Origin of the sequence: Coprococcus sp. AF19-8AC (assembly GCF_003603115.1) — a bacterium.
GTDB lineage: Bacteria > Bacillota > Clostridia > Lachnospirales > Lachnospiraceae > Coprococcus > Coprococcus aceti.
The window spans coordinates 980413-1038083 of sequence record NZ_QTMI01000001.1; the positions used below are offsets into that span (position 1 = coordinate 980413).

Annotated in this window: 53 protein-coding genes and 1 CRISPR repeat array (2 of these 54 only partly in view); of the genes, 3 read left to right on the plus strand and 50 right to left on the minus strand. The window is 42.4% G+C overall.

The genetic code is table 11. The features are described from left to right. The 21 genes from DWX57_RS04455 to DWX57_RS04555 all read right to left on the minus strand — a co-directional run. Positions 1-122, minus strand: the 5' portion of a protein-coding gene (locus tag DWX57_RS04455; protein ID WP_133300871.1) for a hypothetical protein. 127 nt of this gene lie to the left of the window's left edge; the window shows 122 of its 249 coding nt (coding positions 1-122); the start codon lies at positions 120-122; its stop codon lies beyond the left edge, outside the window. A gap of 8 nt (positions 123-130) precedes the next feature. Further along, a complete protein-coding gene (locus DWX57_RS04460) occupies positions 131-409 on the minus strand; it encodes a hypothetical protein (protein ID WP_117549086.1) in 279 nt (92 codons plus the stop codon). A 51-nt stretch (positions 410-460) separates the two neighbouring features. Next, positions 461-790: a hypothetical protein gene (locus DWX57_RS04465; protein ID WP_243003549.1), complete on the minus strand. Its 330-nt coding sequence runs from the start codon at positions 788-790 to the stop codon at positions 461-463. After that, entirely contained in the window at positions 771-1217 is a 447-nt protein-coding gene (locus tag DWX57_RS04470; protein WP_158564587.1) for a hypothetical protein, read from the minus strand. Before DWX57_RS04470 ends, DWX57_RS04465 begins: the two co-directional genes overlap by 20 nt. Further along, on the minus strand, positions 1214-1558 hold the full coding sequence (locus DWX57_RS04475; RefSeq protein ID WP_118616076.1) for a hypothetical protein: 345 nt from the start codon (positions 1556-1558) through the stop codon (positions 1214-1216). Before DWX57_RS04475 ends, DWX57_RS04470 begins: the two co-directional genes overlap by 4 nt. A gap of 20 nt (positions 1559-1578) precedes the next feature. Next, on the minus strand, positions 1579-1878 hold the full coding sequence (locus DWX57_RS04480; RefSeq protein WP_117549088.1) for a hypothetical protein: 300 nt from the start codon (positions 1876-1878) through the stop codon (positions 1579-1581). A 25-nt stretch (positions 1879-1903) separates the two neighbouring features. Continuing rightward, complete coding sequence (locus tag DWX57_RS04485) at positions 1904-2431, minus strand: DUF3916 domain-containing protein (RefSeq protein ID WP_117549089.1); 528 nt, start codon at positions 2429-2431, stop codon at positions 1904-1906. Between the two features lie 67 nt (positions 2432-2498). Further along, positions 2499-2861, minus strand: coding sequence for a DUF6547 family protein (locus tag DWX57_RS04490; protein WP_117549090.1), 363 nt, complete (start codon positions 2859-2861; stop codon positions 2499-2501). 14 nt (positions 2862-2875) lie between these two features. Continuing rightward, complete coding sequence (locus DWX57_RS04495; RefSeq protein ID WP_242992613.1) at positions 2876-3223, minus strand: DUF6572 domain-containing protein; 348 nt, start codon at positions 3221-3223, stop codon at positions 2876-2878. A 20-nt stretch (positions 3224-3243) separates the two neighbouring features. Beyond that, complete coding sequence (locus DWX57_RS04500; RefSeq protein WP_118757818.1) at positions 3244-3927, minus strand: hypothetical protein; 684 nt, start codon at positions 3925-3927, stop codon at positions 3244-3246. A 186-nt stretch (positions 3928-4113) separates the two neighbouring features. Beyond that, positions 4114-5961, minus strand: a complete 1848-nt coding sequence (locus DWX57_RS04505) for a relaxase/mobilization nuclease domain-containing protein (RefSeq protein WP_120123095.1) — start codon at positions 5959-5961, stop codon at positions 4114-4116. Further along, on the minus strand, positions 5961-6353 hold the full coding sequence (locus tag DWX57_RS04510; protein WP_015534770.1) for a plasmid mobilization protein: 393 nt from the start codon (positions 6351-6353) through the stop codon (positions 5961-5963). Before DWX57_RS04510 ends, DWX57_RS04505 begins: the two co-directional genes overlap by 1 nt. A gap of 686 nt (positions 6354-7039) precedes the next feature. Further along, positions 7040-7558 carry a hypothetical protein gene (locus DWX57_RS04515; protein WP_015534771.1) on the minus strand — a complete coding sequence of 173 codons (519 nt, stop codon included), beginning with the start codon at positions 7556-7558 and terminating at the stop codon, positions 7040-7042. Between the two features lie 9 nt (positions 7559-7567). Next, complete coding sequence (locus DWX57_RS04520; RefSeq protein ID WP_118017454.1) at positions 7568-8596, minus strand: ParM/StbA family protein; 1029 nt, start codon at positions 8594-8596, stop codon at positions 7568-7570. Further along, positions 8568-8975: a TnpV protein gene (locus DWX57_RS04525; protein WP_015534773.1), complete on the minus strand. Its 408-nt coding sequence runs from the start codon at positions 8973-8975 to the stop codon at positions 8568-8570. The genes DWX57_RS04520 and DWX57_RS04525 overlap by 29 nt, the downstream gene beginning before the upstream one ends. 388 nt (positions 8976-9363) lie before the next feature. Then, positions 9364-12900: an EAL domain-containing protein gene (locus tag DWX57_RS04530; RefSeq protein ID WP_120123096.1), complete on the minus strand. Its 3537-nt coding sequence runs from the start codon at positions 12898-12900 to the stop codon at positions 9364-9366. 43 nt (positions 12901-12943) lie between these two features. Continuing rightward, complete coding sequence (locus DWX57_RS04535) at positions 12944-13846, minus strand: dihydroorotate dehydrogenase (RefSeq protein ID WP_172674885.1); 903 nt, start codon at positions 13844-13846, stop codon at positions 12944-12946. An 11-nt stretch (positions 13847-13857) separates the two neighbouring features. Further along, complete coding sequence (locus tag DWX57_RS04540; protein WP_120123097.1) at positions 13858-14622, minus strand: dihydroorotate dehydrogenase electron transfer subunit; 765 nt, start codon at positions 14620-14622, stop codon at positions 13858-13860. A 74-nt stretch (positions 14623-14696) separates the two neighbouring features. Next, complete coding sequence (gene pyrF / locus DWX57_RS04545; RefSeq protein WP_015534777.1) at positions 14697-15623, minus strand: orotidine-5'-phosphate decarboxylase; 927 nt, start codon at positions 15621-15623, stop codon at positions 14697-14699. A gap of 30 nt (positions 15624-15653) precedes the next feature. Then, positions 15654-16517 carry a chorismate mutase gene (locus DWX57_RS04550; RefSeq protein ID WP_015534778.1) on the minus strand — a complete coding sequence of 288 codons (864 nt, stop codon included), beginning with the start codon at positions 16515-16517 and terminating at the stop codon, positions 15654-15656. A gap of 100 nt (positions 16518-16617) precedes the next feature. Continuing rightward, positions 16618-17169 (minus strand): VanZ family protein, encoded by a 552-nt coding sequence (locus DWX57_RS04555; RefSeq protein ID WP_055273512.1) that lies wholly within the window; start codon positions 17167-17169, stop codon positions 16618-16620. A gap of 161 nt (positions 17170-17330) precedes the next feature. Between DWX57_RS04555 and DWX57_RS04560 the strand changes: the two genes are divergently transcribed. Further along, complete coding sequence (locus DWX57_RS04560; protein WP_117874278.1) at positions 17331-18290, plus strand: DUF6709 family protein; 960 nt, start codon at positions 17331-17333, stop codon at positions 18288-18290. A gap of 127 nt (positions 18291-18417) precedes the next feature. On the opposite strand, the gene DWX57_RS04565 is transcribed toward DWX57_RS04560, so the two are convergent. Together DWX57_RS04565 and DWX57_RS04570 are read right to left on the minus strand one after the other, a co-directional pair. Next, positions 18418-19008 (minus strand): NADH peroxidase, encoded by a 591-nt coding sequence (locus tag DWX57_RS04565; RefSeq protein ID WP_055224152.1) that lies wholly within the window; start codon positions 19006-19008, stop codon positions 18418-18420. 343 nt (positions 19009-19351) lie between these two features. Further along, positions 19352-21181 (minus strand): GGDEF domain-containing phosphodiesterase, encoded by a 1830-nt coding sequence (locus tag DWX57_RS04570; RefSeq protein ID WP_117549097.1) that lies wholly within the window; start codon positions 21179-21181, stop codon positions 19352-19354. 214 nt (positions 21182-21395) lie between these two features. Between DWX57_RS04570 and DWX57_RS04575 the strand changes: the two genes are divergently transcribed. Then, positions 21396-22841, plus strand: a complete 1446-nt coding sequence (locus DWX57_RS04575; protein WP_120123098.1) for a sodium:proton antiporter — start codon at positions 21396-21398, stop codon at positions 22839-22841. A gap of 17 nt (positions 22842-22858) precedes the next feature. Next, positions 22859-23476 (plus strand): TerD family protein, encoded by a 618-nt coding sequence (locus DWX57_RS04580; RefSeq protein WP_120123099.1) that lies wholly within the window; start codon positions 22859-22861, stop codon positions 23474-23476. Between the two features lie 90 nt (positions 23477-23566). On the opposite strand, the gene DWX57_RS04585 is transcribed toward DWX57_RS04580, so the two are convergent. The 27 genes from DWX57_RS04585 to DWX57_RS04715 all read right to left on the minus strand — a co-directional run. Next, entirely contained in the window at positions 23567-25459 is a 1893-nt protein-coding gene (locus DWX57_RS04585; protein WP_120123100.1) for a DUF4153 domain-containing protein, read from the minus strand. Between the two features lie 38 nt (positions 25460-25497). Next, positions 25498-27318: a hypothetical protein gene (locus DWX57_RS04590; protein WP_120123101.1), complete on the minus strand. Its 1821-nt coding sequence runs from the start codon at positions 27316-27318 to the stop codon at positions 25498-25500. Between the two features lie 28 nt (positions 27319-27346). Then, positions 27347-28279, minus strand: coding sequence for a GTP-binding protein (locus tag DWX57_RS04595; protein WP_120123102.1), 933 nt, complete (start codon positions 28277-28279; stop codon positions 27347-27349). Between the two features lie 26 nt (positions 28280-28305). Beyond that, the gene (locus DWX57_RS04600; RefSeq protein WP_015534784.1) at positions 28306-28599 is read right to left on the minus strand and encodes an acylphosphatase; all 294 of its coding nucleotides are present in this window, start codon (positions 28597-28599) and stop codon (positions 28306-28308) included. A gap of 51 nt (positions 28600-28650) precedes the next feature. Next, positions 28651-29940: a dihydroorotase gene (locus DWX57_RS04605; protein WP_117549103.1), complete on the minus strand. Its 1290-nt coding sequence runs from the start codon at positions 29938-29940 to the stop codon at positions 28651-28653. An 81-nt stretch (positions 29941-30021) separates the two neighbouring features. After that, entirely contained in the window at positions 30022-31182 is a 1161-nt protein-coding gene (locus tag DWX57_RS04610; protein WP_120123103.1) for a PrsW family intramembrane metalloprotease, read from the minus strand. 208 nt (positions 31183-31390) lie between these two features. Then, the gene (locus tag DWX57_RS04615) at positions 31391-32335 is read right to left on the minus strand and encodes a DUF4097 family beta strand repeat-containing protein (protein ID WP_120123104.1); all 945 of its coding nucleotides are present in this window, start codon (positions 32333-32335) and stop codon (positions 31391-31393) included. Between the two features lie 2 nt (positions 32336-32337). Continuing rightward, a complete protein-coding gene (locus DWX57_RS04620; RefSeq protein ID WP_118017436.1) occupies positions 32338-32931 on the minus strand; it encodes a DUF1700 domain-containing protein in 594 nt (197 codons plus the stop codon). After that, a complete protein-coding gene (locus tag DWX57_RS04625; RefSeq protein ID WP_117549107.1) occupies positions 32924-33244 on the minus strand; it encodes a PadR family transcriptional regulator in 321 nt (106 codons plus the stop codon). The genes DWX57_RS04620 and DWX57_RS04625 overlap by 8 nt, the downstream gene beginning before the upstream one ends. A 234-nt stretch (positions 33245-33478) precedes the next feature. Beyond that, on the minus strand, positions 33479-34351 hold the full coding sequence (locus DWX57_RS04630; RefSeq protein WP_117549108.1) for an aldose 1-epimerase family protein: 873 nt from the start codon (positions 34349-34351) through the stop codon (positions 33479-33481). Between the two features lie 136 nt (positions 34352-34487). Then, complete coding sequence (locus DWX57_RS04635) at positions 34488-34712, minus strand: beta-galactosidase (RefSeq protein WP_070097446.1); 225 nt, start codon at positions 34710-34712, stop codon at positions 34488-34490. Between the two features lie 6 nt (positions 34713-34718). Beyond that, positions 34719-35633: a quinolinate synthase NadA gene (gene nadA / locus DWX57_RS04640; protein WP_120123105.1), complete on the minus strand. Its 915-nt coding sequence runs from the start codon at positions 35631-35633 to the stop codon at positions 34719-34721. 25 nt (positions 35634-35658) lie between these two features. Further along, positions 35659-36183 carry a transcription repressor NadR gene (locus DWX57_RS04645; protein WP_022058290.1) on the minus strand — a complete coding sequence of 175 codons (525 nt, stop codon included), beginning with the start codon at positions 36181-36183 and terminating at the stop codon, positions 35659-35661. Between the two features lies 1 nt (position 36184). After that, the gene (gene nadC / locus DWX57_RS04650; protein WP_120123106.1) at positions 36185-37039 is read right to left on the minus strand and encodes a carboxylating nicotinate-nucleotide diphosphorylase; all 855 of its coding nucleotides are present in this window, start codon (positions 37037-37039) and stop codon (positions 36185-36187) included. A 2-nt stretch (positions 37040-37041) separates the two neighbouring features. Next, positions 37042-38322: an L-aspartate oxidase gene (locus DWX57_RS04655; RefSeq protein ID WP_120123107.1), complete on the minus strand. Its 1281-nt coding sequence runs from the start codon at positions 38320-38322 to the stop codon at positions 37042-37044. Between the two features lie 163 nt (positions 38323-38485). After that, positions 38486-39268, minus strand: a complete 783-nt coding sequence (locus DWX57_RS04660; protein WP_120123108.1) for an AlkZ-related protein — start codon at positions 39266-39268, stop codon at positions 38486-38488. Positions 39269-39276: 8 nt separating this feature from the next. Continuing rightward, the gene (locus DWX57_RS04665) at positions 39277-39687 is read right to left on the minus strand and encodes a peptide deformylase (protein ID WP_120123109.1); all 411 of its coding nucleotides are present in this window, start codon (positions 39685-39687) and stop codon (positions 39277-39279) included. Between the two features lie 20 nt (positions 39688-39707). Next, positions 39708-40901: a class I SAM-dependent methyltransferase gene (locus DWX57_RS04670; RefSeq protein WP_120123110.1), complete on the minus strand. Its 1194-nt coding sequence runs from the start codon at positions 40899-40901 to the stop codon at positions 39708-39710. 66 nt (positions 40902-40967) lie between these two features. After that, positions 40968-41417: a YaiI/YqxD family protein gene (locus DWX57_RS04675; RefSeq protein ID WP_120123111.1), complete on the minus strand. Its 450-nt coding sequence runs from the start codon at positions 41415-41417 to the stop codon at positions 40968-40970. 24 nt (positions 41418-41441) lie between these two features. Then, positions 41442-42155, minus strand: coding sequence for an ion transporter (locus DWX57_RS04680; RefSeq protein ID WP_120123112.1), 714 nt, complete (start codon positions 42153-42155; stop codon positions 41442-41444). 383 nt (positions 42156-42538) lie between these two features. Further along, a complete protein-coding gene (locus tag DWX57_RS04685; protein WP_120123113.1) occupies positions 42539-42802 on the minus strand; it encodes a hypothetical protein in 264 nt (87 codons plus the stop codon). A gap of 200 nt (positions 42803-43002) precedes the next feature. After that, a CRISPR array of direct repeats spans positions 43003-44247; the repeat unit is 37 nt; unit sequence ATCTACAACAGTAGAAATTACTATAGGTTACTTAACC. Between the two features lie 124 nt (positions 44248-44371). Next, positions 44372-44647 (minus strand): CRISPR-associated endonuclease Cas2, encoded by a 276-nt coding sequence (gene cas2 / locus DWX57_RS04690; RefSeq protein WP_117874291.1) that lies wholly within the window; start codon positions 44645-44647, stop codon positions 44372-44374. Positions 44648-44659: 12 nt separating this feature from the next. Continuing rightward, on the minus strand, positions 44660-45622 hold the full coding sequence (gene cas1 / locus DWX57_RS04695; RefSeq protein ID WP_120123114.1) for a type V CRISPR-associated endonuclease Cas1: 963 nt from the start codon (positions 45620-45622) through the stop codon (positions 44660-44662). A 2-nt stretch (positions 45623-45624) separates the two neighbouring features. Next, on the minus strand, positions 45625-46191 hold the full coding sequence (gene cas4 / locus DWX57_RS04700) for a type V CRISPR-associated protein Cas4 (protein WP_117874293.1): 567 nt from the start codon (positions 46189-46191) through the stop codon (positions 45625-45627). Between the two features lie 2 nt (positions 46192-46193). Further along, complete coding sequence (gene cas12a, locus DWX57_RS04705; RefSeq protein WP_120123115.1) at positions 46194-50060, minus strand: type V CRISPR-associated protein Cas12a/Cpf1; 3867 nt, start codon at positions 50058-50060, stop codon at positions 46194-46196. Positions 50061-50503: 443 nt separating this feature from the next. Then, the gene (locus DWX57_RS04710) at positions 50504-52654 is read right to left on the minus strand and encodes an ATP-dependent helicase (RefSeq protein ID WP_165852756.1); all 2151 of its coding nucleotides are present in this window, start codon (positions 52652-52654) and stop codon (positions 50504-50506) included. A gap of 156 nt (positions 52655-52810) precedes the next feature. Continuing rightward, positions 52811-57671 carry the 3' portion of a leucine-rich repeat protein gene (locus DWX57_RS04715; RefSeq protein WP_133300872.1) on the minus strand. It continues 3443 nt past the right edge of the window, so 4861 of the gene's 8304 nt are visible here — the last part of the coding sequence; its start codon lies off the right edge, out of view; it ends in the stop codon at positions 52811-52813.

Below are 57671 nucleotides of genomic sequence, written 5' to 3' on the forward strand. Positions count from 1 at the left end.
ATTTCCTCTCTTCGGTATGTGGATTGTGATATAGTCGCTATGGCGTAATAATATCCTTCCACCGGCTCCACTTTATTCTTCCCATCAGAGAACGGATACCTATTTTCTTCCAATGCTTTCATAATCACATCTACGATTCCACATCCTCTGAAAAAGGTAACATTCTCTGGTAGTCCTTTAATTTGATTAGCGCATGACTAAAAGAAGCTATCTTCTTACAATACTTCCAGATCTTTTCCTTATTGGTGTCGTCTGTATGAGACATAAGGATATAGGTCATAGGCTTTGTAATTATCATTTTTCTTTTGTCATCAAATATACCCTGTGCCTGTAATTCTTTAAATGATAACATTTCAAATGTATGTATAACCTCTCTCATTTCCTCTATTGTAGGCGCTGTATCCTTCATTGTATTTACCTCCGTTTTAGGCTATTTATAGCACTTTTAAAGCTTCTATCATTAATCACTCAACTTCATGTAATCATCTACTGGAATTCCACCCATGCAGATGATTCGTACATCATCCCATCTTTCTTTTAATGATTTTCCTCTATAAATTGTTGCATTCACTAATTCATCTGCTGTTAAAAATTCCGTTCCATTAGGAATATCACACAATCCAGCCCAGTAGGGTTTATCGTACTGTGGAAGGCAACCTATATAGTGTTCTGGTTCACTTATTTCACCAACAAAATAGAAGGATGTTTCATTCATAATTTCGCCTTTTCTCAATTCTGCCAAGAAATAGTTAAAATCTACTGCATTCAAATTATATTCTGTATGGTCCATATACTATATCCTCATAATAAACAACCATCACCGACGGCAACAAAATCAAAACCAAATCAGATGGATAACAAAAATCCGACCACTTTGTACAAAAAAGATTAATTGGCAATTGCAAGCCATTTTCACAGTCATAATATACCAATATCTTGTCCACATTTAATTCACTAAAAAATGTTTCAAAAGCTTCTCTGGTTTTATCTTCATTCTTTCCCCACTGGCAATCTTTAATTAATACTGGAGCACTATGATGAACGATATCGTTTATGTATGCACTCTCTTGAAATATTTCCTTTTCACAAATCCGAATCCATTCCTTCTCTACTTCATCCTTGGATATAACACTTATTGTAGATAGTTCCTGTTCAGATAGTACTGCATATTTTTCATCGCTAAATCTCCAATAATATTTGAAATCTTCAATACTCAAATAATCACCTGCTTTTTCTGCAATTTCTTTAACTCATCAAAGGTATAATCCATATATTTTTTACCGGGTTCCAGAATAGAATTTGTCGTTGCCGGAATCACCTTTAGCAATTCATTCACATCAATGTCTTTCGGAAACGAAACAATATCCCCGTGTTCGTTTTCGTCCTTATGTGCACAGAAGATAAATTCTCCCGCTTCCCAGTCGATAGCAAATGTATTCATACATCCAACCGCATCTAAATCCATTAGTTCCTCATGATTTGCTATAAAATTCTCATATATGAATTCAAATAATGCATCCTTTTCAATTTTAATGATTCTACATTCATTGTCCTTCATCTGTCACACCTCACAAAAAGCTATGTAATCCTATGGTAGTTATATGTCTCTGGTTCTATCCACAGCAATACAGCAATCCATCTTCGACCGTCTATAGTTCGTCCATCCATTCTACTGCAAACGCCGGTACTCATAATATTTTCAAACAATTGCTTATTCCCTTTTGCCGGAAAACGTAAAGGCACACATGGATAATATTTCCCATCATTGTAAACTGTTTCTTTATGACTGGTATCTATACAAATTTCGCTGGAATAAGATAATGCAAATTCTTTTGCTTTTTGAAATACTATTTCGTAGTCTATATTATCAGGTAACACTCAGCTCATCCTCCCAAAACACATATTAAATCCATTCACCATAAAACCAAATATGCGACTTAGCACAATAGTCTTCATCATTAAGCTCTTCTAAATAACCTATCTCCGGTAATTCTGTCATGATTCCTCTTTCCTTCATAAAGGAACGCTTAGTATCTACCAGCGTCCATATCTGATAAGGTCCTTTCCTATCCCAAAAAGAATGATAATATTCCTCGTCATAGAAAATAATAATCTGGGACTCCCGTACTTCCGGATAGGTTATGGCTGCTACCACCTTGCAAAAGGGTATATCCTTCGGTTTGTTATCAATAAATTCCTCAGTCTTTTTAATCCATTCCTTACAAAACGCAGTCTTTATCTTACCGGAGGTTTTTGGCTTTGAAAGCCATGGTCCGCATGGAACATGAAAATGCTCAAATTTATCCTCTACATCTTTGAAGAGTAAATCATTTGTATTTTTAAATGGCTCTATTTTATCCAGCCAGCTTAACAATCTTTTAAATTTTTTCTGCTGTCCTCTGGATTTGCTTCGAATCATATATATTGACATTTTACTTTCCCTTCTTCCATCTCATCTGGCACCATCCATCCACGAACCATATGCCATCTCCGTAAAATTAATCCTCTTCAGGCCACTCCCAATCACTCCTGCGACCGATATAATCATTTGGTATGCCCTCATACTTATCCAATGGTAGCTTTTCACCCTCTACTGTAAGCTCCATATTTTTACAACACCTAAGCCATTCCAGTTTTTCCAAGGTGTCATATATTCCGGAATGATATACATCTATTATCAGCTCTGCCAAAATATCACGTTCAGTATCATTAAGCTTTTTTAATATGTCATTCATGCCCATTTGCTCTGCATCGGTTCCCGGCAGCTTGCCCTTTTTCACACCTCTGGCATCGGCACAATCCTTTGACATATTGGCAAGTTCATCTATTATTTCCTTATACATTTCGGTTGCTTTATCCATGTTCAATTCCTCCACTACTTTGTTCCATGCTCCACAATCATTTCCAAATTTTCAAAAGCATTCAAAAACACCAGTTTTGCTCTTTCTAAAAGCTTATGACATATCTCCGGCTCCTGAAATAGAAAACTTACACGAATTTCTATTTTTTTAACATCAGTATATTTTTCTTCATATTGTCTTGAATCTATGTACCAGATATAGGTATTAAGTTTCTCCTGCAACAACAATAAATGACGATTCATATCTGACCAATCCATTCCATCTGCTAAAAGAAGTATTAAGATGGAAGTCTCCTGTTCATACGCCAAACCATCTATGGTATCTGTATTTTCAATATTCAATTTCTCAATTTTGTCTTCCACACCTAAAACCTCACTCCCAATTAGCATTGCTCTTTCAACATATTCTGTCTAATTTCCCTTGCATTTTCCTTCAAATAGTGATATTCACTTTTATCCGCAAGATCCAGATAATTTTCAAGCTCCTTTGAATGAATAATATATAACACATGAAGCACCATAATCTTTTGGTATTCTGATGCGTAATCATCATCCTTATATTTATCTCTCCACCAAAAATCTATTGCGTACTTCTCTGCCTTGTCCGGATAGAGATATGCTAAAGATTTCAAGGCAAGACGCTGTGTATATTCGTTATCCACCTGTAAAAAATCGAATATCAACTCCCGTATTTCATCCTTACCATTATAATCCTTTAGGGTCTCCGCAAACTGCCATTTTGCATTTATATAATCGGTGGACAGTACTTTCCTGCATAGGCATACATACCACTCAGGGTATTTTAATAACATGCCTACAATAAGGCTACCTTCATTATCCCTTGCTATCCCAAATAAAATATCATCAAGCATTTGCTCCGAAGCTTCATCACAGGATGTGGTCTTAATTATTTCAAAGATAATATTGCACATATCATCAAATTCAACTAAGTCGATTTCCCATTCACCATTGTCGTGACTTTCGCTCCAATCCGGATAGTCTTTATTCGCTCTTTTTATAAATTTGGCAATACACTTATGCAATTTTCTTTCATAATTATCAAACATATCTTACCTACCAATCAATAGCTTTATAACACATACAACTACGCTACTTGTACAACCTACACTTTACCATGTTCAGGAGGTTCATTCCACTTATATTTTCTATATTTTTTATTAAAGGGCGAACTGTAAATTACAACAATTCGCCCACAACATAACAATATAGCAAATATTACGTTTTAATAATTACTACCTTGTTTCTCTACTCTTCTGTACGCTGATACTTCTCGAATCATCTCTTACACCATAGTATTTCTTACGATACTGATATTCAGCCATAAATTCATCATACACAGTCATCTTATAACGGATACTATTCATCTTCTCTCTCGTATATCCCATACGCTGACAGTAAGCATTATATTCTGCTGTATAATCATCTGTAGGCACAGGTAGAAGCGAAGCACGTTCTTCCATAGACAGCTTAGTATAATCAATCGTTTCCGGAAAAACCTCTGTATCTTCTGATACTTTTTCTTCTGTCTCAGGAATTTCAACATCTGCTTCCTCTGATACTACAATAGCCAGTAGCTCGTCTATTGAAGCAATCTGAATAGCTGCGATCTTAGAATCCTCTACAGTCTCAGAAATCTGCTCTTGTATTGCTTTCTCTGCGTCCTTCACTTCCGCAAATTCCTCATAAGACATAATATCTTCCTTTGCCATCTCCAAAGTCACATCTGCTGTATCTTGGTATTTGATATCTTCCAAATAATCCATATACTCCCACTTCCACTTATGGGTAGAACTGGAAAGCTGGCTTAACACCATATCCCAAAGTTCTACTGCTCTGGCAGCTTTTTCATGATACAGTTCTACTGCCTGCTGTCGCTCAAACTCATCTTTGGTCATAACCGGTGCTGTAAGCTCCCCTTCCATGAATCCGGCTGCATCATTTACATTTATAAACTGTGATTGCAGATAATCCACATAGTCTTTATTCCAGTCCTCTCTTGCAAGCTCTTCACTACAATAATCCTGACAAATACGATTTCTGTCAAATGCCAGTTTTCTTTTCCGCGCAAGAAGCTCTCTCTGCTTCTGCTCCTCCTGTAGCTGTTTCTCCTTCCTTGCAGCCTCTTCTCTGGCAAGTGCCTCTGCTTTTACCCTTGCTACTTCCTCAGCAATGCGACGGGCTTCTTTTTCCGCATTACGCTCTGCCACAACCTTTGCAATTCTTTCTACAAGGTCAGCTTTGCCATAACCTTCTCCCAGCTTATTTCCTCGAATACCCTGCTTCATACCCGACGTGGAAAATGTCACTGTTTTATTCGTAACACGAATCTTCCAGTTATACATAAATTGCAGACATTCAACCATTTGCTCAAAGGAATCCACGAAAGGCAACAGCTTGTCTATGGTATCCCGAATCAATTCTCTGTTAGAAGTGACACCAACACCGTCCTTGGCATTCTGATTCATCAGATTCTTTTCCACCCAGTAGTTGTCCGTGTGCTTCTTAGCAAGCAAATCTACCTGTCCTAAACCCAGTCGGATACACTTCTCCATTACCCACTTTTTTGCATGGAACATCATCTTCCCGGTGCTTTTGTGCTTACAGCCCAGCTTCCATTCACAGGGTTTCTCATGCCACCTGCTCTGCTTTCCGGCATACTTTCTGACAGAATTGATAACCATGTGAACGTGCATATTCTGACTGCCATTGTGACCATCCGGATGAACTGCCACCACTGCCTGATGCCCCGGTGCGAATACCGAAAGCCATTGCTTGCCAAATTCCAACGCCTGCTCTATGGTAATGGGATCATTTGGCTCAAAGCTGATGATATAGTGATGCGCCTTTACATCCTTTACGGAATTATTCTTGCCATACAGACGATTGACCTCGATACATTCTGCACCAAAGCTGTCCACATCACAGTTCACACCTACAATCAGATAATTCTCACGCTCTTGTATTCTGCCTTTTTCATACAACACAGGCTTGTTGGTATATTCATCAAACTGGCAGGTAAGATACTCCACCGCCGAAGAATAAAATCGGTTCTTTACTGAGATATGCTTCAAAATCGCCATTAACCTTCACCATCCTCTCCACTTTTGCGCCTACGCTTCTTTCCACAGGCAACATCCTCCAATGCAGGAAGTATTTTAAATTTCAAATCCAACAGCTCCCTTATGGCTTCCTTCAGTTCATAATAAATGCTGTAAAAATCTCCGCCACCATTTAAGTGCTTTGCTATCTGGTTCAGGTTGGAACCAATCTTGCCCAGCTGCATGGAATACTCCTTCAGCAGACTGGTATCACCATAACAAGGAAGCTTTCTTCCTAATGCACACCGTCTGATATATTCCGAGGTGCTAAGCCCGGTCTTTCTTGCCTTCGCTTCAATCTCTTCCTTATCCTCTGCCGAAATACGCATGGACATCAGAACCATATTCTCTTTCTTTTTATCTGTATTTCTCATAAATTCCTCCATTCCGATACACAAAAAAGCAGGTAAATAAATACCTGCTCCCTCGTACCTACAAAATATAAATTTTTAATTGCTACTCCAATAGAATAATTAAACTGCCGGATACGTCAGAAGATTTTCCCCGATGCAGATTCTGCATCTCCCCTCCCGTGCATAGCCTCGCTCCCCTAAGGTCGCTCACCAATGCGCTCGTTGCACTCACGGATATTTCCTTTAGCAGTCTGTTGCGGCTCGTTATAATTCGCTCGCCGAATATATGGAAATGTGTCATACACCTGTCTTACAGAAATCTGCTAATCACATTTCTCATAAGAAATCCTGCTATAGCCTCCGCATCATTTTCCTTAAGAAATCCTTCTTTCGCTGATGCGTGCCGACCTAAGTCGGCATGGGCTCCGGATACGTCGCATAAGGTAGAGCAAGTTCCGCCCTGTATATACACGGGCAGGAACTTGTTGGGGATTTGACATCCCCAAGCCCTAGCTTTTTCGCCTTATGGACATAAAAATAAAGCCTGCAAGCAGACTTTATTTTTTGCCAAAGGCTTGGCTGGCTTCGTAAGAATTTCGTATCACAGCTTTTCCCATAGAAAAAGAACTGTCTTACAGATAAGGTCATTTCCTCATACAAGGCACCTTTTTGTAAGACAGTCCGTCATACTGTGATTTTTCATTTTCTTACTCATCATCCATATCAAACAGACTTCCAAGCATATCTTTTGTGGCACTATCCATAGCATTGGAAGTATCTGCGGCAAGTTCATTATCGGGAACCGTTGGCTCCGGCACATTAGCTGCTACAGCAGAAGGCATTACATTCGGTACAGCAACTGTCATACCATTAGGAACTGCACCAGACATCGGCAACGTAGCCATAGGAACAACTCCCATATTCATCTGCTGAGCCATTGCTCCCAGAACTCCGGCAAACATATTGTTAGCCATATTCTGTGAGGACTCCTGCACCACCTTGGTAAATTCCTCTGCCATGCTTTTGATTGCCTGCTCCATCCATTCTGTGGTTTCCTTTTCCCGAATGCCCCTTTGCTCACTTTCCATAGCAGAAAACAATGCCTGCTTGATAAGCTCTGTCTGATTCAGATATCCCGGCTGGCTGGATTTTGCCTCCAGCCACGCAAGGATTTTTCTGTCACTTTCACATTTCGGATTCAACCGAAAAGATATTGCATTTCCCATAAAAGCCTCCTATCCCAGATTTTCTGCAAGATAACGGTAGCCGATGGCATTGGCTTTCACATCCGTTACATACTGGATGTTTCTGCCCTGCGCTCTGCCAAAACGCTTCATCACACAGGTGCCACCGCCCACATACACAATATTCTCATGCATTAAATCCACCTTAATCTCCCGAAGCTTCGCTTCCACCTCGTCTGCATACTGCTGTAAGCCCTTCTCAATAAAAGGGATAAAGTCAGCATTTACATTGGACTGCTTTCCACGGATAACATCAACAATGTCATCCTCCGGCATTTCACACTTTAACTTGGGAAGGGCTTCCTTTTTGATACGCTCAATGGTGGTAATCAGTCCAAGCTCATAAGTACAGGCATCCTTATCCATAGGGATTCTGTCACGGACGCTTAATATATCCAAGGTCCAGGAGCCCAAGTCCACACATCTGAGTCTGTCCATATCTCCCATACGGTTCGCAATAGCTGCATAACACTGGGCATAAATCTTTACCTTATCCATGAAGAAAGAATAATGCACTCCCTCAAAGGTAAAAGAAATACGCTCCTTATGCCACAGATAATCACGAAACTCCTTACGCTCCGCACCAAACAAGGTCAGAGGCACACCTGCATATAATTCCACATGAGAAGCCGCTGTCTTACCCTGATACTGCAATTCCTTGGCAATCCCTGCAAGGGTCAGCAGAAAATAGTTCTCATTCTCTGTCTTGGTTGCCTGCTTTCCAAGTCTGCCCTGTCCTACGATATACTTTTTCCCTTTATACTCCAAAAGTCCGTTCTTGGTAAGAGGCTCATAATCCACCGGAACTATAGAAGTCTCCATAAAAGTATGCTCGCCCTTAATGGAACTCCAGCCATGATCCAGTGCAATTTTAACAGGTGCCATAGTTGTTTCAGTCATAAATAAATTTTCTCTCATAAAATCCTCTCTTTCTCCGGCATAATAACCGGTCTGCATAATATTTTTGTTTTGTGTTGCAGTCGCTCCTGCATTAGTGATACTTGTAAACAATCTCTCCATAAATAACCTCCTCCGCAAGCTGTTTTGCCTGCTCTCTTATTTTCCACATTTCCATAGTGGAATGTGCATCCTTTGGCTTATGCTTCACCAGATACTTCTCTACAATCCTATCTAACATCTCATAAGCCTCCTCATTTACTTCCTTTGCCCTAATCAGAAGCTGACCCAGCCTAATATGATGACGATACCTGTCAGGGTGGTTTTCCTTCATATAACAAATCCACAGATGACCGTATTTTCCGATATCGGCGGCTGCTACAACCGAAGCCGTATCGGATTTCGTATCAGTATCATCCATACCGATATTCGGATACAAAATACCATCCACCTCTGTATAAGTACCTCCCAGCTTCTCAAACAATGAAATTTCATTACTCATAATCTTAACTCTCCTTCCATAATCCATTTGAATTTTTGATAATAAAAAAAGCCCACATACCTGCATTTCTACAAGTACATGGACTTATACTTTTATCATCCTCATCTGATGATTCCTATTCGTTTGTACTACACACTTTACTACACACTTTTTATGATAAACTACACACTTTTACGATAAGTTACGATACTTTTGCGATTTCTGTAAAAGTGCTGTAAGCCTTGTAAATACGGCGTTTTTCGAGGTTTGGGAGAGTCTTCAAAACAGGACAGCCAAGAATTCGATAAATTCCTTCTTGTACTGTTCCATGTCTCTGCGAATCCTCCTGTTTTCAGGCTTTTTTGCCCTTTTTCCTACACATACTACCATAATCCATATAAAGATTCAATTATTTATTGGTGTACGGCTGTGATATGCCTCTTTCCCTGCACATCTCCACATACTTTTCTTTCTCCAGCGGCCTGCTGCACAGATACCCCTGTATACAAGCCAGTCCTATGCTGCTGAGCACATCCGCCTGATCCTCGGTCTCCACACCCTCAGCTATACAGAACATTCCCAGTTCATTGAACATGTTTATGAGATGACACATAACCGTGCGATCCACCGGATTGACAGTTATGTCATTTATCATGCTCTTGTCGAACTTGATAATGTCAAATCCCATATGGGCAAGCATAGCGACATTTGAGTATTTTGTTCCAAAATCGTCCATCGCGATCCTGAAGCCCAGTTCATGTATATTGTTCGAAATGTTCACCAGAGTATCATGCTCCTGCTCACTGACCGACTCCGTTATCTCTATCTCGACCACATCATGCGGTATTCCGTACCTGTCAACCACTGCTGCTATCTGCTTGGCCACATTGCTCTCTATAAGCGACATTCTGGAAAAGTTACAGGATACCGGGATGTATGGCATTCCCTCTTCATGCCATTTTGCCAGATCTCTGCACACATTCTCAAGCACGTAAAAATCCACATATTTTACAGTCCTGCTCTTCTCAAGCCTGTCGATAACATCCGCTAAGTCATCATTTCCGGAATATCTTACAAGGGCCTCTGCCCCACATATCTTTCCTGACGGATACAGCATCTTCGGCTGATAAAGGACATAGAACAGTCCTTCCTCAAGTTCCTTCTTCACCATATCCTTTTTCAGCGTATTCCACTTCACCGAATGACAGTCCTGCTGTTCATACCAACGCTGTTTCTCAGAATACAGGAGATTTGCCGCATGATCCTCCATCCTGCGGACGTCAATGTTATAGTCTGTCCAGACATACCCGCAACATGCCGTGAACTCACCGTAGAGCAGGTTTTCCCGCAGTCTTGATGCATATACGTTAAACTTCAACTGCTCAATGTTCTCGCATATGATGATAAAGCTGTCATAACCCATGCGGAACACCCTTTCGTCCGGAAACGTCTTCCTTATCCTGCCGACAAGCTGCAGGATCACATCGTCCGCATAATCCGGACCGAACATCTCCGCGATGCCCCTTATCTCATTGATATCCACAGCCACAAGTCCAATACTGCTCAGATTCTTTCTGCCTCTTATATAGTCTATGTAACTGTTCCTGTTAAAGCATTTTGTCTGCTTATCGTGGGTGAACTCAAACTGCTGGTCCTCCTTCAGATGTCTCTGATATATCTCACTTCCGATAAAAGCAGCGAAGTTCTTCATGAGTCTTATGTTTCCATTGTGCTTCTCCGGATTGAACACAAATACCCTGCCGAGCAGTTCATCGTCCACTATGATCGGAACCGCATACAGTGACCATATCCTGCTGTCACTCAGCATCCGTGCAAATTCTGTTTCAGGATTCCTTAATGGATGGGAACGGTCCACTATGAGAACCTCGTCCCTGAGGACTTCCTTCTCCAGTTCATCCCTCATTTTCTGTGTGACAAGAGCCTTCAGACCATCCTCTATCGACTCCTCGTCTGATGATTTCCAGTAATAAAGCTCCCCTGTGCCATCCTGTCCATACTCCACAAGGCAGGCGTTCTTGGAATTGTAGAAAGTTCCCATCACCTCGAGCAGACTGGTATATTTCTCCTCACTGCTCTGCTTTGAAGTTATATTCGCCATGAAATTGACAAGGGCATCCTCTATGTCATAGCTGTCCGCCAGAACCTGTGTTGTCTTATCTATGTCAGACACGTCAACTGCAATCTCAAGCCGGCTCTTTCTTCCGTGCCAGTCAACTATCTTATCCTTCACCACATACAGTCCCTTTGCCTTGCTGTTGTAGTGATTCCATACATAACTCTGTCCGGGAACCAGTATCTCATTAGAACAAAATGGGCACTGGTCATCACCGCCCTGGGTTATCTCAAAGCACTTTTTACCCTTGTAAGAATCGTCGTTCTCCGCAATTCCAAGACTTCTCTTCGCCGCCTTGTTGAGGAAATACATCTCGTGGGTCTTCATGTCAGCAACATATGCTATATCAGATATCTCATCCAGCATAAGACCTTCGTCATCATTGTATGTATATCCGCTGTGATGCGAATCACATGAATGCATATCCGCTGAGTCGGCATAGTCACAGTAACGGTTCTTGCCGCCCCTCTTTGCTGCGTACAACGCCTGATCCGACTCACTGTATAGAAGGTCAAAATCTATACCACCCTCTATCCTGTGGATACTTATTCCCATCGACATAGTATGCGGCAGACTGCAATTGATCGTGGTGAGTCTGGTCTGTATATTCTCAGCCAGCTTATACACGTCCTCTCTTCTGTCGACTATCGGGATAAACAGTGCAAATTCATCGCCGCCCAGTCGTCCTGAGAATCCTCCGGCTGCCGACGCAACCTCCTCCAGCGTCACTGCAACATCACACAGAAGATCATCTCCCGCATAATGTCCAAATGCGTCATTTATATGCTTAAAGTCATCTATATCCATGATATAAAAAGCGCACAGTTCACCCGGGAAAGACTCTAGCATATCCGTAATCTTGTGCTGAAATGTGACATGATTGTAAAGTCCCGTCAGAGAATCCCTCTCCGCCCTGAGCTGAAGCTCCTGACTTTTTATCTTCTCATCGTTTATGGAGTAATATTTGCCGAATATCTTGCGAACCTTTTTCTTGGAGTCCCTGAGAGGAACAAAGAGCACTCTGTACCACTCACATTTGCCTCCGCCATTCAGATCAAGGCGCAGATCACCCATCAGCCTGTCACAGCTATCCGCATCCGCATCAAGGATCTTTCTGAACATGCCGGTCACGGCGTCTCTGTCGTCAGCGTGGACTATCCTGTTAGTGTCGATGCCCTTATAGAAATTCTCATATTTCATGGTGGTGACCATCTCGCCATCCACGACCTTCTTATTTATCAGAGTATCCGTTGGGACATCGTACACGATTATGGACTCTCCGCTTCCCTGAAGTATCAGCCTGAGCATCTCAGACTGCGCCTTGTTCTCCAGCTCCGCTTCCATCTTGCTTGTCACATCGATAAACACCGCACACAGTGCGATGATTCCCTTTTTTATGGACATGACAGAAAGGCAGACCTGTATCCAGAAATATCCCCCGGTATTCACATCCGTAAAGCGGATGTCACGCACCGTGGTCTTGTTACTCGTTATGGTCTCCAGGATCTGCTTCTTAAGGGCAGACCGATCCTCTGGAATGGCCAACATCACGTAGTCACTGGCATATCCACTCATCTGATCCTCGGTCACATTGAACAGCTTATAAAAGCTTTTGCTCATGTACCTGACAGCCGGCTTATTCCCGTGAAGTTCAAATATACCCACACCGCCTGCCAGATTGTCAAGAGTCTTCTCCAGCATCCTTGCGTGATCAGATATCTCCTCGCTGAGCTCCTCATTTCTGCCAAGCGCCTCATCCAGTTCCATGCGGAGTTTTTGTGCATATTTTTCAATATCTATGTTATCTTCCATAACCCAACACCCCTTAAAACTCTTACAGAAGACTTATATCGTTCTATTTTACACAGCCTATCAGCTCATGGATATCGCTGATGGAATTCTTCTTCATATACTCCTCAATACCCTTTATGATCTCCACTGTTGCATAAGGATTGTGGAAGTTGGCCGTTCCAACTGCCACCGCACTTGCGCCGACCATAATCATCTCAAGGGCATCTTCTGTGGTAGCCACGCCGCCCATTCCGATGATAGGAAGCTTTATTGCATTTGCCACCTGGTATACCATTCTGACTGCTATCGGATGGATCGCAGGGCCTGACACACCTGCAGTCTTATTTGCCACTGCAAATGTTCTTCTGTTCACATCTATCTTCATACCTGTCAGTGTATTGATGAGTGATACCGCATCAGCACCACCAGCCTCTGCAGCTCTGGCCATCTCTGTTATGTCTGTGACATTCGGACTCAGCTTCATGATGATAGGCTGCTTTGCCGCTGCCTTGACTGCCTTTGTTATATCGTAGAGAGCATCCGGCTGCTGGCCAAATGCGATTCCACCCTCCTTGACATTCGGACATGACACGTTGATCTCAAGCAGATCCACATCACAATCGCCAAGCTTCTCAACACAGTCAACATAGTCCTCCTTGGACTTTCCACACACGTTGACAATGATCTTTGTATCGTAATCCCTGAGGAACGGTATATCTCTCTTCTTGAACACATCGATTCCAGGATTCTGAAGTCCTATGGCGTTCATCATGCCGCCGTAAGTCTCAGCTATACGTGGTGTCGGATTGCCCGGCCATGGCACATTTGCCACGCCCTTGGTGGTTACTGCACCGAGCTGTGAAAGATCCACGAACTCGCTGTACTCCATGCCTGAACCAAATGTTCCTGAAGCTACTGTTATTGGATTCTTGAGAGTCACACCCGCTATATCCACTGACATATTGATCTTATCTGACATTACAGCTCCACCTCCTCAGCGTAGAATACAGGTCCATCCTTACAGATCCTTCTGTTGTGCACCTGTGAGTGCTCATCTATATCCTTTGTCTTGCATACGCAGGCAAGACATGCGCCCACGCCGCACGCCATCTTCTCCTCCATGGATATCTGGCACTCGATGCCCTTCTCCATGGCGTATGCCTTGATTCCCCGAAGCATAGGAGTAGGGCCACATGCATATATGACAGCACCGTCCACGCCGTATTCCTTTATGGCATCTATTACGTTGCCCTTCACACCGTGCTGTCCATCCTCAGATGACATATACACCTGTGCGTATGGCTCAAATTCCTCGTTCAGGAATATCTCATCCCTGTAGCCGAGCACGACTGACTTCTCACAGTCAAGCTCTTTTGTAAGCTGTAACATAGGTGGGATTCCTATACCTCCGCCTATCAGGATCGCCTTCTTGTCGGACTTCATGAAGCCGTTGCCGAGAGGCCCCAATATATCGACCGTATCTCCAGCCGCAAGCTGTGAAAATTCCTTTGTTCCAAATCCAACCACTCTGTATACAAGGCGGAGTGTTCCCGCCTCCCTGTCTATTCCGCAGAGGCTGATAGGTCTCGGGAGCATCTTGCTGCCATCGTGAGTATATACAGACACGAACTGTCCTGCTATAGCCTGTGAAGCTATCTCTGGAGCTTCAAGCACCAGACTGTATACATCAGTTGCAAGAGTCTCCTGGCTGACCACCTTTGCTGTCATCTTAAGTTTGCCCATAGTCTTCCTCCATCATCATTCTATTATCAGTGTACGGCGGACAAGCCCGGCTCGCCGCACACATTCCGGCTTAATTACGCATCAAGTGCGCCGTTGATATCCTCGATCATGTCAACTACTGCCTGTCTTGAGGCATCTGCATAGTTCTCAGCACCAAACTGTGCATACTTGTCCTGCTTGTAAGCAGCTATGATTCCTCTTGATGAGTTGACGATCGCACCGAGTCTGTCCTCATTGAAGTAGTGTACAAGGTCTGCAGCCTTACCCCCCTGTGCTCCGTAACCCGGAACAAGGATAAATGACTTTGGCATAACCTTTCTCAGCACCTTGCCCATCTCAGGGTATGTGGCACCGACAACAGCTCCAACCGCTGAATATCCTGATTCACCTACAACATCGCTGCCCCATTTGTCAACCATATCTCCGACTATCTCATAGAGTGGACGTCCATCCACAAGTCTGTCCTGGAACTCACCTGATGATGGATTGGATGTCTTGACGAGAACGAATATACCCTTGTTCTCCTCCTTGCACACATCCACAAATGGCTTGATTCCGTCTGTTCCAAGATACGGGTTTACTGTGATGAAATCCTCATCAAATCCAGCATATGTCTTGCTTCCCACCTGTACCTTTCCGATATGACCAACCGCATATGCTGTTGATGTTGAACCTATATCGCCTCTTTTTATATCTCCGATAACGACAAGTCCCTTCTCCTTGCAATAGTCAACTGTCTTCTTGAATGCCTTGAGTCCCTCGATTCCGAACTGCTCATACATGGCTATCTGTGGCTTAACTGCAGGTATAAGATCATATGTAGCGTCAACTATTCCCTTGTTGAACTGCCATATAGCCTCACCAGCGCCCTCAAGTGTCTCGCCATACTCTGCAAATGCAGCTTTCTGGATATGCTCCGGTACATAGTTGAGCATTGGATCAAGTCCAACTACTATAGGTGCATTTGTCTTCTGGATATTCTTTACTAACTTGTCTATCATGATATTTTCTCCTTAAAAATTATTTTTTCTCTAAAACTGTTCCTCGTCACAGGCATAGCTTCCGAGGATCGTAAACTCCTCCGTCTCGTTCATGAGCTGGAACACTAAAGCCTGTATATCCTTCTTCAGTAAATTGGCAGACAGCTCCACATAGAATCTGTAATTCCAATGCTCCTGCCTGTTTGGCGCCGAGTGTATCTCTGTGAGGTTCACCCCGTAATCAGAGATCATGGACAGTATGCTGCTGAGACTTCCGCTCTTATTCTTACATACGAACATCACCTTCAGCCTGTTGTGGTTCTCCTCCACTATGAGGTGGTCTGCAAATGTGACAACCTTCTTGTTGTGTCCATTCTCATTTACAATGTTACATCTGTATATATACAGCTTGTTGTTGGTGAGCACCTCGTGAAGCGCATCCGAAACTCCGTAGCTTATGTCCTCAAGTATTCCCATTCCGGCGTCTACCTTGCCAGTCTTTATGAGCTCATACACCTCATCGTATGAGTCCACCGCAATGACCTTGTCCCTCGAGCATCCCTGACAAATGTACAGCTCCGGCTTTATCATCGCCACCGCATCTATGTCAGGCTCCTTCACATCATACTCCACATCCAGACAGTTCCTGAGCTCCAGAGTCCTTCCATACTGGTACTTTCTGCTTATCTCCATGATCCTCTTGATAAGCGCCGTGTACTCCATCTTGATGTTATCATCCACATCCCCTGTGAGATTGGATATGATGGCCTCCTCGCGGTCTGGCTTATATATGTCATCCTCGGTCTCTGCCTTGACCTGAGCAACATTGTCCGCAAGAACCATTCTCTCCTTGAAGAGCTGCTTGATCTCCTTGTCGACCCGGTCTATGTTCTTTCTAACATCTGCTAATGTCATTCTGCATCCTCCAGTCAGCATCGGTAATGTGATGCTCATAGTCTTTTTTAATATACCATCTGCCCCACTCTAATTCAAGGCTGCCAATACTAAATGCGCTCTAAAAAGGCCACAGGAAAAGGAACATAACCGCTGCCACCAGCACTATCCCTATCACAAAGCCCATTATTATCCTTCCCCTTGTGCTCTTTGATCCCCATATAATAAGAAGAGCTGCCAGTGCGCCGCACATATCTATAAGCACATCCGTGCCCCTGCCTGCCCTGTCAGCGACAAAGAGCTGATGAATCTCATCGGAGCACGCATAGACAAATGTTATCACAACTGACCATATATACACGCCAGCCGAAGTCATCCTTCCGCCGGCCTTTCTGACCGCCAGGGCCAGCAGAGCCAGAAGGATTCCATATTCCGTCATGTGTGCACCCTTTCTGACCATGATCTCCACCACTCCCGTCATCCTGTCAACCACGGGCGCGGAATCATTTCTCACCTTCTGGAACAACCCCACTATAAAGTCTGTCATGGGGTTGCTCACCGCCGACGAGTCATCTCCTGTTCTGGACGACATGTAAAATATGAATATCATCCACAGCACTGCCGGAATTATATATATGTACTTTTTCTCATTCTTTTTTGTTTTCTTTGCCATAAAATCACCACCATGAATGAGTATACCATAAAAAATGTCTAATTTTTTTTGATTTTGCCTTTTTTACTTGAAATATTTGTTTTTTACCTGTACTGTAGAAAAGTGAGGTATTGAAGTGGTTATGTATAATTCATAACAAATAAAAAAAGTGAGGTAACATTATGGCAAGAACAAGGAAAAAGGGGAATCCCATCGTATCAGCAGTTGTTTTCGGTATATTCGGAATAGTTCTTTTATTCCTGGGTATACGAACATTTATCGGTTTACACGGAAAGCTTCTAAACGTTACTACATGTGACGAATCGGAAGTTAAACCAGGAGTGTATGTGGAGGGAACACTCACCTACGGATACGGAGCTTACATTGAGAAGACTACAACGTACAATCACGTGGTCACCAAGACCGACGGATACTACTATCTCGTTGATATCTGCGACAAGAATGAAGACGGCTCAAAAAGAGACACATCCAAGTGGATCGGAATATCGATCTCCAAGAGTGATGACGCCAAATTTGACGCGATCTCATCTGCTGACGATGCAGAACCAGTCTACATAACAGGAGTCATCCGCAAGAACAGCGACAAGGTGCAGGGCTTCCTTGACGACTACATCACCAAGTATGTCGACGCATACGCACAATATTATGGATACACTCCTACAAGTGAGGACTATGCGACCGCAAAGGCAGAAGCTTTTCCTTACTATATAGAGATGGTTGACTCTTCAGATTACATATTCAAGCTTGTCCTCGGAGCTGTATTCCTACTGGCAGCAGTGATCATGATCCTGAAGGCAACAAGAAGCAAGAACACCATCAGCGCATCTGCACAGCCAGCAGGCACAGGTTACTATGACGGTACAGGCGATTTCAACGGCGTGTACACTCCGGGCAGCACAGGCAGCCCAAATAACGGCAGCTATACACAGCAGTACGGCACTACAAACAGTGGCAGCTACGGCACTGCAGAACAGACACAGGCACCGCAGACGTCTTACAGTGATCCGTTCTACTCACAGCAGCCGGCAGCTTCAGAGCAGGATGCCCACGCATCTAATCCTTATACAACAACAAGCTCAACTACATCTTCCTCTTCCTTCAGTCTCAAGAAAGATGAGTAACAATTAAATAGCACACATAAATCTAAAAAAGGTATATACGGATCGCAGCCTGACTGCTTTCCGCATATACCTTTTTTAGATTTATGTGTAAGACTGACTATCCTTATGAATAATCTTTACCTTCTTCTTACTTACCGAAGTATCTGTCAAGAAGTCCCTTGAGAGCCTTGCCGTGTCTTGCCTCGTCTCTTGCCATCTCATGAACTGAATCATGGATCGCATCCAGATTGTTCTTCTTAGCGCACTTTGCAAGATCTACCTTTCCTGCTGTTGCACCGAACTCGCAGTCAACTCTCCATGCAAGATTCTTCTCTGTTGAAGCTGTCATGTTCTGCTCAAGGTCTGATCCAAGCATCTCTGCGAACTTAGCTGCATGCTCAGCCTCCTCGTACGCTGCCTTCTCCCAGTAGAGACCGATCTCAGGATAGCCCTCGCGATGTGCTACACGAGCCATGCAGAGATACATTCCAACCTCTGAGCACTCTCCCTCGAAATTAGCCTTGAGCTGCTCGTAGATATACTTCTTGTCCTCATCGCTGATCTCTGGATTGTTCTTAACTGTCTCAGCATATACACCAAACTCATGCTCTGCTGCAAGTGTGAGCTCTCCCTCTACCTTCTTGAACTTATCTGCTCCTGCGTGACAGATAGGACACTCTGCTGGTGCCTGCTCTCCCTCATAGATATAACCGCATACTGTACATACAAACTTTGCCATAACTTAATTCTCCTTTTCTCTTTTAAATAATCTAATCAATATCCATCATTGATCGTTAAAATATATTCTGTCTTCTTTGTTGATGTTTATTTATCAACTATATCTTATTATACCTATTTTTTGATCAAAGTCAACCCCTATTGGGAATGATTCTTAATTATTTTTTTAGTAGGTTGTTGATTATATATACAAGACTTGTAAATTATATACATTACATTATTGGGATTACATCCTGTTAAGGTCCAATATAAATAGAAAAAGAGGATCGATACATTCATATATCAATCCTTCTTATACTCTTCTGTATATTCTCTATATGTCGCTATATAGCATCATTATCCGGCTAGCTCTGTCCCAGCATTATCTTCTTGAGAAGATATTCATATCCCGTGATAGGTATAGGCTTGCTGTAGTAATAACCCTGAATGTAGTGGCATCCCCACTCTCTCAGGTATTCCTTCTGCTCAAATGTCTCAACACCCTCCGCAAGACTTCTGATTCCCAGATGCCTTGACATGGCAAGGATATCCTGTGTCATGAGCATGTCCTTGTTGTTCGGCTCGCCGGTGGCTATTCCGTCAATAAAGCTCTTGTCTATCTTGATTATATCCAGCGGCATATCCTTAAGAAGTGCCATACTGGAGTATCCTGTTCCAAAATCGTCCATGGATATCTTGAAGCCCTCAGCCTTCAGATCCTTGAGCACCTTTATCAGATACTGCACGTCAGCGAAATCTGCACTCTCAGTTATCTCAAAGTCTATAAGCGAGTGATCCACTCCGTATTCATCGACTATATCACACAGTATATATATAAGATCCGGTCTCGATATCTGGTGTCTCGAGAGGTTACAGGATATCGGGTAGAGCGGGTAGCCAAGCTCCTTCCACTCCTTGAACTTCTTGCACACCTGTCTCAGCACATATCTGTCTATGATGTCTATAGTTCCGTCAGTCTCAAACTGCGGCACGAAATACTTCGGCGAGAGAATATCTCCGCCCTTGTAGAACCATCTTATCAGAGCCTCAGCACCGGTCAGGGTGTCGTTCTGTGGATTGTACTTCGGCTGAAGATATACCATGAGATCCTCATTCTCTATGGCATCCGGGAGCTCCAGCTTGTACTGCTGTGCCATGATGTATTCCTTCTTCATCTCCGATGTGTATATCTTTATCTCATTTACATTGGTCTTGATACACTGGAGGTGTGCCATCTGCGCCATGTCCTCAACGCGCATTGACATGTTGAGTTTCTCGAATTCATCATAGAATACGATACCACAGCTATAGAATATCTTATACTTCCTGTTCGACGGAAGCTGTCCTATCTCCTCAAAGAATGTATATAGCCGGTTCATTATCTCATCCTCCGGCATATACTTTATAATCATGGCAAAATCGTCACTCTCACACTTTGCAGAGTACAATATCCAGTCCTGCTTGGTCATAGCGTCACATATATATCTGAACAGATCCTTCGCCACCTCACGGCCCATAACGTTGTTGATGAGCCTGAAGCCCTTTATGTCGAATCTGGCAAATATAAACTGATCCAGTCCTATATATTCACACTGCTCAAGCTTCTCCTTGAGCCATGTCCAGTTGTAATGTCCGGTGGCAGGCTCCCTGTATGCTATCTCATAGAGATCTCTCTTACTCATGTTGTCAAGAGTCAGCATCTCCTCCGTCTTGGTCTTCTTGGACCATACCGGAATCTCCACGCACAGACTGTCTGCGCTCTCCATGTAACATATATATGGAAGCTTGTGGTTAGAAACAATGTGCAGCTTCTCCGTCTCTATATACAACTTGGCATATGAATACGCCATGGTCATGAGTCTCGGTATATCCTCTATCAGAGATATATCAAATCCCTTTATATCCACAACGTCGAATCCCGGAACCGTGATGCTCACACAGTTCTGAGGAACCACCTCCATATCACTGTATCCTATCTCCACTCCTCCACACAAACGCGAATATCCGGCGTCCATCATCTTCTCAGGCATATAAAACAAAGCCCTGTTTGCCAGCGGCCTGTATATGTTGCTAAAGCACTTGTACCAGTCATAGCCATTCTCCTGACAAAAATCGTCAAATCCCTCTGACTCTCTGGACCTCAGCACGTAAAGTTTTCTCTTTGGTTTGTATGCCTTTGACCATTGATGTTCCATAATATATCAATTACCTCTGTTCTGCCCTAAGGCCATAGTATTGCAATTTTCAATCTTTTTCATTCTATCACATATCCATCTTTTGGGCTATACTTATTATTTTTTTGTTCTGGAAAATAAATGGTTAAGTTTCGATTTTTTTCGTTGAATTTTTACCATATTTTTGTTAGCATAGATAAGGTTTTTCAATTATAATTAATAGGAGGCAAAAACGATGAAAAACAGGTTATTTCTAGGTCTCGGCACAGTCATCTCAGTTCTTGGGCTGTCACAGGTAAGTGCCCTGGCGGCAGACAGCGAATCCGGTACTGAAACACTCGGTGCTACGCTTCCACTTACATGGTGTATACCATTTGTGTGTATGCTTCTGTGCATAGCTGTTATGCCCCTTATCGCCGGTGAGTGGTGGGAAAAACACAAACAGTGGGCTGTTGCAGGCTGGTCTCTTTTATTTTTAATTCCATTTGCCATATTCCATGGCTTTGGTACGATGGGCGAACAATTGCTCGAGGTAATGATCGGTGACTATCTCACTTTCATTGTATTGCTTTTTGCCCTGTTCTGTGTGGCAGGCAATATATCTCTTGAAGGCGACCTGGTGGGAACACCGAAGCTCAATGTTCTGCTTCTACTGATAGGTACTCTGCTGTCAAGCTGGATCGGTACTACCGGTGCAAGTATGCTGATGATCAGACCTATCATAAAGGCAAATAAATGGAGACGAAGAAAGGTTCAGATCATTGTATTCTTCATCTTCCTCGTTTCAAATATTGGTGGCTGTCTCACCCCTGTCGGTGATCCTCCACTTCTGATGGGATTCATGAATGGTGTTGACTTCTTCTGGAGCCTCAGACTTGCAAAGGTCATGGTTGTCAATCTCATCATCCTGCTGACTGTATTCTTCTTTCTCGACACAAGAGCGTACAAGAAGGATATCGCAGACGGCAGACAGAAGCCGGTATTCGATGCGGATACCAAAAAGCCAATCAGACTTAAGGGCGCTCACAACATTATATTTCTTGTAATGATCGTAGGCGCAGTTATCCTCAGCGGTGTTCTTCCTATGAAGTTCCCTGCATTTGCAAAGGGTATCAATTTCTGTGAGGGCGTAACACTCTCATGGGCTGCTATCATCGAGATTGTGATCATGCTAGCAGCGGCTTTCCTCTCATTCAAGACAACGAGCAAGAAAGTCCGTAAGGCCAACAACTTTACATGGGATGCTATACAGGAGGTTGCCATACTGTTCATAGGTATCTTCATCACTATGATCCCAGCACTCCTGATCCTCAAGGCACGTGGTTCTGAGCTCGGACTTACACATCCGGCACAGTTCTTCTGGATGACAGGACTTTTATCAAGTTTCCTTGACAATACACCTACCTACCTTGTATTCTTCACCACCGCTGCTTCTAGTGGATTTACAGAGGGTATAAGCACTGCTATGGGTGTAGTTCCTCAGGTCATGCTGATGGCTATCTCCTGTGGTGCCGTATTTATGGGAGCCAACACTTATATAGGAAACGCACCTAACTTTATGGTACGTTCAATAGCAGAAGAAAATGGTATCAAGATGCCTTCATTTATAGGCTACCTCGTATGGTCAGTTGCTATTCTTGTACCTACATTCTTCATAGACACATTATTATTCTTCTTGTAATCTAAGGGGGTTTTTGTATGAACGAATATGTTGTAAAAGGTGATAATAAACTTACGGTCGGTATTGGCTGGGATGCCAAGAAGGTCGACCTCAAGAAAAAGATTAAGATTGCCATAGACAATATCATGAGTGCTACATCAGAGGACACATATGACCTCAATCTTGCAGCTATTGTTGAACACAACGATGGTTCCGACCCTGAGCTGGTATTCTGGGGCCACAAGTACAGCAGAAGCGATTCTGTTGTTCTGAAGGGCGATGACAGGACCGGTGAGAAGGAAGGAATCGATGAGGAGATGCGTATCTACCTTGACAGAGGTGAGAATGTTGGAAGGATCATCCTCTTCCTCTACATCTACAACGGTAACCTTCACAAGCAGTGCCTGGCAGAGGTGGACAACGTATTTGCACTGATCAAATGCAAGCACACCGAGAAGGTCTATGTTCGTGAGGATGCCATCTTCAAGGCATGTGAGGATGCAAAGCACAATAACTGCTATGTATTCGGCGAGATTCTCCACAATGGAGATGAGTGGGTTGTAAGGGAGAGATCCCAGTTCCTGCCATACGACAAGTCCGAGGATATATTTGAGTATTACACATCAAGACATTACGTTCCTGAAGAAGACGACTAATATTTAATGTAGCTAAAAGCCCCCTGCCTCCGGTGTAAATAACCGAAAGCAGGGGGCTTTCTTCATTGTGATCTATAATTCTATATTGCGCTACTTTATATAATTCTCTATAGCTTTTGAAGCTCTGTATCTGGAGAAGTTAAAGCTTCTGATATAGCCCTTGTCATCATTCTCCTCAAGCATCTTCTCAAGCCTCTCTCCCACCGTGTCGTCTCTCCAGTAGTAGGTGTCCTCGCTATATTTCGACATCACTTCCTCCATGACCATTTCGGGCGTAATGTCTTTTGTCCTGAAATAATCGATCAGATATGGAACTCCGTCATTACCTATATCCATCACATACTCAAGATCTATCTTCTTTCCACTGTGCGCCTGACTGATATTGTACTTTGTTATCACTGCGCCAGGTCTGATAAATGCATACAGCGCGAACATCACCAGAACCGTCATAAATATGTATCTGAACAGCGGCATATTTCTCCAGAACAGGCTTATGATAACACCGAGCATCACTATAGACGTGACTATCAGCGCCCATATGGTATTTATTCTGAGGTATGTTAGATCATATTCCGCAATGTACATGGACAGCCTCACAGCTGATGAGGCAATCATTATATATGTACATATGCACATCATGAGCAGTGACACGTTGAGCACCAGACTCTTTCTGAATATAGCACTAAATATCAGCACCATACACACATTTACAACCGCTACAAAGAGCAGCTGGAAGAAGCCCTGTCTTGCATACTCTGCGTATGTCATATCGTCCGGAAGTCCTGCGCTGTTCATGAACAGATACACTATCTGAACAACGGCAAATATCAGATAGAACGCTGTGAGCACTATCGTTATAGTTATACCTGTCACTGCATTGTACTGCCCCTCCTTCGGAGCATTTGCACCAAGATCTCTGCGGCCCGCCTTGACAATAAATCCATATACAAACAGGAATATCACAGCGGCAAACAGAACTATCTTCACTATATCCCACGAGAAGAACAGTTTGCCAAATATGTCCTTTATGACCTTTGCAAACACAGGATCTGCCGAAGACAGCAGATTGAGCACGATCACCAGTATCGGAAGTGCTATCACACATCCAAGAAGTATGTACATCAGCTTGGAATTTCTCTTTTTGCCGGTTATCTCACGCTCCGCCTTTCTGTCGGCAAATGGCATGTTTACATACCCTATCGATCCAAAGAACATCTCGAAAAATGAGAATATTCCCTTGAATATCCCCTGCTTTTCAGTGTCATTGAAGTATGTCATAACCGCATACATCTCTGTAGCGATTATTCCCACATTACATCCAAATATGATATATCCCTCGTCTGTGAGACTCAGGGCAACCGACATCATGAACACAAGAATATAATATGGGATCAGTATACTCTGTTTCGACAACGCAGCTCCAGTGGTCATGGCCTCACGGTCTGCACCAATGTTCTTCTCATATCGTACCATGCATGTACTGATAAACACTATTGATACTATCGAAAGCACAGCCGACAATATACTCGACCAGTTGCTGTACAGACATGCCGCACATATGATCGCATATACCAGTACCGGAATACCAAACATCCTGAATCTGTTCGGAGACACCGCAGGATTTCTCCTCTGCGGCGGTCTGGCATTCATGTTCATATAACCCTGAGGTGGCGGCGGGGGCATCCCCGGGCCTCCATTCATGTTCATATACCCTTGCGGTGGTGGCGGGGGCATCCCCGGGCCTCCATTCATGTTCATATACCCTTGCGGTGGCGGCGGGGGCATCCCCGGACCTCCATTCATGTTCATATACCCTTGCGGTGGCGGCGGGGGCATCCCCGGACCTCCATTCATGTTCATATACCCTTGCGGTGGCGGCGGGGGCATCCCCGGACCTCCATTCATGTTCATATACCCTTGCGGTGGCGGCGGGGGCATCCCCGGACCTCCATTCATTCCATTGTTAAAATTCTGTTCGTTCATCCCAAACCCTCCATTTTTTCACCTTGAACCACTTTGAGCTACTCTACAAGTGCCATCTCATCAAGCCCCACGATCCTGTCCATACACACCGGTGCTGTCAGCCTGTAGGCAAAACTTGCAGACTCGAACAGGCAGTATAATTTGCCATTATACGAATATATCTGCTCCAGCTTCTGCGGGAGCTTAACCACCTGTCTCGGTGTCTCTGTGCCGTAATTCACACTGGACAGCTTACCTATATCTGTATCGTATACCTCTATCCTGGATTCATCTATACCATATGATATAGAGAATATTATCTCATTTTTGTACACCTGAAGCCCCTGCACCCTTCCTGGTATATAGAAAGCCTCGTCCTCCTCCGAGGATATGGCGGTGCCGCCATTTACGATCTCGTAGCTGGCTGCCATGCTGTAGCTGTTCTTATCCTTTCGCCAGTAGCCCGCATATATATGTCCGTCATATATCGTGATAAATGACGTTGCAGGGAACATGACGCTACATGTGTTCCTGTATTTTATCGGCTTTCCCTGAGCCACATCGTATTTCTCTATGGAGTCCAGCGTAAGACATGATATGGATGCCTTCCTGCTCCTGTCCTCATCCTCATCGATCATATACGAGGAAACCCACAGCACATTATTCTTCGTATCATACGCAAGTCCTCCGGCATGTGTCGTGTCCTTGAGAACCAGTGTTTTAATATATTGCCCGGTCTGTGTATCAAGAACAAATATCACAGATTTGTGTTTCTTCGTCTTGCAATATGCACTGACAAATGTATACTTCTTCGTCACCGCCAGCCCCTGTGGCGTCATGGACGTGCAGTTCTCTATCTCCCTCGACTCACTGCCTATCGTATCAGCATACGCAAGTCCCGGAATGATCATCATGCCATAATCGGTATCCCTGTTCTGGGCATACATACCCATATGATAGAATTCCGGTTCAGTCGACATCTCCCATATCTGCAAGAAATTCGACTTGTTGTCAACCGCATAGGTGCTGGTTCCGGAATCATTTCCCGATATCTCGAAGTTTCTGCAGTACACTCCGCCATACAGCCATATCACGCAGATTCCCCCGACATAACACCATGCAAATATCTTCACAAGTATCCTTCTCGACTGGACTGTCGACAAAAGTGCCGCCATGACCATCTGACTTATTATGGTTATAAGCATCATGGCATTCGTCAGCATATCTCCATGGCTGACTATCTGAAGCGGTACGCCTATCATCATAATCCAGTAGGCCTTCTGTTTCACCTTAATTCTTATTACACCATTCCAGCCTTCCCGCTTCATGCCCCACACCTGCAGTGACTGCCATACAACCACAAGGCCATATACGATGCACGCCACAAGCAGGAGCTGCCTGAGCACAGCAACAGCCGTTATCTCAAGGGCCTCACCATTTCTGTAAAATGCCATATAGTACACACCCTGTGCGAGCTGCCATATCCTCCACGCCATCATGGCGAACATCGCAAGCGCTGCAACAAATGCAAATGTGTTGGTAACAGTTCTTCGTCTGACACCCTCACGATGTTCCTTCATCTGTTTGCGCAGACGTTTCTTTGCCCTTCCCAGCTCCTTTATGTGCTTTTTACACTTTCTGATCCTTCTGCGTTTATAGAACAGCACCTTGTACGGTGCGCGTCTGTTCTTCAGCTCTTCATATTCTTCCCTAAGTCTGTCATACCGTTCCGACTCCTCATGAAGATCCGTTCTGGTCGCCCTGAGTGCAGAACGACACATAACGTACCCCTCAAGATCTATCTGTGCCTGTTCTTTCAGCTTTTCAGCCTGAAGTTGAAGCTTCTCTTCTCTGTTCAATTTCTTAGCCCTGTCTGTCATGAAAATCCGCTCCTGTCCATCAGCCTCTTTACTCAAAGTACCGTTTTATTTTGTCCTCCACCAAATTCGAACCGATCACAATTATGATCTCCTGCCCGTTCTCTATAGGTCTCACCTCGGTCTTTTTTACCGTGGCGTTGAGCTCTATCCATCCGGTGTCATTTACAGGGAGAAAACCCTTGATTCTAAAGACATCTCCGCATTCCTTATCCGCAAATATATCCCTGACTATCGTCTCAAGCCGCTCCTGAGGCATGACCTTATTCATGATATATACCGAGTTAAACACATCACTTTGTTTGAACCATAATTTTACATAGTCGTTTAATTTGTATCCGGTTGACATAAAACCTTCAAAGTCATCGTCCGTGAAATCATCCCAGTTCTTCTCCAGAACATCATCGCCGAACTGACGCTTACACTGAAATTCGGTGAGCACTTCATTGATATATTCTATTGTGCTCCTCTTCTCATCCTCCGATGCATCCTGAACCTTGCTCATCACCAGAGTTCCACAGTTCGCAACCTCAGACGCAAGCACATATCTGGACTGTCTGCTCATGTCCCGGTCAAGTCCGGCATCGACTATGGAAATGATGCATCCAACCTCATACCATCTGTCTAGTGGCTCCTCGTGGAGGACGTCAAAGAATTCATCCACATCAAATATTCCGGAAGGCTCAACAATGACTCTGTCATAGCCGCTCATCCCCATCGCTATGAGCTTTGTCTTGAACCTTCTCTTGTGACAGTCCTCGCCGCAGCCACCTGCCACCATTTCAGCATGACAGTTCTCGCCCATCACATCCTGAAGAAGCATCATGTCCACGTTGACTGCACCATAATCATTTTCAAGGATTCCGACATTATATCCTTTGCCAACAAGGTAGCTCACATACTTCTTAATAAATGTCGTCTTGCCTGAGCCCAGAAAGCCCGTTATCAAATCTATCTTTACCATATGTCCACTCTCCTTATCTACGCGCGTTACCAGCTTGATCTCACATGAAATCCGCTGTCATTCTCCAGAGGTATCTCCCTGACATCCATATCCTCTATAAATATATATCTGTCATTTCTGAGAACTGCTATCACCTTGTCTATAGCCTCAGGCAGCCCCTGAGCCTCCATCTCAACAGAATCATCATATCTGTTGCACACCCAGCCGGTGACTCCGTACATGGATGCAGCATAGCTCGCCCTGTATCTGAAGCCAACTCCCTGCACTCTTCCTCTGAATGTATAATGTCGTCTTATCTTGTCCATATCTATATGTCCCATCTCTGTTATGATCTTCTCATATCTTACATTTTATATCCTGCTGCCCGCATCTTACACATCATGTTCAGCATCGTACTTTTCTGCGTCATACACGATATTTCCACCACAGATTGTATAGTGAACCCTTCCCGGGAGAGTCCATCCGGCAAATGGACTGTTGGATGCCTTTGACGCAAAGCTGTTCACTGTCCACTGCTCATTCTCGCCAAATATGACTATATCCGCAGGAGCTCCCTCTGCTATCTTGCCCGGTTCCATGCGGTAAAATTCTGCAGGATTCCTGCTCATTAGTTCCATGAGCTTCATGAGTGAGATATATCCAGGCTGTACAAGGGAATATATTCCAAGGGCAAGAGATGTCTCAAGCCCTGTTATTCCACTTGGCGCCTTGTCAAACGGTCTCGCCTTCTCCTCACTGCTGTGCGGAGCGTGATCCGTCACTATCATATCTATTGTGCCATCCTGTATTCCCTCTATGATCTGTCTTCTGTCTTTCTCAGTTCTGAGTGGAGGATTCATACGCGCCATGGTTCCGTACTTCAGCACAGCATCCTCTATAAGGGTGAAATGATGTGGAGTTGCCTCCGCATGTACGTCCGCTCCAAGCTTCTTTGCAGTTCTCACTATATCCACGGAATTGCCTGAGCTTATATGCTGTATGCACACTGATGCACCTGTGTGAAGTGCAAGGACGCAGTCCCTTGCAACCATAATATCCTCCGCTGTGCGGGATGCACCGCCGTATCCAAGCTTTTCTGATACTTTTCCTTGATTCACTCCCGGCTGTACAATGAACAGCGGATCCTCTTCATGAAGACTCACCGGAAGATCAAGATCCCTTGCCTTCTCCATAGCCTCAAGAAGAAGCTTCTCATCCATGATTGGGATTCCGTCATCGGTAAATCCTGCTGCACCTGCAGCCGCAAGACTGTCCATGTCCACGAGTTCCTTGCCAGCAAGGCCCTTTGTGACTGTGGCTGTCTGAACTACATGTATTCCGGTCTTTGCACCTTTATCCTGTATATACTTGAGAGTCTCAAGGTTATCCACCGCCGGCTTTGTATTCGCCATACATACCACCATCGTGAAGCCTCCTCTTGCAGCGGCGGCGGCACCTGTCTCGATGTCTTCCTTGTACGTAAATCCCGGATCGCGGAAGTGTACATGTGTGTCTACCAGTCCCGGTGCAACTACAAGTCCATCTGCATCGATGACCTCCGCACCCTCTGCCTCCAGATCGTATCCTGTCTTAACTATGTGATTGCCGTCGATGAGCACATCCATGACCTCGTCTGTATGGGTGACCGGATCAACGACTCTTCCATTCTTTATCAATAACATTTGCCTGTTCTCCTCTATATAAATATTTTATTACTGTCTGTATGTGTTCTGCGGATCATACTGTGATGACTGACCGTAATGTTACTGCTGACCGTAGCCGCTATACTGATTATTCTGCTGTGACTGCCAGCCATACTGGGTCTGCTGGCTGTAGCCATTCTGCTGATCGTACCGCTGTGGCTGACTGTAGCCACTTGACGGCTGATTGTACTGTCCTGGCTGTTGAGTATAGCTGCCCGGCTGATTGTACTGCCCCGGCCGCTGACCGTAACCGCTCTGCTGACTGTATCTGCTCTGCGGATTATACTGCTGACCATACCGGGTCTGCTGGCCGTAGCCACTCTGCTGATTATTGTACTGTCCCGTCTGGCCGTATGCATTTGTCCGTATGGTGTTCTGCCTCTGGCCATATACATTTGACTGATTGTACTGCATGTTCTGCCCGTACATATTTGGCTGATTGTACTGCATGTTCTGCCCGTACATATTTGGCTGATTGTATCCACGCATAGGTATATATCTGAAATTATACGGATTCACCCATATAGGATTTACCGCTATGATATGATCGTTCTTTGCCGCATGGGATATGAGCAGGAACATCAGAACCACCGACAGGATCAGAACCAGTATGCACAGGATCACGCTGGTGTCATCAATCGACAGCACAAAATCATACAGTCCGTGTATTCCCATGGTGCTAAAATACGCTATCAGCATATTGCCTGCGGCACCCTCGCCCTTGTTCGCATTCTCTCTCGCCTTTGAGTAGAAATATCCCATGATAACGCCGCATGAGCAGTGAAGTGGGATTGCTGTCACAGCCCTCAGGATTCCGAGTCCTATTCCACCCTGGAATACATACAGGATATTCTCCAGTGTTGCAAATCCGAGCGACGAGCACACGCCATATATAACGCCGTCATAGCTGTGGTCAAAGTTCTTATTTTTCCATGTAAGTATTAACATTCCAAGGAATTTGCCCAGTTCCTCGATCATCGCCACTATAAAGAAGCAGTTGACCAGCTCATAAACCGCCGTTCCGGATTCCAATCCCATGTAGTATAACAATACGCCCCCAACCAGCTCCACGACTACTGCCGGTATCGTGCTGACAGCTCCCAGAACCGCAAGCCATACTAGCAGGCTCATTGGATCCCTGCTATTCTTATTTCTTATGACTACAAATAACAGCAGTAACACCGAAGGTAATACTGCAAGTCTCAATGCAAATGCACTCATCCTTTACTCTCCCTGATATTTTCTTCCGTATAAATATATATACATATTAAAGATACCATTTTTAGCGTGAATCCACAATAAGCAGAGGCCTTTACCGACATTTTATTTCATTAATTAACTTTAATTTAGCCTAAATACAACTCAAGGCAGGTCATTCCATTTCAGAAGACCTGCCTTGAACCAATTTTCAAATGTATTCAGTTACGACTTACTGTGTGACATCAATATCTCCGCTACTAGTCTCGATATTGCACTTTCCATCCGCCCCCTCAACCGAGTCCGGTACATTTACATCACCGCTGGATGTCTTTGTATTGTATTCATACTTCATTTCTGAGCCAATGCCGATCGATACATCACCACTGGTTGTCACGACATTGATCTCAGAAGCATCACAGTCTCTAATCATTACGTCACCACTTGACGCACGACCGTTTATACGTTTTGCCTTTATACTGCCAGATGTGATATTGCCACTGGAGGTCTTCAGATCAATATTATCCATCACCACATCACCAAGACTGACGTCACCACTGTTTGCTGATATTCTTGTATCCTTTGACGATACACTGTCAAGCTTAATGTCACCACTGCTGGTCGCCACCGTCAGAGCATCTGCATTTGCACCATTTACGATCACATCGCCGCTGGCGGCCTCTATATCGATATTGCCTATCGCCAGATAATATTCCATATCCACGTCACCGCTGCTGGTCACGATCTTCAAATCATCGTACTCCATGCCGGCCAGATACACCGTCACGGACGGCCATGCTCCAGAGTACATACCAATGGAAATGTTAAATGCCGCGTTTCTACTGTCATCTGCGGTTATCCTGAGCACGCCATCTGATATATCTACATGATGTGTCAGATTCTCGCAGTCATAATACTCCACATAACTTGTATCTCCACTCGCCTTCTTCACGGCAACATCCACATCTGATGCGCTTTTTACATCAATTGCAGTGAATTTATCTTTTATATCAACAGTCTTCTTTACGTAATTAACCGGCTCCGATGTCATGTGTGCCAGATTCACAGTCACATTTGGCCATCTGAATCCATTTACAGCAAGTGCTGAGATCACAGTGATAATGCCTGCCACGATCATGACCGATGCAACAATAACAGCTTTCTTTGTTCTACTCATGACTATTTCTCCTTTACAAACATTCTCTTTATACCATTCACACTGGCCTTGCAGACCTTAAATATACCAACCGTAACAGGCTTAACCGATACAACAAACAATATCGCTATACCAACTCCTATGAGTGCTGCTCCGAGCATGAGAACTGCTGTATAAGGGCTGTGGGCCACGAACAGAGGTATGGTACATATCAATCCGCCTATTCCCGCAACCACAAAGCTGAGCACTACCGCATAGAATGATATAAGAAGTGCAAATGCAACTATCCACAGTGTGAGCAACAATACCGCCGCTGTAATGAGAAGTGGTATCCACACCGGAGAACCAAGTACTATGAGTATGACCTCCCATGCCTTGAGCTCGTGCTTTGGCTTGATCTTCTCCTTCACAAGCTTCGTGAGCGGCATCTCCTCAAGTATCTGCTCCACAGCAGCCTCCGGAGATCCCATATCCGCCACAGCCTCCTCCTCGGAAAGGCCGTCCTCCACGCGGTCATCTATCATCTCACTGTAATAATCCATAAACCTGTTCACATCATCGGCCGGCATCGCACTGATCCTGCTTCTTATTGCCTCCAGATATTCCTGTTTATTCATCTCTGACTTCCTCCTTCACAATAAATCTGTATATGGATTCCAGTTCCTTCCACTCTTCCTTGAACTCTTCTATCCTGGCTCTTCCGGCATCCGTAATATGATAATACTTTCTGAGTCTTCCGTTGTGCTCCACGGAATGAACCGTGAGCAGTGCTCCCGCCTCAAGTCTTCTGAGGATAGGATAGAGTGTGGACTCTGATATCGTCACATACGGCTTCATATCTTTGATGATCTGATATCCATAGGAATCCTCGTCCTTGATGGCCGCAAGCACACACACGTCGAGCATCCCTCTCTTCAATTGTATATCCATCGCTATACCTCCTTACGCAGTATACTATACGTCGCATAGTATCATATGTCAAGTAGTATTTTCAGCACTCTACAAAAAGGAACAACAATGGGGTCAGGCACCTTTTACATAGATTCTACATTAATGTATATGAAACATAACAAACAGGGCGGGACATCCCACCAATGGGATGTCCCGCCCTGCTTACAAATTATATTCTGCTATATCTTAATCTGACACATGATATGTTTTCCATTATAGTATGTCGATGACATACTCCTTGCTGAACGAATGGCCAGCCTCAAGACTGTTTGAATACTCACGGTCCGCCAGATCTCCGTCATATCCCTCGCGGTCACACCTGCCAAACCAAGGCTCTATGCAGACAAATGGCGCATGTTTCTTTGCAGGAGACCATATGCCTATCTGCGGCACATCAAATCTCAACTGCAAAACCGGCGCATCAGATGAGTTCCTTAATGTAATCGTATTTATACCCTTACCATCCATGATCAGGGCATCCTCATCAAACATCTCATCACGCAGCTTTAAGACTCCATCTGTCAGTCTGTGCGTAACTGTTCTATCTCCAAGAACTCCATTTGCTGTCAAAAGACCACATTCAATCTCGTTCTTACCTGTGTGCATATCCAGAGAATAACCGCCGATGCCTCCCTCACATGCAAATGCAGGATGGGCACCGATAGAAAAATGAATCGTGTCAGTTCCCTCATTCACAACGGTCCACATAACATGTACAGATGAACCTTCAAGTCTATATCCTATACAAAGACTGAAATCAAACGGATAGCTCTTCTGCCATGTATCATTCTTCTCAAGCACAAACAGCAGTGTATCACCAGTCTGGCCAGCCACTACAAACTCGCTGTCCCTTGCAAATCCGTGCTGAGGTATATTCTCATAAACCACCCCGTTATGTCTGTAACGCTGTCCTTCCAGCTTTCCCACAAATGGAAACAGCACAGGAGAAACTCTTCCCCAATACTCAGCATCACCGCACCACATGTATTCTCTGTCTGTCTCGATACTCTTCAGGCTCACAAGCTCAGCGCCGTGAGTATTCACCTTTATAGCGATCTTATCATTTTTTAATTCAACAATACCCATGATTTCCTCCTGTACTTTAGCCAGTCAGGCTAATTATATTTTCAAAAACAAATGTTATGCATCTGCATTACATTATAACACATAAACAAAAAATACGGTCGCTTAATGAACTAATAAGCAACCGTATTTTATATAATTAAGCAATAGTCGCTGTCGGGGTTCCAAGTATCACATGAAGCCCCTTCTCCTTTGCCTTACTGATGACATGATCGAAGAACGAAAAGTCATACTGCCCCTCCGTTTTTTCCATGATATGCCATGCAAACTCCGCTATACGGATGACATTGCATCCAAGCTCTACGATATTGTCCATATCCTCATCGATCATGGATATGTCCCACTGCTCTGGATAATAATCCACACCTCGTTATCCAAGCGCGATCATTCTGTCAATGCAGCGGGATGCTCCCTCCATCACCTCATCAGAAAGGACTATCTCTTCGCCACCTGTGCCCTTTAATACATTCAATATGTCAACCAGGGTAGTAAGTTTCATATTATGGCACATCAGCTTTGAAGAAATTGGATAGAACATTTTGTCAGGGCACTCATACTGAAGATGCTCCACAATACTGTGCTCTGTACCGATGATAAATTCTTTTTTCTCTGACTTTCTGGCATATGCCATAATTCCTGTGGTTGAACCTACATAATCAGCCTCTGCAACTACATCCGGCCTGCACTCAGGATGGACAAGAAGTTCCGCATGTGGATGTAACTCTTTTGCCTTCAAAGCATCATCTAGGGTAACCGCAAGATGCCTAGGACATCCGCCGTTAAAAAATGCAAATTCCTTTTCCGGCATCTGCTTTTGAACATAGTTTCCAAGATTCGGATCTGGAATAAAAAGAATCTTGTCGTTATCAAGCTTGCTGCAGATCTGCACTGCTGATGAGGATGTCACACATACATCACAGGCAGTTTTCAATTCAGATGTCGTATTTATATAGGCGACAACCGCATATCCCGGATACTTCTTCTTCATCTCATCCAGCGTTTCAAGGTTCATCTGCTCAGCCATCGGACATCCGGCTTCAGGGTTAGGCAGATACACATTCTTATCAGGGGACAATATCTTACATGTCTCTGCCATAAAACGCACACCACACATTATTATATTTTTGCGGGAATCCTTGCTCGCCTCAACGCTAAGTCCATATGAATCTCCCATATAATCTGCAACTTCAAGAATCTCATGTCCCTGATAAGCATGTGCCAGTATGCAGAAATCTTTCTCTTTCTTCAGTCTGATTATCTCTTCCTGTATCTCTTTTATCGTCATTTTATTCTCTCCAAATCATTTTGTATTATTTCTCCCACTCCTGCCACGGAACAAGGAAGCCTGTCTCATCGAGCTTCTGCTCTATGTTGTCCAGGATCTCTTCACTTGGAGCCTCTATCAGATGGTAATGATATCCGTTCGTAGCATTTCCAAGTAGGGACGACTGGCTGTTTTCCAATTTTTTCATAAATTTTGCCACGTCGTATCTGGAGGCAATATTCATCTTTGCAGTAACACGATTGTACACCGTATGACTTATACTTACATTCTTTACAACACCGCCATAATCAACTATGATCGTGAGTTCTTCCTCAGTCCTGTCATAACCGTGTTTTACTTTAAACTCTCTCTGACATTTTGATTCATTCTTGTATATATAACCCCTGTTAGTTGCAATTATGCCATCATCAGCCGCCCTGATCACTGCAATGTCCTGCACTATTATCTGTCTACTGACATCGAATTCTGATGCAAGCTTATTTGCCGGAACAGGGACATCTGAATTCTTCACAATGTCAAGTATCCTTTCCCTTCTCTCTTTTGCCTTCACTTTATTCCTCCGCATGAAGATTTTTCATCGATATATCCATTATAGGTGAGCTGTGTGTAAGCGCACCGCTTGATATATAATCCACTCCCAATGATACCAGTCTCTCTATGTTCTCTTTTGTAACATTGCCTGAACATTCTGTCTCCGCACGTCCATCGATCAAATCAATCGCAGCCCTCATCTGATCCGTTGTCATATTGTCAAGCATAATGATATCGGCTCCCGCTTCAACAGCCTCTTTTACCTGATCCAGTGTCTCAACTTCAACCTCTATCTTACGGACAAATGGTGCATACTCCTTTGCCATTCTCACTGCATTGGTTATACTTCCCGCAGCGCCTATATGATTATCCTTAAGCAATACTCCATCCGACAAATTGTATCTGTGATTGCTGCCTCCGCCGACTCTGACTGCATACTTCTCAAATATACGGCAATTAGGCGTGGTCTTTCTGGTATCCAGCAGAGTAGTCTTGCTTCCTTTAAGAAGTTCTGCAACCTCATGGGTATATGTAGCTATACCACTCATACGCTGCAGGTAATTAAGCGCAACCCTCTCTCCAGAGAGAAGAACCCTGATATCACCAGTCACAACTCCCATAAGCTGGCCAGCCTTCACCTCATCGCCATCTTTGCAGAAGAACTCAACCTCAGTGCTGTCATCTAAGAGTGTAAATACTCTTGCATATACATCAAGTCCTGCAATAATTCCATCCTGCTTGCATATCAGGTCTACTTTTCCTTTCTGTGCCTTTGGCATCACCGCATTTGTGGATACATCCTCACTTGTGATATCCTCCTGTAAAGCCATCATTATAAGCTTGTCCGCATTCAATTTCATTGTTATCTGATTCATTCTCAGCCTCTTCTTTCCGTTTCTGTCAAAACTATATTCTTATATTCTCTAAACAAACCATCTATATCTTCATATTCAGAAAGATCTATGTTGTCTTCTCCACAGCCTCTGTGCTCTCTGCTGAACATGATATCATCTGCCGCCCTCTGTGCAAATACAAGCGACTCAAGTAACGAATTGCTTGCCAGTCTGTTTCTGCCATGCACTCCATTACATCCGGCTTCTCCTACCGCATACAATCCTTCCATGGATGTCCTTCCGGCAAGATCTGCCTTCACTCCACCCATGTGGTAATGCTGAGCCGGCACAACCGGTATCGGTTCAACAAGCACATCATACCCCTCATCCTTGCACTGCTTGTATATATGTGGAAAATGCTGCAAGATCACATCTCTTCCAAGCGGTCTCAGATCTTCCCACACATGCTCCGTTCCATCTATCTCCATCTGTTTCCATATTGCACGGCTGACTACATCACGAGGCTGCAATTCATCTGTAAACCTTTCTCCCGCCTTGTTAAGAAGCCATGCTCCCTCTCCTCTCACAGATTCGGATATCAGAAACCTTCTTCCCTTATTCCGGCTAAACAGTGTTGTCGGGTGGATCTGCACATAATTCAGATTCTCTACCTCTACACCATGTTTTAAGGCAATTGCTATGGCATCACCTGTTATATGGGCAAAATTCGTTGAGTTCTTATATATACCTCCGATTCCACCACACGCCAATACAACGTTGTTGGATCTAAGTATGCTTATATTCTTCGCCTCATCAGCTATAACCACTCCACCACAGGCATTGTCATTGCAGACGATGTCGAGCATAGTCGTATACTCATATATCTCGATATTTGATTTCTTCTTTGCGCATTCCAGCAAAGTGGATGTAATCTCTTTGCCGGTAATGTCCTCATGAAACAATATTCTAGGCTGGCTGTGAGCTCCCTCCTTGGTGAAGGCAAGCTTACCGCTCTCATCTCTCTCGAATCTGACTCCAAGCCTTACCAATTCTCTGATAACAAGATTAGATGATCTGATCATCAGATCGACGGTCTTTTTATTATTCTCATAATGGCCGGCTCTCATGGTGTCTTCAAAATAATCTTCGTAATCTTCCTCACCCCGCAGCATACATATGCCGCCCTGGGCCAAAAAAGAGTCGGACTCATCAGCCCGCCTTTTTGTGATAATACAGACTTTTTTTGTCTCTGGAAAATTCAACGCACAGAACAAACCTGCAGCGCCAGTTCCCACAATAATAACATCATATACAGTGTTCATCATTTCTCCTCTTCAAGTAGGCATCATATTATTCTTTATAACCTGACTTGCATATAAACATAACATATGTAAACACATATGTAAAGATATATGTAATGTTATGTGTAAACTTTTGATGTAAACCTTTTTTGATGTGAGTTTTCGAAATAATGCACACCATAAGTCTCTACTTTAAGACTTTCTTTATCTGTTTCTCTGTGGCAATCGGGTAGATATCATCCATATGCTTCACTATCCTCTCCCATGACTCATCCGGGCTCTCACCATATGCAGACGTCACGTGGTCATATCCCCACAGCTTCTCCGGCATGGAATACACAGCCACATTCCAGCCGTATTCCGCGCCCTTCTTGTTCAACCGTTTTCTGAAGTCACATGCACACAGATAGGTCTGCATCTGGAGCTGTGTCATCGTACCCTCAAAGCCTTTCTCTCCGCCCTTGCCAAATCCGGCAAGCTTCTTTATATCGAATGAAAAAAGTTCTGTATTGTACATACTATCCAGCTTTTCTGCCGCAAATTCCTCATCGCTCTCCTCGTCTATCCGGTCATCCATAAACAGGTCCATGATCTTCTTCTGCCTGAATGATGCAAGCTCATCATCCCATCTGGCATCGAAATCATATCCAGCTCTTCTATAATTTGCAAAATACGGGAACCATTTCTTTGAGATAAATCCCGCCTTATTGTGGAAAAATTTGCCGTATGCGATATCGCCTCTTCTGGCTATGATCTCGCGCCACACCCAAGGATCCCTCTGCGCATCCTCACTCCACCAGTATTTCTCCGTGGTTCGCTCTTCCACCGAAAATCCAGGTATCTCATTCCGGAAAAGAGGCAGAAATCCCACTTCCTCTATATATCCGATAAGTTCGTCCACCGTGTGCAGGCACTCCGGATCATCCTCCGAAACTCCATACATGATCCATGTTCCGTCTTTTGATTCCATAAACTCTCCTAAATTATTCGCCCCTCAAGGTGATCCATCTCATGGAGCACTATCTGGGCTATATATCCGTTGAACTTCATACGCTTTTTTTCAAATGATGCATCCTGAAACTCTACTTCTATGTCTCTATACCTTGTCACCTTTCTCGTGCCGTCCAGAGACAGACATCCCTCCTCTGTCTCGTAAGCCCCCGACTTTGACAGGAGTACCGGATTCAGCATGACAACATTGGCAAATCCCATACTGACGATGATTATCCTCTTCTTATATCCGATCATGTTGCCCGCCATGCCGACGCACCTCGCCTGATTTGCCGCTAATGTGTCCTGCATATCTGCTATGATCCCCGCATCCATAGTCGTCATCGGAGATGACTTCTGGCTGAGAAACATCTGATCTCTTACTATCTGTTTTACCATGGTCTATTACCTTTCCTTATCTACTCACCATTCTTCACGTACAGGAATAATTTCGACTTGAGCAGCTTCTTCGGCGTTGCCGAGATCTCGCATATCTCCTCGTATATGCGGTTGCACACGATAAAATACGCAGCCAGGGCAGTCAGCACATTCTTCTGATTTGCGCTCTGGAAATTGTACTTTCCCGTCTTCTCATTCTTCTCGCTTCTGGCATGTTTTACCAGGTTATAGTCATTCCACCAATCCGCGATCCTGCCATCCACAAATGCGCTGAACGGCTTCAACTCGATATCTTCAAATGTGTCTATCGTCCTCACTGCGTCAAGCCTGATAGCCGGGAATTTCCTAAGCACAGGAGTAAGCCTGTCATGTATATTGTACTTCTTCCTGTAATCGTCCTCCTCTACCATCTTGCAATATATCTCAATCAGAGAATCAATATTGCTGCAGATGTTCAGAAACATATTTATGTATCTGCTTGAAAATGTCGGGAAGTTGCTCTTGTGAATGTCCACATACTCCGAACTGATCCTGACATCCTTCTCAATGATCTGGTATTGCTTCCAGAAAATGTTCAGAAATTCCTTCTCAGTTATGACAACTCTGGTTTTCTTCACCAGAACATTTACCCACAAATGTCCCTGACCTATCCTGTCAAGCCTGACATCCTGACTCGTCCATACATCCTCAAGGACCGCGCCTGAAACCGAATACACCATATCACAAACCTTTGTCTCGGTATAATTGGCAAATGTTCTTCCATCATCCCGCGTCTGCTCACCTTTTCCATACTTCCACGAAGCATAAAATACACCATCAATCTTAAGTGCTTTCATAACCTTCGCAAAGATCTTGATCATATCACCCTTGTCAACATGGAGCATCGAGGCACATGCCCACACAGCATCAAATTCATTTTCGTAATTCATGTCCTCAATGCGCTTATGTACAGCCTCTTTTCCCGTCAGCTCCTGAGTTTTCCTGCACATAGCCTCAGACGCATCCAGAGATACGACATCATATCCCCTGTCCAGAAAATATTTGCTGTCACGGCCACTGCCGCAGCCAAGATCAAGAATCCTGCTGCCCGGCTTGAGATGTTCCTCAAATCGCTTGTAAATGTCCGACATGTCAGCATTTCTGGTGACATCGGAATATCTGTCAGCATATTTGTTGTAGTATTCTATTGTTCTGTTTGTATTTTTATCATTCATTAAAATCTGACCTCTTCCGGTTCATTGGTGGTGAGGGTTCGAATCCCCCTCCACCTTCATATGTATCTACAGATTATTTGCCTTCCGCAGCAGCTTCTCAAATGACTCCGCAAATCTCTGGTCATCCTCTTCTGTCCTCTTCCTCGGCCCTTTGATATGGTTCCTGCTCGATGCCCTTCTCGCCTTTTTATTCAAATGTCTCTCCATAAGCATCTGATCGATATTCTCATTTGTATACCATTTGCCCGATTGGTGTATCGCAAATGCACCTTTTCCCAGTGCCATCGCAGCCACGCCATAATCCTGCGTAACCACTATGTCGCCCCTGTGACAAATGCTTATCAGCTTGTAATCCACAGCATCCGCCCCGGCCCCAACCACGATAACCTCACTGTAATCAGATGTGAGGACATGGTTCGTATCGCAGAGAAGCGTTATCGGGATGTTATATTTTGTTGCTATGTCTTCTGCTATGCCTACTACGGGACAGGCGTCGGCGTCTATGTATATGTGCATGGGTAAGTCCTCCTACAACAGGTCTCAATCGTTATCTTTTTCACTTTTTATCACGTCAATATAACCACCAGTTATAACTCCTGCCGGTAACGCCACTACTGCTATACCGACTATAGATGATACCATACTTACCAGCTTTCCAAATACAGTAACCGGGTATATATCACCGTAGCCTACAGTAGTAAGTGCAGTGGTCGACCAATATAATGCATCAAACAGCGAATTAAAACTTTCTGGCTCGACCTGAAACATAATAAGTCCTGATACTATTATGTACCCAAATGCCAAATAACACACAGCCATCAAAATGCTCCTTTCTTTCTTCAGGACTTCAACTATTATTCTAATACTTTTGGAATATCTCACAAACCTCAATATACGGAAGGTTCGTATCAACCTAAATAATTTGAATAGTCTAAACCCAGAGTTCAGAATAGTTACAGATGGCAAAATAGATAACAAATCAATAATCGCCATAGGTGAAAACGGATAAATAACAAAGGCTCGATACTTATACTTCGAAAGTTTAAAGTCTGCTGTAAACCATCTCAAAAGATAATCAATAACAAATATAGTAACTGTAACCTTATCAATTATGTTCAAATAATTATTCTGTTCTTTAAAACACAGAGGGATGATACTTGCACATATCACAATCATCATAAACATATCGTATAGTGCGCTTAACTTGTCATCATCATTTGCAATCTCTATTATCTCATAAATTCGCTTTCTCATTAAAATCTTACCTTTCCAGGCTTCAACATATCAGTATCATTCTTCATTACATTCTTAGTTATTTTCTTACATCGTCTTATACCAACTTATCTATACGAAATAACTAATGCTATAATTGCTAATATAAAACTCAATAAAGCAATTATGCTTGACGTATAAGCATATATATCTGTACTATCAGTCTCTTCTTCAAATTTTCTACCAGCAAAAATTGTACTTCCTCCTATTACAAGCAAGACTATTCCCATAAATACAAATATTATCGTACGGAATAGTCCTATATTATTTATATTTACAGAACTGGCTATAATCACCAGTATACCTGCAAGCCAAATTATCCATCCAAGTAAGCTAATTACAATAGAGACAATACAACCAAGTAATTATATATATATTTTCCCCTGTGTTATTATTTTTTTATTACTCAAGAATGGCAGAAAAACTATTCTTAACGTGGTTCTTACTTGTCTAGACTTTTCTTTTTCGTCTGTATCTTTAATGATATTATATGAATTTGCTTTACTTTCTTCATCATATTTTTTCAAAGCCAAATATAGTGCTTCAGCGTAAAGTTCAATGTCTTTTTCCCTATCCTTCTTGACATCACTTTGCTTGTTGCCATACTTTCTATTTTTTCTTTTGCCCATCGCTTCCCCTATATAAATTTATTTACATTTAAGATCAATTACTTCTCCTTGTTATGCAGCAATATTATTCATTAACGCTTTATTATAACTTGTGAAATCTATTGTTTTATTCCCCAACGATTCCACTATATATCCATATCTACTAATAGTAGAAATTACTATAGGTTACTTAACGGCTGTTTCACCCTTCTTTGGATCAAATCTACAACAGTAGAAATTACTATAGGTTACTTAACATCAGAGCTAGAGAGGGACTTTCTAAAATCTACAACAGTAGAAATTACTATAGGTTACTTAACACTAGTGGATCACAAATATCCTCTTGTAATCTACAACAGTAGAAATTACTATAGGTTACTTAACATTCCGCAAAATGAGTATAATAGTCATATCTACAACAGTAGAAATTACTATAGGTTACTTAACATTGTTATTGGGAAACTGAATGTACAGATCTACAACAGTAGAAATTACTATAGGTTACTTAACATAATCACTCTCCTTATTTTTGTATTCGTATCTACAACAGTAGAAATTACTATAGGTTACTTAACTTTGCCGTCTCTTCCTCGAACAGTTTCTTATCTACAACAGTAGAAATTACTATAGGTTACTTAACCAAGTGCTATATGCGTGAACATGTTCCAATCTACAACAGTAGAAATTACTATAGGTTACTTAACCCTGGACCCCAGCCCACAACTTCAATTTATCTACAACAGTAGAAATTACTATAGGTTACTTAACCAAATATTGATTTTGCAACTGGCATAAAATCTACAACAGTAGAAATTACTATAGGTTACTTAACCCACCGCAGGGAGAGGCATGGAGCTATAATCTACAACAGTAGAAATTACTATAGGTTACTTAACCGTGGGGAAAATGTCATAAGAAATTCGTGATCTACAACAGTAGAAATTACTATAGGTTACTTAACCAGCCACGAAGGAGAAAGAACGGTCGAATCTACAACAGTAGAAATTACTATAGGTTACTTAACCTACCTCCTTGTTTTTATTTATTATATTAATCTACAACAGTAGAAATTACTATAGGTTACTTAACGGCGCATATAGCAAAATATCCAATTCATCTACAACAGTAGAAATTACTATAGGTTACTTACCCCGTACGGTACCGTCTATACATTTCAATCTACAACAGTAGAAATTACTATAGGTTACTTAACTTCCTCCGATACTCTGCCTTTGCCTTATCTACAACAGTAGAAATTACTATAGGTTACTTAACTTAGCTGGGTTTATAGATTGCTGTGTGATCTACAACAGTAGAAATTACTATAGGTTACTTAACCGGGCAAAGATGTATCAATTATTGCACGATCTACAACAGTAGAAATTACTATAGGTTACTTAACTTCGACTTAAACAATTTCTAAATATCCATCTACAACAGTAGAAATTACTATAGGTTACTTAACCCCATTTTTGTGTTTTTACACAATTTTCTGTCTTGTAACCATCATATTTGATTATTTTTTTATTTATTTTACCCATATATATTAAGTAACCTATTTATTATTGATTATAAAGACCAAGGTTTGCATTATTGAATAACAATAAAATCCTTTTCGTCATTTTTGGCATACCCAAATCTTAACACCTCACAATTTGAGGACATTTTAAATATCATAACACTATCCTCCTGAGTAAAACTTTTTTCAAACTTATTGCTTATATCTGTAACTATATTCTCTATTATTCTCTGACTATTGTCAATTTCAAATACCGAATACTGCAATCTATGTCCAAATCGTGATAAATACTTTGAAAACTTTGTCCTAAGTTTATCATCTGATATATCATAACTAACTATAACCATATTCGCTCCCATCTAATGTAACTCGAAACTAGGAAACTGTTCTACACTTTTCATTTTCATAAAAAATCTATAATATTTTTGTATGTATAAGAATATATCGTCCTTGTAATCGAGTATCGCTGCCATAATAAACTGTATATATGTAGCATTATATTTCATCTGCAAATACCATCTACTGCCATATAAATCGAAATCTTCTTTTTTGCACTGTCCTAAATTAATTGCTTTTCGTATTGCATAATCCACTATAGGCCTCATCGGCTCCATCAGATCACATACAAGAGATTTCCTCATATAAAAGCATTTATGGAATACCCCATAATAAGTGTCAAATCCATACACTTGCAACATCGCATCAACGATATTGAATAACATAGTATATGCTATATCCAGTGTAACATTTATGTAATCATTCTTTATTCGGGGTTTTCTACCATTCCAATTAACATTATCAAACATTCTTGGGAAATACACTTTTGCTGCATTCCCTTCTATCCCCATCACTGTCAAATAATCCATATTTTCGCACAAAGAGTCCGACAAACTATCCAATAAAGCAATTCCTTCTTTAATATATTGATTCTTTACTCTTATTTTTCTCAACGCCTCTGATTGATTAATTATTTTGTTTTTCTCAATTCTTATACCTATCTCAGTACCTTCATAAGTATATTGATGCTTTCTTAATAAGGTATTTCCCTCCATTCTTGCACCTATAACCTCATACACCTTAAATGTCATACTCATTAAGCAAATCGAAAATCCAAACTTCTTACTCCGTTGTATAAGCCCACTTGTTATTGATATATTTCCTACTATACACAACATAAACAATCTATAACATGTTGATTGATATTTAGTCTTCCCTGCTTTGTCCTTTACTACAATATTGTCATTAGAAAACGTAAGTTTATCGCCTTCCTTGGGAAACATAAAAATAATTTGTTTCTTGCTGAAATCATTAGCACTTAACATACTTAGTCACCTCTACTTGCCGACCTGTCACAAGCATCTTCATATATACAATTAGAGCATTTCTGAGCATTGTCTTGAACAAATCCATTCATATCAAAAGTTCTCATAGTACATATCAAATTTTCAAATTTCTGCTTCATCTCTAAATCATTCTCTGGCAAAGCAATATTATAATTCTTATTATCATCTATGCTGTGAATTTTTAAAAAATCCACAGTATACCCCATCTCCACCATTGAATAGTACTGCCCATATAATTGAAATACATATCCGTCATAAATCTTATTCACATGCTTTTTTCTCTCTATCAGCATTCTTTTTCTTGAATCATATACATCAATTTTACCAATTATACGATATTTCTCCGAATATACATCTATTCCTGTTAGTATTTCTTTTCTTGTTGAATAATTACCATGATCAACAGTTTCATGAGCCTTAGTGCCATTCAGTTGTGATTTCGACTGATACGTCAGTATATCTGAATAACCATAAAGCCCATGAAAGTATATTGACACCGGACAAAATATAAAATCATTTAGAGTTGATATTAATATGATATCATCCATTCTTAAAACCTTCTATTTTGTATAAAATCGAACCAGTTATAATTATTTAGACTTAACAATTTTCTGTTGAATTTCTCTCCTTCTTTCCAGTTATTCTTTATGGCTATGACATTGTACAGACCTTTTAATGCAATGCAATATGCACCATTAGCATCTGCATCCTTTGGTAACTCTGTTTCTTCATTGAAAATATAATTTTCCGAATCATAAAACCGTCCATTTTCATCCATAACTGGCGATACTATTCTGTCGTATTCAGCTTCTGTCCTATCGTATCTCTCTGACTTACTGTTACGAAGTTGAACAGTCAACCTTATTATTTCTATCAATTCATTGATCAGCTTCTTCTGTACACTCGATTCTAATTCAAGAATATCTTCAATTAAATTATGTCCATCATCGTATTTCATATGTGAACTGTCAAACAAGTCTTTAATTCTACTTTCCACATTCCAAACATCATCCTTCCACCCGTAAGATGTATGTTCCTTTTTTATACGCTCGCCTCGTAAATATATAACCCACTTCGTTTTTGCCAGAGTGGTATTATGTGTTTTAAAGTTGTCATAATCAAATGATATTGAAAACAATTTCTTCTCTGTATCATATCGTATACTGTCTAATGATCTAACAAAATCCAATTTTGTTTCAAAATTAGAATATTCTCTAAAATTGAATACATTTACAAAGCCTGTTAACGGATCAATCTTAGATGTATACGCAGCAGGTACATAGAATATGATTCCACACTGGCTACCAAGTTTCTCTAAAGAATCTGGAATATACGTAAGCTGATACCCTCTTAGTACACCTCCTGGTTCATCGGCTTTTCGACTTTTATCTACCAAGTATGCCAGTTTAGATATCAACATATTCTCAAATTTCTGGTATACCTGACGTTCAACCCTAAACCTACCTCGTTTAAATCCATAATTTAGATCTTCCATAACAATGATTGCATTATATTTCAACACCATCTTCGATATTTCATGAATTACCTGTGACAAGTATCCCTCTTTTATTTCTTTTATCTTTCCAATTTCTTTCCAATTTTTTCTCGCATCTGTCCGGGCACTTTCTTTGTTGACCAGTTTGTCTTTATAATTATATCTTCTAACTATATTTGTTACAGTTTCATAGCTTTCTATCATATTGAAAGACTTCTGCTCAACAATCTTTCCCTTTTTATTAATTACTGACACATAAAGGAGATTTCTTTCTCCTCTATCAATTCCAATCACATGAAGCTCATCATTTTCCGCTATATACTTGAGTACCTTTTCATTTATATTAATTCTTCCATCTGCTTTGAAATTGATAGTTATAGGCAAATGTATAAAAAACTTATCTACTGTATACCTGCGATCCTTGACTATATCCATAGTAGCTTCATAATGAGATACTTTGTCCTTATATTGAACAGCTTTGTCTGAAAGAATTCCGATACCACCATTTCTCCAATAATCAACAAGTTCCATATAGCAATCATCTGGTACTGATTCAATAATAACTCTTTTTTCTTTACTGTTTTCAGTGTTATCCTCAACCTTATATGTTTTATTGACTAAAATCGTACCCTTTTTATGTTCTACTTTTTTCTTGACACTTGATTTTCTATAAAATAATTCTGCCTCTCCGTTCAATTTTATAACTATGTTTTTAAGATTGTCTTCGCTAAATATATTTTTGAGGTACTTCGTATGAAGATTATCCATTCCTTTACTATTCGGTGCAAAGTCTTTATTATAGATTTGAAACAGATATATTTGACCATCACGATCAAGTTGTTCTACATCTTCTGAACTTATATATGTCCAGTCAATCTTATATCCCTGACACTCCACTTCTCTATAGAATTCTGATATATCATTGTACGATTCTGTATCAGCAAATTTAAAATTATACGCCTTATAATTTGGATAACAGCTTATACATTCTTTATAATAATCAATTAGCTTCCAGCAGAATTCTACATCAAAATTTACCGATGATTTCAAGTGTTTACCCAACTCATATCCCCGCAATATTTCATCAGGTATTCCATGTGATTCATTCCACAATCTAGACTTAATAAACACATGTGGTAAAGTCTTACTTGCCCCAGGGAGCAAATAATAATTCATTTTCTTATAATCTGTTTCAGAATTGCAAACATCGTGTCCTGATATAACAGTCTTAGCTGGTTTATTTCTTGGGTTAAATATTGCCAAATATATTTTTTCATCACGAATCAATATAATAGCATTGTTATCAAATTCCTTTGATTTCGACCATCCATCGGCAAGAGTCGGTGATCCGAAGTTCAATTTTATCTTTTCCTGACTATAAGGCTTCTGTGTAACATAGTTACGCACTTTGTTATATAAATTCACAATTTCCGACATATCCTCATTAAGTTCATCAAGTTCTGAATAAAACTCCATATCCTTATCAACTAGCTCATCAATCACAAACGATTTCATCCAATGATAAATACTCATATATTTATCAAGATATGTTTTTATATCCATGACAATCTGTTCATTTTGAATCAAGCTAATTTTGTCGTTAAATTTAAAATCCGTAATTTGAAAGTTATCTATCTCATCTATTATTTTAGTAACAAATTCAGTTACTTCATGCTCCAAACATGTGCTATCTATTTTATAATATGAATTAACCAGTCTCTGCAAATCACCCAGACTACAGCTCTTTACTTTCTTAATTTCCTTCTGAATCTTTTCTTCCCTGTTGTCTTTATTTCCTTTGACAATTTCCGAGAAATACTTATACAAGCTTGAAGCTATCACATCCCATTTATGATCAATGTATACAGAGACATTCTCGAACGCTTTAGATGAAATATATATCTTATTTACGTCATATAAAGATATGCTTTTCCCTATAGTTCTGAGACGTGATATAATATTTTTTTCTTTTATTAGAGCATTAAATGAATTAATCGCATTTATCACTTGCGCATCATCTTGAAAGCCTAATGGAATTTCAAACCCGGTTTCTGCTTTACATAAAATCTGTTTATGTAATTTTTGCATTTTAAACTTTGATCTGGAGCATTTTTTGCTCTGGCAATATAAATTCATATGAGCATTAATAACCCCACATATATTATTATATAAATCTATTCCACTCTGGGATATAAATCGTCCATATGCTTCTTCGGTATATACCACATCTAACTGGTCACCTTGCAGAAAATCATATGCCTCTTCTTCAATCTTCTCAATTTCTTCACAAGCAATCTGTTTTATTCTATTATAAGCATCCAGGTTATCCATATATATTTTGGCATTCTCGTGTATGATTCTATATGATATAGATGACGCTATTGCCTTATCAGAAAATACATTTTGTCTACTTGCCCAAAATTCTTTAAAATAAACTGTGAATCCGTAAAATCTTTTTATTGCTTCTAATCTGTCTTCTCTATCAGTTTCATATTTCTCCAATATATATTTTGGTAAAATCTTTGTTATCATACCAGCACTGAGCATGACTTTATATTCAGGATCTTGAGAGAATTTTTTTCCTATTTTTTTACGAAGCATATCCTGAATTTTTATCAACTCTTTTGAAGTTGCATCACTTTTATCTATTTTCGCTTTATGCATTAATTCAAACAAATTTTTCCATTCTATATCATGTAAATTATCTAGAACCTTACTTATAAAATCGCGATAATAATCATCCATCATTTCTTTTGCTACATACTGATCTTCATTTTTGTTTGTATCAGCCGCAATAAAATCACTCTCAGCAATATGTCTCTTAGTATAATCTGATGGAATTAACTCATTTCTTAACGTTTTACTTAATGCGTTGATTCCAGTAAACGAATCAAACGAATTTGATATTTTATTACCTACCATATAACTCCTCCCTTAAAATCAATCTATATAATATGATAACATAATAACATACATCAACGAGTTTGTCACTAATTTTATTAGTTAATGTAATTTCGAATTTAATCTGAGTAAAAAAGAATAACGCCATATTCAGCGTTAAACTTTTTACATTAACTAAATCTACCACAGTAGAAATTTATTTCAAGGCACTTAACATACCTCTACTCTTTTTTTATATACACATACTATAACTCACACTTGGGTACTCATCTAAGTGCAAGACGGATTGTACTAATGGATCTACAACAGTAGAAATTTCTATAGGTTATTTAACCCGCACAGCTAACATTTATATGCCAAATCTACAGTATTATATTACTTTTCTACCTCTGATTGTGTCAAGTATTACTTTCTATATTTACACTAGTATTCTTCATACTATACTCGTCTCACCATCAAAATCTTTATAGATTTCCAATCTTCTCAAGCCCCACCCCAATCTTCAAATTTCTCTCCGTCTCCACCCTATCAAACTTAACCACATAGCACCCTATATCTCCCCTGATACCGGTTATCGTGCCCTCGCCGAACACCTTGTGTCTCACCCTGTCTCCGGGCTTTAGCTCGGTGTCCAGCGGCATATAGCGGCTCTCATTTGCGGCTATGTAGCTCTTGGTGTCGTCGACAAGGCGCTGCGGGAGCTCGTTCACGTAGTCGATTGCTTCCCGGTCTATGTTGAAGATGAACCGGGACGGGTATCTGAAAGAATCATCGTAGTTCAGCCCCTCGGCATCGCTGATGTACAGGCCGCGCTCCGCTCTGGTACATGCCACGTATGCCATGCGACGTTCCTCCTCGAGCATCGCCTCAGTATCCACATGCTTGCTTGGGAATATGCCTTCATTTACACCGCACACGAACACATATGGGAACTCCAGGCCCTTTGCGGTGTGTATGGTCATCATCGTCACAGAATCCTTGTCCTTCTCCCTGTCATTGTTCGTGTAGAGAGCTATGCTCTGAAGATATTCCTCCAGCGTATTCTCCTCACCGGAGTTCTTCTCATATTCGTCTATCGACTGCTTCAGCTCTGCCAGGTTGTCCAGCCTTTCCTGTTCGCCCGCCTGTCTGAGCATCGCCTCGTAGCCCGTGGCGGCCATGAGCTCCGTCACAAGGTCAGACAGACTTTTCTCCTTGTATGTCTTCCTGAAATTTTCTATGATATCGACAAAGGCTGAAGCACCTGTCGACTTAACAGTCTTCTCCTCCAGAAGATCCTGAAGACCGCTGTACAGTGAGCATCTGTGAGTCTCACAGTACGACTTCAGCATCGACATTCTCTTTTTGCCAAAGTTCCGCTTTGGTTCATTTATCACCCTGCGAAATGACAGATCATCCGCGTATGCCACCATCCTGAGATATGCCAGCACATCCTTTATCTCCTTGCGTTTGTAGAACTCCGTTCCGCTGTAGAGGATATACGGGATCTTTGTCTTGATAAATGCTTCCTCTATGCTTCTCGACACGAAATGTGACCTGTACAAAACGGCTATGTCACTGTACTTTGTGCCCGCCTCAACCAGTCTTTTTATCTCATTTGTCACCCACTGGGCTTCATCCCCGGTGGTCCTGGAATGTACGTACAGAGGGCGTGCCTCAGACGGCTTCACAGCCACAAGCCTGTGGGGCAGTCTGTTCCTGTTCTTCTCGATCAGTGAGTTGGACACCGCCAGTATGTCAGGAGTTGAACGATAATTCGTGTCGAGGAATATGGTCTGTGTATTCTCATGGTTCTTGTCGAATTCCAGTATGTACTCTATCCTTGCCCCGCGCCACGTATATATGGTCTGATCCGGATCGCCCACGATGAACAGATTCCTGTGATAACCGCTGAGTATCTCCGCCAGCGCATACTGGTTACCGCTGACATCCTGAAACTCGTCCACCATGACATACATCATGCGTTCCTGCCATTTGCGGCATTTCTCCGCATCAGTTCTGAGGATGTGGAGCGCAATGGTTATGAGATCATCATAGTCAAGTCCATACACCTTCTTCTGTTCGTACAGGTATCCCAGAAATACTTTTTCAGGAATGTCTGAGGCGTTCTCATAATCCGCCAGCAGTCTGTCGTTGCTTATGTCCGCCAAATATGCGATATGCTGCATCTCGTTCTTCATAGCCGATATGTGATCCCTGGCCATGTCAAATGTATATGTTCTCGACTGTATATGGGCATTCTCGTACACAGTTTTGAGTATCTCCTCCGTGTCCTCGCTGTCCATCACCACGAAGTTCTGAGGATAATTGATGACATGGATATCCTCCCTCAGAAGCTTCACACAGAAGCCGTGAAATGTACAGATGTATCCCGTATCACTGTCCCCGATCATCTGTCTGATACGCTTGCTCATCTCCCTCGCCGCTTTATTTGTAAATGTGACACACAGTATATTCGATGTGGATATTCCAAGCTCATCCACCAGATACGCATATCTGTATGTGAGCGCCTTTGTCTTGCCGGTTCCCGCTCCCGCAATTATGCGCACATACCCTTCTGTGGTGGTCACTGCCTCCCTTTGCTGTTCATTCAGTTCATCTATAAAATTATCCATACAGTCCTCCATATATTCGCAAACATATGTTCAGTATAGCAGATTATATCTTTCCTGTCACTACACTCATGGTTTTACACCAGAACGATCTTCACATAAAAAACAGGACAGCCACATCATCTGTGACTGTCCCGCCAACGCATCAACGCATTTCATTTATTTTGACTTTTTGTATACAGCTTTCTTAGGAGTGTTCATTCCCTTCGCCTTGAGCTTCTTTGCATATGCGTCATATTTCTTCTTAGGAAGATATATCTTCACATTGCTCTTGACACCCCGAAAAGCATTCTTACCGATAGTCGTTATCCTTGTAGACTTTATGGTAACTTTTCCAAGCTTTCCACACTTGCTGAATGCTGCACCGCCTATGGTCTTAACGTTTCCTCCGATCACAACCGTGGTGAGATATTTGCGTCCTGTAAATGCTTTCGCTCCTACAGCCGTAACATTGAAGTTCACTCCACCGATCTTGACACTGGATGCAACCGTGAGCGACTTGAACTTCTTGTCGTTCTTCTTGCTTGTACTTCCAACAAGTGTCACTGTTCCCTTGCCATTTGACGCGGCATTTGTCACCTTATATTTCAGATAGCCAGGCACGCCCTTCTGCGCAACTTTATATATCTTGCCCTTGCCAGCCTTGATAGCAAATGTCTTGCTGACGGAGCCTCTGTAATTACCCTTACCAGTGATCTTTACTGTCGCTGTACCGATATTCTTGTTGTTCCTGTACTGTACGGTGTAATCCACACCATTCTTCAGTGTTGTTTTGCCTCTCCTCAGCGCAAGCGATTTAACAGTGATAGATGATCCTGTGTATGTATATCCATTCTTTTCTATACCGCTTACGACCACATTGTTCTTGGAATTTCCTATGTCTATTCCAAGGGCAGCTACTGACTCATAACGCTTGTATCCACACTTGGTACAGGTAAATGTCTTCTTACCTGCCGCTGTGTCTGTAGGCTTGGTCGTTATCGCGCCCTTGTCCCATGTGTGATTTGCCAGGCCTGACTTCTCTCCACATGAGCACTGATACCAGTGAGATCTGCTGTCGCTCTTGTACTTATTGCCGTAATCGTGTACATGCTGCTCCGGCTCTTTCTCGATGGTGATCTTTACATTGAATACAACTCCATTGTAAGCCCTGTTCCATCCTGTAACTGATGTCCAGTCATAATTTGCTGTGTCCGCAGGCTTGAAACAAAGCTTGTATGTATTGCTATCCTCAACCTTTGTCGTTCTGTCTGTATACCATGTGTATACTCCATCCTCGCGCTCTGGAAGCTCTATGTCTGCAAGAGTCATATTCTCCTTAGCACTCAGTGAATCTATCGCCTGAGTAAATACTGCATTTGCAGGAAGAATCTGAACAGTTATCTCCACATGCTCTGCTCTCTCGTATACATCCTCATCTTCAGGTACAAATGTTGCAAGGAAAGTCTTTGTTCCAACCTCTCCTACAGATTCATCTGCATTCTCCCAGATGAACATTCCACCTGCTGTCTCAGGCAGGAGTATCTTGCCAACATTGTCTCCGTATGTAGCTGTGACATTCTCCGGAACTGTAAATACAGGATCCTGCTTTCTCACATACACTGAAAGCTTCACTGCAATTCTCACACTTCCGTCTTCCAGTTCCTCATATGTTCCCTCTGCTGCATCGATCTTGCTCCAGTCATAGTTTGCTGTGTCGTCTGGAACAAAGTATGCATCGTAGGTCTCGCTTGTTCCGGCCTTTCCTACCTGCTGTGTTCCATCTGCCCACATGTACTTTCCTGCTGCCGATGTTGGAAGCTCCACATCCGCAAGGGTCTTGCCGGCATATGCGTCGCCCGCCTTTCCGGCAGTAAATGAAGGTATTCCCTTCTCCACGCTGGATATGATCAGTGTAAACTCAGCCACTGTCTGATTCTGTCCTCTCACCGTGAACTTTACTGTCTGTGCCTCAGCACTTGCAGTCTTCGGCGTTCCATATACCTTTCCATCGTATATCACAAGTCCTGCCGGAAGTGTCTGTCCCTTTGCAAGGGAGTATAACACATATCCGTTGTCCACAGCTTCATCATTCTGGATCTCTATGGCTGTCAGATCATATAATGGCTCATCCTTTGTGGTTGTCTTTCCAACCTGCGCCTTAACTGTATCCTCTGTCTTTGCAAGAGTTATATTTACGGCCTCCTGCTTTGCCATATTTACCGTAACTGTTGCCGGCTCATATGTCATGACGCCGCTCCAGAGACGGTTGTTACTTGTAGTCATGGCTGTGTCATCCGGTCCAAATACAACTGAATCCACCGCCATTCCATCTATCGGCTCACCGTCTATTGTGATGTAGAACGACTTGCCACCCTGTATATAGAGTGCATCGTCACCGTCAACACCTGACTTCTTCTGACATCTTGTTGCCGATGAACTCTTCTCTATCTTTGCATCGCCATCCTTGAAGCAATATGCAGGATAATCCACATCAAGCTTGTAGAAAATGACGCTGTAATTTTTCAGTGCGTACACCATATCCGGGATCACTGTGGTGAGTATGCTTCCGCTTCCAAGACTTGACGTATATGCAAGCTGCTTCATATTACCATAGTTTACGATCATTGCACTGTTTGTGAGGTTGCCAAATGTAAACTGTGCATCAGCTCTATTGATGAGCTTTGCATTTGTATTCAAGGTGATCCTCTCACTATTTGCTGCTGTGATATCCCCGTAGTTATCTACTGTTGCTGAAGCCTGAACATTTCCTTTCAGATTCCATGCACCTCTGTTGACCAGTGATCCTGTCATAGTCAGAGCGCCGTCCACATTCCATGTGCCAAGGTTCTCAACATCACCGGTAACTGTCGCTGTCGATGTATTTGTAAGAACTGCGCCCTCGGCGATGGTCAGCTTTGAATCCTTGAGGATCTCAAGCTGTTTTACCTCCACCTCTCTGTCAAGTGTGTAGTCTCCGCCTATAGTTAATTTGCCGGCGAGAGACATATACAGTGAACCCAGACTCTCAACCTGGTAATTGTCAGCGGTGCCCTTTACAGTAGCTGTGGACTTTGCATTCTCGTCTACATACTCTACCTTGCCAACCTTACCGCCTGCCGCAAGTACAAAGTCACCTGTGACAGCGCCCTCTGTTCCTGCCTTGACGTATATATTTCCAATACTGTGACCATAGTTAAATACCAATGCCTTGCTATGCTCATTGTTGACGTCATTTTTTCTGAGTTCTCCTGACTTTATCTCGGCATACAGATCTCCCTTCACATCTGACTGCTGGACAAAGTTGTTGCACTTCTCAGCGCACCATCTTCCATCAACCACACAGTTCACATTGCCAGATACGGCTGTTCCCGACACTCCGTTGAAGTAGGAGCGCTTGTTCATGTAATCCGCACCGTATATAAATGTATTGTAATGATCAGTTATACCAACTCTTACATCCACATCACCTGATACTGATCCACCTGATGTAACATACATATTCTCAGACTTTGTTGATTCCGGTGTGTACATCTGTGCAGACTTTGCAAATGTGAAGTCTACCTTCTCCGCATTTGTATTGTACGCACCGTATACCACGCTTCCTGCTCTTCCGTCCTCTGCCGTGAAGGTCACTGTCTTGACATCAGCGTTTCCTGCCGCAGCTACAGTGCCTGACACATAACCGCTCATGATCGTCATGGTTACATTTCCATCTATCGTCACTCGGTCTGCCTTGCTGTCAGTTGAACCCGCAGCACATATATTGCCGACATTTCCGCTTCTGAGTGTCACCGATATGTCACCAGTGTATTTATTTGCTGTGTCCGTATAGCCTGATATGCTGTAGCCTGACAGATCATATGTAACCTCTCCGTCTATTCTGAGTGGTCTGTTGTCGTCTGCCACTCCGTTGTGATCAGCATCCAGATATACTGAGCTCTTGCTGCTGTCCGATGGATCAACTATTATCACTGCCGAATTTCCACCGAGATCAATGGTCTTATCCTCTGTGTTCACAGATACACCAAGCTTGTTGATATCAGGTATCTCCGTGCCTGCCGGCAGTACCTTGAATACCACTGGGAAATCAACCGATGTTCCATTTCGTCCTGTTATGACAAATGTTACTGTGCTTTCACCTGCATTCTTGGCTGTTCCTATTATCTTACCCGACTCAAGCACAAGTCCTGATGGAAGTGTCGAACCACTCTTCAGTCTGTACTGCATGTCAGTTCCATAATCCTTTGTGGTATCTCCTGTAACCTTGAGGATCGTGAGATCGTACGCTGGTGAATCCGCTGTGTACTTGGTCTCCGCCGCCAGAATCGGATCTGCGTATTCCTTACTGATGTCTATCTGGTCTGCCACATAATCCACTACAATAGACATAGATGAATCCGGACCTGTCACCTTTGCACTTCCGTTGCTTCCCTGTACCGGCTCGCCGCCATTTGCCGACACATAGGCTGTGTAACCCGGCACATCGGTATAGCTAACTGTGATCGCCTGTTTGCAGGCAACATATTTGACATTCTCATATTCAACTACATATGACTGTGCAGCCAATTTTGCTGATGAGTTGTCCATGTTTGTTGAGGCGCCTGCATAGCTGTAATACACTCCTGTCCAGCCGCTGGCATCTATATCATCTGCAAATTTTCCTGCTGCCACCCACACACCTGTGTTGCTGAACTTGTCTGAAGGACACTTGAGCGTACCCTTCTGATATACTCTTGCCCAGCCTGATGTCATGTTGACCTTGCCCACATCAAACAGCGCATCCTCGCCTATTGTGAGTGTCGTGTCATACTGTGTCATATTGAGAGCCGCAAGCTTCGTATCTCCATTCACAACTGCCTTGGCATACTTTGAATAACCAAGCCGGTCAGCGGTCAGCGTATCGTTAAATACTGCGGATGATCTCTCGTTCAGTGACACATAATCCGTTACCTCAACCGGAGCATTTACATCAACTGCCGCACTGTCATAGATTATCAGAGCCGTTGCCGTGAGCTTCTTATTCACAACATAGGTTCCT

Excerpts from the sequence above, each read along its gene's own strand:
- DWX57_RS04570 (WP_117549097.1), bottom strand. The coding sequence starts at position 21,181 with ATGGAACATCAATGGTCAAAGGCATACAAACCAAAGAGAAAACTTTAC.
- DWX57_RS04520 (WP_118017454.1), bottom strand. The coding sequence starts at position 8,596 with ATGGAGAGATTGTTTACAAGTATCACTAATGCAGGAGCGACTGCAACA.
- DWX57_RS04580 (WP_120123099.1), top strand. The coding sequence starts at position 22,859 with ATGAACGAATATGTTGTAAAAGGTGATAATAAACTTACGGTCGGTATT.
- DWX57_RS04550 (WP_015534778.1), bottom strand. The coding sequence starts at position 16,517 with ATGACATTAGCAGATGTTAGAAAGAACATAGACCGGGTCGACAAGGAG.
- DWX57_RS04530 (WP_120123096.1), bottom strand. The coding sequence starts at position 12,900 with ATGGAAGATAACATAGATATTGAAAAATATGCACAAAAACTCCGCATG.
- DWX57_RS04665 (WP_120123109.1), bottom strand. The coding sequence starts at position 39,687 with ATGGTAAAACAGATAGTAAGAGATCAGATGTTTCTCAGCCAGAAGTCA.
- DWX57_RS04555 (WP_055273512.1), bottom strand. The coding sequence starts at position 17,169 with ATGGCAAAGAAAACAAAAAAGAATGAGAAAAAGTACATATATATAATT.
- DWX57_RS04630 (WP_117549108.1), bottom strand. The coding sequence starts at position 34,351 with ATGGGTATTGTTGAATTAAAAAATGATAAGATCGCTATAAAGGTGAAT.
- DWX57_RS04540 (WP_120123097.1), bottom strand. The coding sequence starts at position 14,622 with ATGGGCAAACTTAAGATGACAGCAAAGGTGGTCAGCCAGGAGACTCTT.
- DWX57_RS04510 (WP_015534770.1), bottom strand. The coding sequence starts at position 6,353 with ATGAGAAATACAGATAAAAAGAAAGAGAATATGGTTCTGATGTCCATG.
- DWX57_RS04655 (WP_120123107.1), bottom strand. The coding sequence starts at position 38,322 with ATGATGAACACTGTATATGATGTTATTATTGTGGGAACTGGCGCTGCA.
- DWX57_RS04625 (WP_117549107.1), bottom strand. The coding sequence starts at position 33,244 with ATGGATATACAATTGAAGAGAGGGATGCTCGACGTGTGTGTGCTTGCG.
- DWX57_RS04490 (WP_117549090.1), bottom strand. The coding sequence starts at position 2,861 with ATGGATAAAGCAACCGAAATGTATAAGGAAATAATAGATGAACTTGCC.
- DWX57_RS04465 (WP_243003549.1), bottom strand. The coding sequence starts at position 790 with ATGGACCATACAGAATATAATTTGAATGCAGTAGATTTTAACTATTTC.
- DWX57_RS04565 (WP_055224152.1), bottom strand. The coding sequence starts at position 19,008 with ATGGCAAAGTTTGTATGTACAGTATGCGGTTATATCTATGAGGGAGAG.
- DWX57_RS04560 (WP_117874278.1), top strand. The coding sequence starts at position 17,331 with ATGGCAAGAACAAGGAAAAAGGGGAATCCCATCGTATCAGCAGTTGTT.
- DWX57_RS04500 (WP_118757818.1), bottom strand. The coding sequence starts at position 3,927 with ATGTTTGATAATTATGAAAGAAAATTGCATAAGTGTATTGCCAAATTT.
- DWX57_RS04575 (WP_120123098.1), top strand. The coding sequence starts at position 21,396 with ATGAAAAACAGGTTATTTCTAGGTCTCGGCACAGTCATCTCAGTTCTT.
- DWX57_RS04460 (WP_117549086.1), bottom strand. The coding sequence starts at position 409 with ATGAAGGATACAGCGCCTACAATAGAGGAAATGAGAGAGGTTATACAT.
- nadA (WP_120123105.1), bottom strand. The coding sequence starts at position 35,633 with ATGACGATAAAAGAGATACAGGAAGAGATAATCAGACTGAAGAAAGAG.
- DWX57_RS04660 (WP_120123108.1), bottom strand. The coding sequence starts at position 39,268 with ATGGAATCAAAAGACGGAACATGGATCATGTATGGAGTTTCGGAGGAT.
- pyrF (WP_015534777.1), bottom strand. The coding sequence starts at position 15,623 with ATGATAGACAAGTTAGTAAAGAATATCCAGAAGACAAATGCACCTATA.
- DWX57_RS04675 (WP_120123111.1), bottom strand. The coding sequence starts at position 41,417 with ATGCACATATACATAGACGCCGACGCCTGTCCCGTAGTAGGCATAGCA.
- DWX57_RS04485 (WP_117549089.1), bottom strand. The coding sequence starts at position 2,431 with ATGTCAATATATATGATTCGAAGCAAATCCAGAGGACAGCAGAAAAAA.
- DWX57_RS04505 (WP_120123095.1), bottom strand. The coding sequence starts at position 5,961 with ATGGCGATTTTGAAGCATATCTCAGTAAAGAACCGATTTTATTCTTCG.
- DWX57_RS04515 (WP_015534771.1), bottom strand. The coding sequence starts at position 7,558 with ATGGGAAATGCAATATCTTTTCGGTTGAATCCGAAATGTGAAAGTGAC.
- DWX57_RS04585 (WP_120123100.1), bottom strand. The coding sequence starts at position 25,459 with ATGAACGAACAGAATTTTAACAATGGAATGAATGGAGGTCCGGGGATG.
- DWX57_RS04610 (WP_120123103.1), bottom strand. The coding sequence starts at position 31,182 with ATGAGTGCATTTGCATTGAGACTTGCAGTATTACCTTCGGTGTTACTG.
- DWX57_RS04670 (WP_120123110.1), bottom strand. The coding sequence starts at position 40,901 with ATGAATGATAAAAATACAAACAGAACAATAGAATACTACAACAAATAT.
- DWX57_RS04595 (WP_120123102.1), bottom strand. The coding sequence starts at position 28,279 with ATGGTAAAGATAGATTTGATAACGGGCTTTCTGGGCTCAGGCAAGACG.
- nadC (WP_120123106.1), bottom strand. The coding sequence starts at position 37,039 with ATGAATCAGATAACAATGAAATTGAATGCGGACAAGCTTATAATGATG.
- DWX57_RS04680 (WP_120123112.1), bottom strand. The coding sequence starts at position 42,155 with ATGAGAAAGCGAATTTATGAGATAATAGAGATTGCAAATGATGATGAC.
- DWX57_RS04615 (WP_120123104.1), bottom strand. The coding sequence starts at position 32,335 with ATGAGTAGAACAAAGAAAGCTGTTATTGTTGCATCGGTCATGATCGTG.
- DWX57_RS04475 (WP_118616076.1), bottom strand. The coding sequence starts at position 1,558 with ATGAAGGACAATGAATGTAGAATCATTAAAATTGAAAAGGATGCATTA.
- DWX57_RS04620 (WP_118017436.1), bottom strand. The coding sequence starts at position 32,931 with ATGAATAAACAGGAATATCTGGAGGCAATAAGAAGCAGGATCAGTGCG.
- cas1 (WP_120123114.1), bottom strand. The coding sequence starts at position 45,622 with ATGTTAAGTGCTAATGATTTCAGCAAGAAACAAATTATTTTTATGTTT.
- DWX57_RS04710 (WP_165852756.1), bottom strand. The coding sequence starts at position 52,654 with ATGGATAATTTTATAGATGAACTGAATGAACAGCAAAGGGAGGCAGTG.
- DWX57_RS04525 (WP_015534773.1), bottom strand. The coding sequence starts at position 8,975 with ATGAGTAATGAAATTTCATTGTTTGAGAAGCTGGGAGGTACTTATACA.
- DWX57_RS04605 (WP_117549103.1), bottom strand. The coding sequence starts at position 29,940 with ATGTTATTGATAAAGAATGGAAGAGTCGTTGATCCGGTCACCCATACA.
- cas4 (WP_117874293.1), bottom strand. The coding sequence starts at position 46,191 with ATGGATGATATCATATTAATATCAACTCTAAATGATTTTATATTTTGT.
- DWX57_RS04600 (WP_015534784.1), bottom strand. The coding sequence starts at position 28,599 with ATGGGACATATAGATATGGACAAGATAAGACGACATTATACATTCAGA.
- cas2 (WP_117874291.1), bottom strand. The coding sequence starts at position 44,647 with ATGGTTATAGTTAGTTATGATATATCAGATGATAAACTTAGGACAAAG.
- DWX57_RS04685 (WP_120123113.1), bottom strand. The coding sequence starts at position 42,802 with ATGGGCAAAAGAAAAAATAGAAAGTATGGCAACAAGCAAAGTGATGTC.
- DWX57_RS04590 (WP_120123101.1), bottom strand. The coding sequence starts at position 27,318 with ATGACAGACAGGGCTAAGAAATTGAACAGAGAAGAGAAGCTTCAACTT.
- cas12a (WP_120123115.1), bottom strand. The coding sequence starts at position 50,060 with ATGGTAGGTAATAAAATATCAAATTCGTTTGATTCGTTTACTGGAATC.